General features: G+C 74.0%; 43 protein-coding genes and 1 pseudogene (1 of these 44 only partly in view). 12 read left to right on the plus strand and 32 right to left on the minus strand.

The window, feature by feature from the left end:
- From IE172_RS01375 to IE172_RS01385, 3 genes are all read right to left on the minus strand, one after another.
- A protein-coding gene (locus tag IE172_RS01375) for an ABC transporter permease (RefSeq protein ID WP_229885736.1) crosses the window boundary here: on the minus strand, positions 1-299 show its start. It extends 2,494 nt beyond the left edge of the window; 299 of the gene's 2,793 nt are visible here — the first part of the coding sequence; the start codon lies at positions 297-299; its stop codon lies off the left edge, out of view.
- Positions 296-3,577: an ABC transporter permease gene (locus tag IE172_RS01380; protein ID WP_229885737.1), complete on the minus strand. Its 3,282-nt coding sequence runs from the start codon at positions 3,575-3,577 to the stop codon at positions 296-298. The genes IE172_RS01375 and IE172_RS01380 overlap by 4 nt, the downstream gene beginning before the upstream one ends.
- A 178-nt stretch (positions 3,578-3,755) precedes the next feature.
- A complete protein-coding gene (locus tag IE172_RS01385; protein ID WP_190095176.1) occupies positions 3,756-4,169 on the minus strand; it encodes a globin in 414 nt (137 codons plus the stop codon).
- A 49-nt stretch (positions 4,170-4,218) separates the two neighbouring features.
- On the opposite strand from IE172_RS01385, the gene IE172_RS01390 reads away from it, so the two are divergent.
- Positions 4,219-5,205 (plus strand): methyltransferase domain-containing protein, encoded by a 987-nt coding sequence (locus IE172_RS01390; protein ID WP_190095177.1) that lies wholly within the window; start codon positions 4,219-4,221, stop codon positions 5,203-5,205.
- Between the two features lie 18 nt (positions 5,206-5,223).
- Here IE172_RS01390 and IE172_RS01395 read toward each other — a convergent pair whose 3' ends face one another.
- From IE172_RS01395 to IE172_RS01445, 11 genes are all read right to left on the minus strand, one after another.
- Complete coding sequence (locus IE172_RS01395; RefSeq protein WP_190095178.1) at positions 5,224-6,543, minus strand: FHA domain-containing protein; 1,320 nt, start codon at positions 6,541-6,543, stop codon at positions 5,224-5,226.
- Between the two features lie 81 nt (positions 6,544-6,624).
- Entirely contained in the window at positions 6,625-7,971 is a 1,347-nt protein-coding gene (locus tag IE172_RS01400) for a vWA domain-containing protein (protein ID WP_190095179.1), read from the minus strand.
- A 122-nt stretch (positions 7,972-8,093) separates the two neighbouring features.
- Positions 8,094-9,599 carry a PP2C family protein-serine/threonine phosphatase gene (locus IE172_RS01405; RefSeq protein WP_190095180.1) on the minus strand — a complete coding sequence of 502 codons (1,506 nt, stop codon included), beginning with the start codon at positions 9,597-9,599 and terminating at the stop codon, positions 8,094-8,096.
- 3 nt (positions 9,600-9,602) lie between these two features.
- Entirely contained in the window at positions 9,603-12,182 is a 2,580-nt protein-coding gene (locus IE172_RS01410) for a serine/threonine-protein kinase (protein WP_190095181.1), read from the minus strand.
- Between the two features lie 22 nt (positions 12,183-12,204).
- Positions 12,205-13,539 carry a hypothetical protein gene (locus IE172_RS01415; protein ID WP_190095182.1) on the minus strand — a complete coding sequence of 445 codons (1,335 nt, stop codon included), beginning with the start codon at positions 13,537-13,539 and terminating at the stop codon, positions 12,205-12,207.
- 140 nt (positions 13,540-13,679) lie between these two features.
- Positions 13,680-14,723 carry a glutamate ABC transporter substrate-binding protein gene (locus tag IE172_RS01420; RefSeq protein WP_190095183.1) on the minus strand — a complete coding sequence of 348 codons (1,044 nt, stop codon included), beginning with the start codon at positions 14,721-14,723 and terminating at the stop codon, positions 13,680-13,682.
- A gap of 53 nt (positions 14,724-14,776) precedes the next feature.
- Complete coding sequence (locus IE172_RS01425; RefSeq protein ID WP_190095184.1) at positions 14,777-16,213, minus strand: GlnX family signal transduction membrane protein; 1,437 nt, start codon at positions 16,211-16,213, stop codon at positions 14,777-14,779.
- A gap of 451 nt (positions 16,214-16,664) precedes the next feature.
- Positions 16,665-17,636, minus strand: a complete 972-nt coding sequence (locus IE172_RS01430) for an N-acetylglucosamine kinase (protein ID WP_190095185.1) — start codon at positions 17,634-17,636, stop codon at positions 16,665-16,667.
- Positions 17,627-18,892, minus strand: a complete 1,266-nt coding sequence (locus tag IE172_RS01435; protein WP_190095186.1) for a 6-phospho-beta-glucosidase — start codon at positions 18,890-18,892, stop codon at positions 17,627-17,629. The genes IE172_RS01430 and IE172_RS01435 overlap by 10 nt, the downstream gene beginning before the upstream one ends.
- A 50-nt stretch (positions 18,893-18,942) precedes the next feature.
- A complete protein-coding gene (locus tag IE172_RS01440; protein WP_190095187.1) occupies positions 18,943-20,160 on the minus strand; it encodes an ROK family transcriptional regulator in 1,218 nt (405 codons plus the stop codon).
- 189 nt (positions 20,161-20,349) lie between these two features.
- On the minus strand, positions 20,350-21,435 hold the full coding sequence (locus tag IE172_RS01445) for a mechanosensitive ion channel family protein (RefSeq protein ID WP_190095188.1): 1,086 nt from the start codon (positions 21,433-21,435) through the stop codon (positions 20,350-20,352).
- 315 nt (positions 21,436-21,750) lie between these two features.
- Here IE172_RS01445 and IE172_RS01450 point away from each other — a divergent pair, with 315 nt between their 5' ends.
- Complete coding sequence (locus tag IE172_RS01450; protein ID WP_190095189.1) at positions 21,751-22,287, plus strand: HNH endonuclease; 537 nt, start codon at positions 21,751-21,753, stop codon at positions 22,285-22,287.
- An 80-nt stretch (positions 22,288-22,367) separates the two neighbouring features.
- On the opposite strand, the gene IE172_RS34275 is transcribed toward IE172_RS01450, so the two are convergent.
- The 5 genes from IE172_RS34275 to IE172_RS01470 all read right to left on the minus strand — a co-directional run bounded on the left by IE172_RS34275 (position 22,368) and on the right by IE172_RS01470 (position 27,950).
- Positions 22,368-23,039: a hypothetical protein gene (locus tag IE172_RS34275; RefSeq protein ID WP_229885738.1), complete on the minus strand. Its 672-nt coding sequence runs from the start codon at positions 23,037-23,039 to the stop codon at positions 22,368-22,370.
- Positions 23,030-23,734, minus strand: a complete 705-nt coding sequence (locus tag IE172_RS34280) for an FtsX-like permease family protein (RefSeq protein ID WP_229885739.1) — start codon at positions 23,732-23,734, stop codon at positions 23,030-23,032. The genes IE172_RS34275 and IE172_RS34280 overlap by 10 nt, the downstream gene beginning before the upstream one ends.
- Before the next feature lie 26 nt (positions 23,735-23,760).
- Positions 23,761-24,459: an ABC transporter ATP-binding protein gene (locus IE172_RS01460; protein ID WP_190095190.1), complete on the minus strand. Its 699-nt coding sequence runs from the start codon at positions 24,457-24,459 to the stop codon at positions 23,761-23,763.
- Positions 24,456-24,989: a PadR family transcriptional regulator gene (locus tag IE172_RS01465; RefSeq protein WP_190095191.1), complete on the minus strand. Its 534-nt coding sequence runs from the start codon at positions 24,987-24,989 to the stop codon at positions 24,456-24,458. Before IE172_RS01465 ends, IE172_RS01460 begins: the two co-directional genes overlap by 4 nt.
- An 81-nt stretch (positions 24,990-25,070) precedes the next feature.
- A complete protein-coding gene (locus IE172_RS01470; RefSeq protein WP_190095192.1) occupies positions 25,071-27,950 on the minus strand; it encodes a glycoside hydrolase family 84 protein in 2,880 nt (959 codons plus the stop codon).
- 311 nt (positions 27,951-28,261) lie between these two features.
- On the opposite strand from IE172_RS01470, the gene IE172_RS01475 reads away from it, so the two are divergent.
- The 3 genes from IE172_RS01475 (at position 28,262) to IE172_RS01485 (ending at position 30,958) form a co-directional block, all read left to right on the plus strand.
- Positions 28,262-28,537 (plus strand): hypothetical protein, encoded by a 276-nt coding sequence (locus IE172_RS01475; protein WP_190095193.1) that lies wholly within the window; start codon positions 28,262-28,264, stop codon positions 28,535-28,537.
- Position 28,538: 1 nt separating this feature from the next.
- Positions 28,539-30,605 carry a 4-alpha-glucanotransferase gene (malQ, locus tag IE172_RS01480; RefSeq protein WP_190095194.1) on the plus strand — a complete coding sequence of 689 codons (2,067 nt, stop codon included), beginning with the start codon at positions 28,539-28,541 and terminating at the stop codon, positions 30,603-30,605.
- A 77-nt stretch (positions 30,606-30,682) separates the two neighbouring features.
- Positions 30,683-30,958: a hypothetical protein gene (locus IE172_RS01485; protein ID WP_190095195.1), complete on the plus strand. Its 276-nt coding sequence runs from the start codon at positions 30,683-30,685 to the stop codon at positions 30,956-30,958.
- Positions 30,959-31,064: 106 nt separating this feature from the next.
- On the opposite strand, the gene IE172_RS01490 is transcribed toward IE172_RS01485, so the two are convergent.
- Entirely contained in the window at positions 31,065-31,577 is a 513-nt protein-coding gene (locus tag IE172_RS01490; RefSeq protein ID WP_190095196.1) for a MarR family winged helix-turn-helix transcriptional regulator, read from the minus strand.
- A gap of 104 nt (positions 31,578-31,681) precedes the next feature.
- Here IE172_RS01490 and IE172_RS01495 point away from each other — a divergent pair, with 104 nt between their 5' ends.
- Positions 31,682-32,779 (plus strand): EamA family transporter, encoded by a 1,098-nt coding sequence (locus tag IE172_RS01495; protein ID WP_229885740.1) that lies wholly within the window; start codon positions 31,682-31,684, stop codon positions 32,777-32,779.
- A gap of 256 nt (positions 32,780-33,035) precedes the next feature.
- Entirely contained in the window at positions 33,036-34,568 is a 1,533-nt protein-coding gene (locus IE172_RS01500; RefSeq protein WP_190095197.1) for a PQQ-dependent sugar dehydrogenase, read from the plus strand.
- A gap of 57 nt (positions 34,569-34,625) precedes the next feature.
- Here the strand turns inward: IE172_RS01500 and pepN (IE172_RS01505) are convergent, their stop codons facing one another.
- On the minus strand, positions 34,626-37,211 hold the full coding sequence (gene pepN / locus IE172_RS01505; RefSeq protein ID WP_190095198.1) for an aminopeptidase N: 2,586 nt from the start codon (positions 37,209-37,211) through the stop codon (positions 34,626-34,628).
- A 259-nt stretch (positions 37,212-37,470) separates the two neighbouring features.
- Here pepN (IE172_RS01505) and IE172_RS01515 point away from each other — a divergent pair, with 259 nt between their 5' ends.
- Entirely contained in the window at positions 37,471-37,758 is a 288-nt protein-coding gene (locus tag IE172_RS01515; protein ID WP_190095199.1) for a type II toxin-antitoxin system PemK/MazF family toxin, read from the plus strand.
- A 67-nt stretch (positions 37,759-37,825) separates the two neighbouring features.
- On the opposite strand, the gene IE172_RS01520 is transcribed toward IE172_RS01515, so the two are convergent.
- Positions 37,826-38,842: an aspartate-semialdehyde dehydrogenase gene (locus tag IE172_RS01520; protein WP_190095200.1), complete on the minus strand. Its 1,017-nt coding sequence runs from the start codon at positions 38,840-38,842 to the stop codon at positions 37,826-37,828.
- Between the two features lie 333 nt (positions 38,843-39,175).
- Between IE172_RS01520 and IE172_RS01525 the strand changes: the two genes are divergently transcribed.
- Positions 39,176-39,712 carry an RNA polymerase sigma factor gene (locus tag IE172_RS01525; protein WP_190095201.1) on the plus strand — a complete coding sequence of 179 codons (537 nt, stop codon included), beginning with the start codon at positions 39,176-39,178 and terminating at the stop codon, positions 39,710-39,712.
- Position 39,713: 1 nt separating this feature from the next.
- On the plus strand, positions 39,714-40,547 hold the full coding sequence (locus IE172_RS01530; RefSeq protein WP_190095202.1) for a hypothetical protein: 834 nt from the start codon (positions 39,714-39,716) through the stop codon (positions 40,545-40,547).
- Positions 40,548-40,624: 77 nt separating this feature from the next.
- On the opposite strand, the gene IE172_RS01535 is transcribed toward IE172_RS01530, so the two are convergent.
- Entirely contained in the window at positions 40,625-43,945 is a 3,321-nt protein-coding gene (locus tag IE172_RS01535; protein WP_190095203.1) for a S8 family serine peptidase, read from the minus strand.
- A 236-nt stretch (positions 43,946-44,181) separates the two neighbouring features.
- On the opposite strand from IE172_RS01535, the gene IE172_RS01540 reads away from it, so the two are divergent.
- Positions 44,182-44,631 (plus strand): NUDIX hydrolase, encoded by a 450-nt coding sequence (locus IE172_RS01540; protein ID WP_190095204.1) that lies wholly within the window; start codon positions 44,182-44,184, stop codon positions 44,629-44,631.
- Positions 44,632-44,660: 29 nt separating this feature from the next.
- Here the strand turns inward: IE172_RS01540 and IE172_RS01545 are convergent, their stop codons facing one another.
- Together IE172_RS01545 and pepN (IE172_RS01550) are read right to left on the minus strand one after the other, a co-directional pair.
- Complete coding sequence (locus IE172_RS01545) at positions 44,661-45,707, minus strand: putative endonuclease domain-containing protein (RefSeq protein WP_190095205.1); 1,047 nt, start codon at positions 45,705-45,707, stop codon at positions 44,661-44,663.
- A 268-nt stretch (positions 45,708-45,975) separates the two neighbouring features.
- The gene (gene pepN, locus IE172_RS01550; protein ID WP_190095206.1) at positions 45,976-48,552 is read right to left on the minus strand and encodes an aminopeptidase N; all 2,577 of its coding nucleotides are present in this window, start codon (positions 48,550-48,552) and stop codon (positions 45,976-45,978) included.
- A gap of 137 nt (positions 48,553-48,689) precedes the next feature.
- Here pepN (IE172_RS01550) and IE172_RS01555 point away from each other — a divergent pair, with 137 nt between their 5' ends.
- A complete protein-coding gene (locus IE172_RS01555) occupies positions 48,690-49,337 on the plus strand; it encodes a mycothiol-dependent nitroreductase Rv2466c family protein (protein WP_190095207.1) in 648 nt (215 codons plus the stop codon).
- A 3-nt stretch (positions 49,338-49,340) separates the two neighbouring features.
- Here the strand turns inward: IE172_RS01555 and IE172_RS01560 are convergent, their stop codons facing one another.
- From IE172_RS01560 to IE172_RS34285, 7 genes and pseudogenes are all read right to left on the minus strand, one after another.
- Positions 49,341-49,580 (minus strand): hypothetical protein, encoded by a 240-nt coding sequence (locus IE172_RS01560; protein ID WP_190095208.1) that lies wholly within the window; start codon positions 49,578-49,580, stop codon positions 49,341-49,343.
- A gap of 241 nt (positions 49,581-49,821) precedes the next feature.
- Positions 49,822-51,213 carry an amino acid permease gene (locus IE172_RS01565; RefSeq protein ID WP_190095209.1) on the minus strand — a complete coding sequence of 464 codons (1,392 nt, stop codon included), beginning with the start codon at positions 51,211-51,213 and terminating at the stop codon, positions 49,822-49,824.
- Between the two features lie 175 nt (positions 51,214-51,388).
- Positions 51,389-52,285 carry a TauD/TfdA dioxygenase family protein gene (locus tag IE172_RS01570; RefSeq protein ID WP_190095210.1) on the minus strand — a complete coding sequence of 299 codons (897 nt, stop codon included), beginning with the start codon at positions 52,283-52,285 and terminating at the stop codon, positions 51,389-51,391.
- 30 nt (positions 52,286-52,315) lie between these two features.
- Positions 52,316-53,662, minus strand: a complete 1,347-nt coding sequence (locus tag IE172_RS01575) for an LLM class flavin-dependent oxidoreductase (protein WP_190095211.1) — start codon at positions 53,660-53,662, stop codon at positions 52,316-52,318.
- Between the two features lie 127 nt (positions 53,663-53,789).
- Positions 53,790-54,506 carry an ABC transporter ATP-binding protein gene (locus tag IE172_RS01580; RefSeq protein WP_190095212.1) on the minus strand — a complete coding sequence of 239 codons (717 nt, stop codon included), beginning with the start codon at positions 54,504-54,506 and terminating at the stop codon, positions 53,790-53,792.
- On the minus strand, positions 54,482-55,342 hold the full coding sequence (locus IE172_RS01585; protein WP_190095213.1) for an ABC transporter permease: 861 nt from the start codon (positions 55,340-55,342) through the stop codon (positions 54,482-54,484). Before IE172_RS01585 ends, IE172_RS01580 begins: the two co-directional genes overlap by 25 nt.
- Positions 55,339-55,646 (minus strand): annotated as a pseudogene (locus tag IE172_RS34285) (ABC transporter substrate-binding protein); the annotation flags it as partial. The gene IE172_RS01585 and the pseudogene IE172_RS34285, both read right to left, overlap by 4 nt.

Raw genomic sequence — 55,646 nt, forward strand, 5'->3', positions numbered from 1 at the left:
CGCGTCTCCTGCGGAACGAGCGTGTCGGCGTCGGAGGTGAAGAGCTGGACGGTGGTGCGGGAGGGCCCGGCCGACTCCATCGCCCGGCGCAGCCCCGCGTCGCCGTACCGGTCGACGGCGAGCGGCAGCGCGGCGGCCAGGCACGCGGTCACCGCGACGAGCACCGCGAGGGCCACCGCCGCGCCGGGCGCCGACCGCAGCCGGGTACGCACCCAGCCGGCCACGGCCGCCCGCGGTCGTCCCGTGCGTCGCGCGCCCACGTCGGCCGCCTTCCCGGTCGCTCGGCGTGTGCGGGTCATGCCGGGTCGCCTCCCCGGTCGCGCAGGGACGTCACCGGGGCCGCCCGGCGCAGCGCCAGGACGGCCGTGATCAGGAGGGGGGCCGCGGCCACGGTGGTCAGGAGGACGGCCACCCGCAGCGGGGGCAGTTCCACCAGGACCTGCGGCACCGGACGGGTCGCCTCCGAGGTCAGCATGATCAGGGGGATCACCGCACGGGCCAGCACCGCGCCGAGCAGGACACCCACCGCCAGCGCCAGACCGACCAGGACCCCGTGCTCGACGAGCACCACCCGGGCCAGCCGGCGCCGTGAGGCGCCGAGGGCACGCAGCACCGCGAACTCGGCGGAGCGCTCGCGCAGCGACCCCGCCGCGCTCACCGCGAACCCGACCGACGCCAGCGCCGCCGCCGCGAGGGCCGCCGCACCGAACGCCGTACCGGGGCCGGCGCCGAACGGGTCGTCGCGCAGTTCCACGGCCATCTCGTCCCGCACCACCACCCGGGACGGATCGAGGTCGGGCCGGGCGCGCAGCGCCCCGGCCACCCGCTCCGTGTCGCCCGGCGCTGCCGCCAGCCACCACTCGTTCGGCGGCAGGCCCTCGCTCCCGCGTGCCTGGAGCACCCGGTTGACGGACCGCAGATCGACCAGCAGGGCGCCCCCGTCGGTCTTCCCCCCGCCCGGCGGCGTGGACGGCAGCGCCCGCACCGCCCGCACGATCCGCACCGGCACCGTGCCGCCGCTGATCGGCACGTCCACCCGCTGCCCCGGACGGGCGCCGGTGGAGTCGAGGTAGCGGTCCGTGGCGACGGCGGTGACCTCGGACGCCGCCGGCTGCGGGACCCGCAGGCCGATCGTGAGCGGCGAGGGAAGCCAGGTCAGATCCGGGTCGGTGTAACCGGTGCCGTAGGTGAGGGTCGCCGGATCGCCCGGCTCGGTGCGGGGCGGGGTCGGGCTGGTGTCCTCACCGGGGACGGGCGCCGCGCCGTCCACGCGGGCGGACAGTTCCCAGGCGTCCGGCAGTGGCAGGGACCGTTCCCGGCCGCCGCCGTCCGTGGCGGTCAGCGCCGCCAGGGTGAGCCGGTGCCGTTCGGCCCGCAGGGCGGGCTGCAGCAGGTCCAGCCGCAGCCCGGTCAGGGTCAGCTCACCGGGGGGCGCCTCGGCGGTGGCCGCGAGGTCGAGCGCGAGGTCGTGCGGACCGCCGTCGGCGGGCAGGGCGCCGAGGGGGAAGGCGTACGGGACGCCGGAGGAGTCCTCCACGGTGGCGGTGACCTCGACCGTGGTCTCCGGGCCCGCGCCCGCCAGCCGCGCCGTCAGCGTCAGACGGTCGGTGCCCGCCGGCACGCGGACGCCCGCCGTGTCGCCCTCGGGCGCCAGCGGGGCCACCAGTGTGCGCACCGGCACGGGCGCGAGGTCCCCGCGCAGCAGCACCGTCCGTGCCGCGTGCGCGGTGTCCAGCGCCAGCACGGTCGCCGTCCGTCCGCCGGACAGCGGCACCGTCGTGCGGGCGGCGGGAGCGGCCGCCCGTACGCCGGGGACGGCCGCGTACGCCCGGGTACGGCCGAAGCCGCCCTCGGCGGTCAGTACCCGCACCGGCGCACCGGCCCGGAAGTCCGCCTGGTCGTCCTGCGAACGGTCCCACGAGGAGCCCTGGCCGATCGCCAGCATGCCCAGCGCCACGGCGAGCACCAGCAGCAGCATCGGGCCGGCCCCGCGCATCGGCCGGCGGCTGAACTGCCAGCCCGCCAGCGCCCCCGGCAGCCCCCGGCCCGCCGCGGCCCGGCGCTCGGCCAGCCGTGCCGCCGGCGGCAGCAGCCGCAGCGCCAGCACCGTGCCGGCGAGCAGCGCCAGCGCCGGGGCGACCACGAGCAGCGGATCGACACCGGTGTCCTCGCCGACGGCACCGGACGGCCGGCGGCTCAGCTGCCAGTACGCCACCCCGGCCACCGCCAGCAGCCCCAGGTCGGCGCCCGCGCGCACCGCACCGGGCAGCGGCTTGGCCCGGCCGGAGGTGAAGGAGGAGGTCAGGGCCGGGACCGTGACGGCCAGCGCGCAGCCCAGCGCCACCGCCGCCGACGCCAGCCACACCGTGCCCCGCCCGGCGACCGCGGCGACGGACGTGTCCAGCCCGAGGCCGATCCGGGCCAGTGCCCCCTGTCCGGCCAGCAGCCGGGTCAGCGGGCCCGCCAGCAGCGGGGCGCAGGCCGCCGCGGGCGCGGCCAGCAGCAGTGCCTCCAGCGCGGCGAGCCGGGCCACCTGGGCGCGGGAGGCGCCGCGGGCCCGCAGCAGCCGGGTCTCGCCGGCGCGTTCGGTGCTCAGCAGGCGGGCCACCAGCAGCAGCGCGCAGCCGGCGAGGAGGGTGAGCTGGAGGGCGATGACCAGCAGGGTCGAGCGGGAGACGAGCAGGGAGCGCTCGACCCGGTCCAGCACCGCGGGCAGCTCCGTCGTGGCGGTCGCGGTGCCGCCCAGGGCGTCGGCCTTCGGCAGGGCGTCGGTGCCCTCGCGGGCGGCCTCGCGCAGCGCGTCGATCCGTTCGGTGGTGACCGCCGAGAAGTCGGCCGTCGCCAGCCATCCGGAGGGGCCCGCGCTGACCCGGTCGCCGGTGAACACGGAAGGGTCGGCGAGCAGGGGGCCGTATGTCGTGAAGTGGAGTTCGACGATGCCCCGGCCGCCGAGTTCGTCCAGCCGCCAGTAGGGGGCGGCCGTGTCCACCGGACGGTAGACGCCGGTGACGTGGAGGTGCGCCGGGGGGCCGTCGAGGCGGTTGGCGAGGGTGAGGCGGGCACCCGGTCGCAGTCCCAGGGCCCGGGCGGCCCGTTCGGGGACTGCGGCCTCGATCTCCGCGCCGGAGGTCCGCGCGGGCGCGCGGCCGGCGGTGACGCGTATCTGCGTGGGGTCCAGGGCCGCGAGGTGGGTGAGGTCGGGGTCGCCGCCCGGGGCACGCCGGTCCGGGGGGCGGAGCGCCTCGGGAAGGGCGTACGGGCCGGAGCGGGTCAGCGTGCGCAGACGCACGGGCAGACCGTCGAAGGCGGCTCGCGCGCCCTCGCGTACGGCGGTGTCGGCGGCGGCGCGGCGGTCCGCGGGGACCTCGGCCTCGACGGTGAGGGTGGTGTCGGCGGGGTTGCCGGGGTGCGCCAGGGCGTGGCGGAGGGAGGCGTCGCCGACGGTGGTGGAGTAGGCGGTGAGGGTGGCGAGGACCGCCGTGGTCAGCAGGACCGTGAGGAGGGCGGCGGCCAGGAGGGGGCGGTGGGTGCGTACGCGGGCGAGCACGAGGCGTGCCGGGCTCGCTGCGGCAGTCACTCAACCCCCCGTGGTTGTCCGGACCTGCCGGTGATGTTGTCAGAGGGGTGAGGTGGAGGTAACCGGATGGTGCGCGGAATTGACCGGATCGTGATCGGAATGCGGAGGCACGCGTTCGGAATGTGACCGCGGTGCGGAGTGGCGGGCCCCCGCCGTCCCTTCGGTCAGGTCCGTCCGGTCAGTCCGGCGAGTTGATCATCGAGGCCGCCGCGTAGGTCAGGTACTTCCACAGGGTCTGCTCGTGTTCCTCGGACAGGCCCAGTTCGTCCACGGCGTCCCGCATGTGCCTGAGCCACGCGTCGTGCGCCGCGCGGTCGACCTTGAACGGGACGTGGCGCATGCGCAGGCGCGGGTGGCCGCGGGTCGCGCTGTAGGTGGTGGGGCCGCCCCAGTACTGCATGAGGAAGAGGACGAGGCGCTCCTCGGCCGGTCCCAGGTCCTCCTCCGGATACATGGGCCGCAGCAGCGGATCCTCCGCCACCCCCTGGTAGAAACGGTGGACGAGCCGGCGGAAGGTCTCCTCCCCGCCGACCTGCTCGTAGAAGGTCTGCTCCTGAAGCGTGCCGCGCCGAATCTCTGTCACGCCGTCCATGGTCTCAGACACCACGGCGTAGGACTCAAGCCCTAAGTACTGTGGAGACATGGGCGGCCAGGGCCGTGAGGCGCTCGACCACCTCGCCGGGGACGCGCGGGCGGAGCTCGTGCGGGAGATCGCGGCGAGCGGGGCCTTCGACACCGACCCGGTGTGGCGGGAGGCGTTCGCCGCCGTCCCGCGGCACCTCTTCGTGCCGTACTACTACGTCGGTGCCGTCGGCGGATACGAACGCCGGTGGGGCGAGCACCCCGACCCCGCGGCCCGCGAGCTGTGGCTGCGCGGCGCGTACGAGGACACCCCGCTGGCGATCCGGCTGCGCGACGGCGAACCGATCTCCTCCAGCAGCCAGCCCTCCCTCATGGCGCTGATGCTGGCCGGCCTGGACGTCCGGGACGGGCAGAGGGTGCTGGAGATCGGCACCGGCAGCGGCTACAACGCCGCCCTGCTCGCCCACCGGCTCGGCGACGACGGCCTGGTCACCACCGTCGACCTCGACCCGGAGATCACCGAGGCCGCCCGCCGGCACCTCGCCGCCGCCGGACACCGTCCGGCCGTCGTCACCGGGGACGGCGCCCGCGGAGTGCCGGCGCACGCCCCCTACGACCGGATCATCGCGACCTGCGCCCTGCCGTGCGTCCCGCGCGCCTGGCTCGCCCAGTGCCGTCCCGGCGGCCGGATCCTCACCCCGTTCGCCACCGGCCTGCTCGCCCTCACCGTGCGCGACGCCGGCCACGCCGAGGGGCGCTTCCTGCACACGCCCGCCTACTTCGTGCCGCTGCGCGGCACCGGCCGTGCGTGGCGGGAACCGCCGGACGTGGAGGACCTGCCGGGCGCGGCCCTGGGGAGTGACGTGTTCCGGTTCCTGCTGGAGCTGACCGCGGGCGTCCTCGACCCGTGGGAGGCGTACGAGGTGTGGGAGAACGAGGGCAGGCCGCAGCGCGAACGCTACGGCCTGACCGCCGACGCCGAGGGCGACCGGGCCTGGCTGGACGACCCCGCGGGGCCGTTCGTCTGGCCGGTGCCCTCTTCCTAGTGCCGGTCCGCCGGACGCTCAGCCCCGGCGGATGGTGATCGTCGTCCAGGCGCCCACGTGGACGCGGTCGCCGTCCTGGAGCGGGACCGGGACGAACGGCTGGATCGGCTCGTCCGAGCCGTTGACCGTCGTGCCGTTCGTCGAGTTCTGGTCGACGACCGCCCAGGTGCCGTCCGGCTGCTGGACCAGCACCGCGTGCTGGTGCGAGACGCCCGGGTCCTCCGGCGGCGTCGACAGATCGATGTCGGGGGTGTCGCCGGTGGAGTGGCGGCGGCGGCCGATGGTGATCTGGTTGCCGGTGAGCCGGCGCTGCTGCTCGGGGGAGTAGGCGGGCAGGTTGAGCCCCGCGGCCTCGGGGCCGGAGCGGTGCATCATCGCCATGAAGTACTCGCGGTCCGGGCCGATGGTCGCGGTCCAGGTGGCGGGGCCCTGCGGCCGGCCGGGCTGCTGCGGGTACCCGCCGGGTCCGGGCGGCGCCTGGGTGCCGCCGGGCTGCGGATAGCCGTAACCGCCGTGCCCGCCGGGGCCGTTCGGGCCACCGGGACCACCGGGGCCGCCGGGACCACCAGGGCCGCCGTGCCCACCGGGTCCGCCGTTCGGCGGGGAGATCACCCAGTCGTCGTCACCGCCGCCGAAGGGCGGACCGCCGGGCTGCTGACGGCCGGTGTCCTGCGGGTAGGCGGGAGGAGCCGGCGGACCGGACCGGAACGCCTGCGGGCCACCGGGACCACCGGGGCCACCCGGGCCACCCGGGCCGTTCGGACCACCATGGCCGCCGTGACCGCCGGGGCCGTTCGGGCCACCGTGACCGCCGGGGCCGCCATGACCGCCGGGGCCGGGCGGGGGCGGGACCGGGCGGGAGGGGTCGCCGCCGAAGCCGGGCGGGCCCGGCGGGATCGGCTCGGCGGGACGGTTCACCTGAGAGGGGCGCGAGCCCTGGTAGTCGTAGGAGTCACCGCCGCCGTACGACGGACCGGGCTGCGGCTGGAAGGGCCCGCCCTGGCCGGGTCCGGGGCCGGGGGCCGGCGGACGCGGGGCGGCCGGGGTGTACGAGGTCGCCGTGTTCGTCAGGAAGTTCCACCGGCACTCCTCGCAGAACGGCGCGCCGCCCTCGCGCGGCGTGCGGCACTGCGGGCACAGCTCGGTCCGGCCGCCGGGACCACCGGGGCCGCCGTAACCGCCGCCCTGGCCGCCGGGCGGCGGGAAGCCGTAGCCGCCGCCACCGCCCGGCGCGGGCGGCGGGGGAGGAGGTGGGGGTACGGCACCCGCCATGCGGTGACCGCACACCTCGCACCAGTCGTCGGAACCCGACTGGTGTCCGTTCGGGCAGGTCGGCATGTCGGCGCTTCCCCCTCTCCTTGTCCGGCCGGTTAGGCCGGATTTCTCCAACCCCGAGGGGTCAGGCTCGATTGCTTCCGGTCACTTCTTTACACGAACGGTCTTGGTCGACCGAGTTTCGAGCGTCATCTCGTCGGCCTCCTCCACCTTCGCCTTCAGTCGCACAGTACCGGTCGTGGCGTCGACGACGTCCACCACCTTCGCAAGCAGTTTCGCAGTATCCGCGTTGCCGGACGCACTCGCGAGCTGAACGGCGCGGCCCAGTTTGGCCGTTGCTCCGTCGATATTCCCCGCTTTGCGCAGATCCAGCCCTTCTTGGATGACTTCCGCCAGTTCGGCCTGCCCGGTGTAGTGGGCGACCTGGGGGTTGATCGACGTCGAGGCGGCCATGTCGTCGGTCCACACGGCCCGTACGAGACCCTGCGCCCCGAGGTTGCGCACGTCCCCGTCGGGCTGCGGAACGACCAGTGAGATACGGGCCGCCAGCATCTCCCGGCCGATGCCGGCGGGCGGGACCTCCACGCAGACGTGGTAGTCGCGGGACTCGTCTCCCCAGGAACCAAGCGGGTAGTCGCCCGCGCGGGGGCCCGACTCGGTGCGGCGGCCGGTGAGTTCCCCGACGGTCGGCGCGACCTGTTTGACGAACTTCACGGTCGTGCCGACCGGGGTCCACAGCCGCAGCGAGACGTCCGCGACCTCCTTGCCCATCGCCGTCTCCATCATGTGCGTGAAGTCGGCGGCGAGATGGGCCGGGTCGGCGACGATGTCGGCGGTGCCGAGCAGCGCGGAGGCGATGGCTGTGACTTCTTTCACTTCCCAGTCGGTGCCCACGCCGCGGGCGTCACAGGTGAACCGTCCCGCGCAGGCGTCCAGGGCCGCCTTCAGGTCCTCGGGCGACTCGTGCTCGTTGCGGCCGTCGGTGAGCAGGATGCCGTGCCGGATCGCCACGTCCGCCGACGCCAGCAGCCGGTCGGCGAGACCCAGCCAGGTGCCGATCGCCGTACCGCCGCCCGCGCTCAGCTTCCGCAGCGCCTGCTTGGCCTCCTCACGGGTGGCGGCGTCGGCGACCGCGAGGCCACCGCCCCCCGGGTACACCTCCTTGGCCACGTGCGTGCCGCCGACGACCGCGAAGTGCACGCCGTCGCGCAGGGTGTCGATCGCGGCGGCCGTCGCGTCGCGGGCGTTGCGCATCTTCGTCGGCGGGTAGTCCATCGAGCCCGAGCAGTCGACCATGAGCACCACGGCCGCCGACGGTCCCTCACCGGGTGAGAAGAGGTGGGGCGCCGTCACCGCGCTGCCGATGGTGCCGCCCCCCGTCGCCGTCACCGTCACGATGGCGTTGACCTCGCGGCCGCCCTCCGGCAGGTATTCGTTCTGGTACACGTCCACCGAGAACTGCGGCACGTTCGATTTCGAGAAGATGGCCATGCCTGTTCGATCCCCCTCGGATGCCCCGGCGGCGCGGGGCGACGACGGATGACGGACCGGTCCCCTCCGGTCCGTCGAGGCTTCCCCGCGGGGAGCGCGCGAGAGGCTTCCCGTACGCGGCCTCAGGCCGATCCTGCCCCCTGGGGGACGGCGGGGAACGGCACGAGGGCCACTGTTACGTTGTCGTGGCCCCCGCCGTCGAGGGCGTGACCGACCAGTACCCGGGCGCTGTGCAGCGGGCGCACGGCGGCGTCGGCGGGCACCACCCCGGCCATGTCGTCGGCCGACTCCGCGTAGTTCCACAGGCCGTCCGTGCAGACCACGATCACTCCGGGCCGGTCGGGCTTGAAGGACGCGGTGTGCGGTTCCAGTTCGTAGGCGTCGGCGCCGAGCCAGCCGGTGATCGCGTGGGCGCGGTGGTCGGCGTAGGCCTCGGCCTCGCCCATCAGGCCCGCGGCGACCATCTGCGCGGCCCACGAGTCGTCCTCGGTGAGCCGGGCCGCCGGGGCGGAACGGTCCACCGGGATCCAGTAGGCGCGGCTGTCGCCGATCCAGCCGACGACCAGCAGACCCGCCGTCACCACCGTGCCGACGATCGTGCACGCCGGGGCGTTCTGGTGCGGGGCGTGCTCACGGGCGGCCGGGGCCGGCTCGTCGGCCAGCGCGTTGACCGCGTCGGAGGCGGCGATGATCGCGTCGTGCATCGCCTGCTGCGGGTGGGTGCCGCGCGGCAGGGCCGCCAGCAGGGACTCGGTCGCCGCGCGGGAGGCGGCCATGGAGGCCTCGTCGGGGCGGGTCGCCGAGGAGACGCCGTCACAGACGATCGCCACGGAGACGGGCGAGCCGTCCGGCAGGGTGGCGGTGCCGATGCCGAAGGCGTCCTCGTTGCGGTGGTGGCGCAGGCCGCGGTCGCTGACCGCGGCCAGGGGGCCGCATTCCTGTTCCATGTGGTCCCGTTCGCGTGGCTGGGCGTGGCCGCAGTTCTCGCAGTAGCCGTCGTCGTCCACCCTGCCCGCTCGGCAGGCCACGCACACCGTGCCGCCGGCGGCGGTCTGCCGCTCCGGTGCGGCGGTCACCCGCGGGTCGGGAGCCTGGAGCGGGTACTCCTCGGCCCGCGCGGGCTCGTGGCCGCCGTCGGGGTGCCCCTGCGGGTCGGGCGCCGGGGGCGCGTCCGGCTGCGCGCGGCGGTCGAAACGCACACCGGACGACGGAGCCGGGGGCGCGGACGGCGGAGGCGGCGGCGGTACGGGTCCGGACGGGGCGGCGGCCGGAGCGGCGGGAGCGGCGGAAGGTGCCGGGCCGCCCGCTGCGCCGGACAACGGGGAACCGTCCGAGTTCGTGCCGGGCACGTCCGTCGGCTGGTGGGTCGGCGGCCCGTCGACGGAGCCGTCCGGACCGGGAGCCGGCCAGGCCGGGGCCGCGGGCGGCGCCGACGGCGTCCGGGGACGCTCCGCCGACGCCTGGGGCGGCACCGAGCCGTTGAGGGCGACCGTCGGCTCGTCCTGCGGGCGCGCGGGAACCACCGACAGGTCGTATCCGCACGCACCGCAGAAACGATCACCCGACTCGAGGGGTTCCTCGCAGCTCGGGCACTTCGACAGAGCGGCCTGCTGAGGCATCTGCGACATCAACTACACCCACGTCCGGGGGCGGTAACGATTGGCACGTTCCACCAGGTCGATCCTCTCCTCGCCGCTGCGCGCCAGCCGGGCCAGCGTCCGGTACGAACGCTCCAGGCCGAAGCGCAGGCCCCGCTCGTCCAGGCCGCTGCCGAGCAGCGTCCGTCCCCCGGCGGCGGGAGGGGCGGAACCCTGGCCCCCGGAGAGTACCCAGTCCAGCCCGCAGCCGAGGACCTCGGCCGACAACAACTCGCGCCGTGCCGGATCCAGACCGTACGCCTCCAGGGCCTCGACCTGCCCCGCGGCGGCGGCCAGGTCGTCCAGGAACGGTACGTCACCGGGGACCGCCGCACGCCCCCGCAGCCGGGCCCGCACGGCCGCCACCCGGGCGGCCGTGTAGTGGATGGAGGACTCCGGCACCGACTCCAGCGTCCGTACGGCGCCGCTCCGGTCCCCGGCCGCCAGCCGCACCCGGGCCAGCCCGAACGCGGCACTCACGTAGCTCGGATCGGTCGCCCACACCAGGCGGTAGTACTCGGCCGCGTTGTCCAACTGGCCCAGCACCTCCGCGCACAGACCCAGCGCCAGCTTCGGCGCGATCTCACCCGGGAAGGCGTCGTAGATCGCGTCGAAGGCGAGCGCGGCGCCCTCGTGGTCGCCGGTGACCAGCGCGGCCACGCCCCGGTACCAGACCACCCGCCAGTCGTCGGGGTCCCGCTCCTCCAGCGCGCGCAGCGCCTGGAGCGCCGTGGACCGCTCACCGGTCTCAAGCCGGGCGCGGATCTCGCGCAGCCGGGTCTCCGCCGACGGGGCGGGCGCGGCCGCCAGCGCGTTGATCAGTTCACCCGGCGCGGACGTCAACAGGCCCGCGAGGAAACCGGCGTTGGGGTCGGCGGGGTCGACGTGCGGCACCGGGAGCGCGAGGGCCGCGCGGGCACAGTCGACGGGCTTGACGACGGCGGGGGGCGCCGCGGCCGGAGCCGGCGGGGGAACGGCGGGAGCACCGCCCGCGGGAGGGAGCGCGGGCCGGCCCCTGCGGGGGCGCGGCGCCCTGGTGCCCAGACGGGACACGTCCCCGTTCAGCGCCGGGAACAACTCCGCGTCCGTCACCCGCAGTTCCGGCCCGAACAGCGTGGACAGCGCCGGACGGGCCCGGCCCGACTGGAGCGAGACCACCTCCCGCAGCACACCCGTCAACTGCTCGGTCATCTCCTGCGCGGAGGCGAACCTGCGGGCCGGATCCGGATCGGTGGCACGCACCAGCAGCCGGTAGAACGACTCGTACTGCCGGAAGACCTCGATGTTCTCCGGGTCCGGCAGCGAGTCCACGAACACGTTCGTGTACCCCTGGAAGTCGAACGTGAGGACGGCGAGTGTACGGGCCACCGTGTACAGGTCGGACGCCACCGACGGGCCCGCCTCGGCGACCTCGGGCGCCTGGTAGCCGACCGTGCCGTAGATGGCCGACTCGTCGTCGTCCATCCGGCGCACCGCGCCCATGTCGATCAGCTTCAGCTGGTCCTCGGTCTGGATCGCGTTGTCGACCTTGAAGTCGCAGTACAGCAGGTTCCGGCTGTGCAGATGCCCGAGCGCCTCGAGCGCCTCGATGCCGTACGCGCACGCCTGCTCCACCGGCAGCGGGTCACGCCTGCCCTCCGGTGTGCGGCGGGCGTTGGCGATCTCCTTCAGCGACTTGCCGCCCAGGTACTCCATCACTATGTAGCCGTCGAGGGACCCGGTGCGCTGGTCCAGGTGCTCCACGAAGTTGTAGATCCGCACGATGTTGGCGTGCTCGATCTCCGCGAGGAAGCGCCGCTCGGAGATCGCCGCCGCCATCGCGTCCTGGTCGCCCGTGTCCAGCAGGCCCTTGAGGACCACCCAGCGGTCCGACACCGCCCGGTCCACGGCGAGGTAGATCCAGCCCAGACCGCCGTGCGCCAGACAGCCGACCACCTCGTACTGCCCGTGCACCACGTCCCCGGAACGCAGCTTCGGCACGAACGAGTAGGGGTGACCGCACTTGGTGCAGAATCCCTCCGTGCGCCCCGGTCTGCCGCTGCGGGCCCGGCCCACCGCCGCCCCGCAGTCCGAACGCGAGCAGAACCGCTTCCGCTCGGGCACCTCCGGGTCGTCCAGCACCATCCCGCGCGGATCGGGACGCGGGATCGGCGGCACCTGCACCAGCCCGGCACCCAGACGGCCCCGGGTGGCGGAGCCGGTGCCCGCGCCGGAACTGCGCACCGACACCGAGCGGCTCGAGGCCCGGCCCGACAGCGAACGGGAGAGCCGGCCGGAGACCGAGCGCCGGGACTTCGACGACTGCGACGACGTGCGCGAGCTGCGGCTGCTGCGGCCGCTCCGGTCGCTGCCGGACCGTCCGCTGCCCGACGAGCCGCGCGAGTCGCGGCCGCCCGCCGTGATGCCCGTCGGAGGCGAGGCCACCAGGCCCGTCGGCGACACCACCGGGGCGAGACCGCACGTGTCGCAGTACAGCTCGCCGCCGCCCACGTCCTCGTACGCGCCCCCGCACTCGGGGCGCTGACAGGCGTGCGGCGCCTGGACGGCCCCCGGCTCCCGCTGCGGCTCGCTCATGACCCCGCCTCCCCCTGCTCGCTCATGCGCCCGGCCCCCTCCGGTCCTCCGGCCCGCCCTGACCCGGCACCCGGGGGGTGCCGCCGAGCAGTTCCGCGGCCGCCTGCTGGTAGCGCAGCACCGCCTGCTCGGCGGCGCGGAGGTCGCAGGGCGCGCTCCACAGCATGCGGCGCGCCTTCTCGTACCGCTCCACCAGCAGGGAGTCCTCCGCGAGACCGTACCGGGCCACCTTCGCCTTGTACGCGTCCAGCCGGCCGCGCAGTTCCGCACGGACCGCCAGCGGTGCCGTCACCGCCGTCAACGACTCGCGGGCACGCAGCAGTTCGTCCTCCGCCTTCCGCTCCAGCGACTCCAGCAGCGGGGACAGGCGGTGCCACTGGGCGTGCCGGCGGTACTCGGCCGCCGTCGACAACTGCTCCTGGAGCGCCGTCGGCGGCCCGCTCACCACCGGCACCTCCGTCGCCGCGATCTTCGCCAGCACCTCGCCGCGCGCGGTGCGCGCCTCGGCGAGGGTGCGGTCGGCGCGGGACAGCACGTCACGCAGCCGCACGATGCGCGTCTCCGCGTCCTGCCGGACCGTCAGCACGGCGTCGATCTCACGGCGCACGTCCTCCAGCGCGCGCGCCTCGCGGTCGTAGACCGTGGTGTCCGGCCTGCCGCCGCCCGGCGCCGAACTGCCCTCCGCCGGCCTCCAGAACGCCAGCGGGTCGGACACCACCTGCTCGCGCAGCTTCGTCAGGGTGCGGGTGATCCGCTCCAGGTCGTCGCCCGCCGGATGCTCACCCGGGCGCACCCCGACCGAGTGCGCGAGCCGGCTCGTGCGATGCAGCTCGGCGGCCAGGAGATCGATGCGGGCGGGCAGCGCCGACCACACCGCGTCCGCGGCCACCACCATGTCCAGCGAGGACGCGTACAGCTCGTTCATGCGGTCGACGAGGGTCGCGAGGGAGTAGCGCTCGCTGAGCCTGCCGGGGGCTCCGTTCAGGGCGGGCGTGCCCGCCGTCGCCGACACGCTGCCCGCCAGCGTCACCGGCTCGCCGCGCAGCAGCTCCGTCAGCTCCACCAGGTCCTCGCGGCTGGACCAGCGGCGGCGGGAACGGATGTCCCGGGCGGTGCGCAGGGCGTCCGTGTACGCGTCGAAGCAGGTCCACAGCAGCGTGATCGCCGCCTCCGCGGCCTTCCAGCGCTCGGCGGTGAGCCCGGTGAGCCGCGCGCCCTCCAGGAGTCTGCGGCCCGCGTGGTCCTGCAGGGCGAGGAGCGAGGTCTCGATCGCCTCGTGCTCCGCGCCGAGCCGCGCCAGCGCACGGTCCACCTCGTCCCGGTCCAGCACCGGCCCGGTGGGATCCGTGTCGGCCATCGATCACCTCTCGCTGCGGAGTTGTCGGGGGTGGGGTGGGGCGGGGTGGTGCGGGGTCGGGGTTGGCGGGAGGTAGGGGGAGGTGGGGTGGGGTGAGGTGCCGGTTCGTGGGTGGTGGGTGGTGGGTGGTGGGCTGTGGGTCAGCTCTTGCGCAGGTACTCGGGGGCCGGGGGCTTCGACGCGGCGGAGTCCCGGCCCAGTGTCGCCGCCAGCCAGTTCGCGTACGAGGACTCCCAGCCGTTCGCGGTGTCCCCGCGGAAGTCCACCAGGATCTGGTTGACCCGGCGGACCAGATCGTCCGCGTCCTTCTTCATCGCCACGCCGTAGTACTCGGTCGTAAAGGCCGCGCCCTTGAGTTCCACCGTCGGATCCTGCGCGGCCTGGCTGGCCGCGAGCGCCCCGTCCGTGACCACCGCGTCCACCTCGCCGAGCTGCAGACGCACCAGGCAGTCGAGCTGGTTGGGGACCGTCGTGCGGATGTCGGCCGACTTCGGGAGCCGGCCCTCCTCCCGGTCCGCCTCCAGCGTCGAGTACGCGGTGGAACCCGTCGCCGTGCATATCTCCCGGTCCGCCAGACTCCCGTCGTACCCGGTGACCGGCGAGGACTTCGGGGCCAGGACCTGCTGGCCCGTCTTGAAGTACGGCGCGGAGAACGCCACGTCCCGCACGCGCGCGCAGTTGATCGTCATCGTCCGGACCACCATGTCGACCCGGCCGGCCTGGATCGCCGGGATGCGCTGGTCCGTCGGGATCGCCTTGAACTGCACCGCGTCACGGTCGCCGAGAATGTCCTCGGCGATGCGGTGCACCAAGTCGATGTCGAAACCCTCGAGCCGGCCGCTCTCCCCGCTGTTGGGGTCCCGGTAGCCCCAGCGGTAGCTGTTCTGGTCCACACCGACGACCAGCTTGCGCTTCTCGCCCTGGCGGCTCTTGATCGCCGCGATCGTGGGACCGTCGGCGGCGGAGGGAGGCAGGGTCTGCTTCTCCGGGGCCGTGCACTCCTCGTCGGCCTGCGCCCGCTCGGCGTGGGAGACGGCCTCGCCGGAGGTCCTCGCCGGGGTACGGCCCTGCGAGCCGGTGCAGGTCAGGACGAGAGCGAAGACCAGGGCCAGCACGCAGGCCGTCGCCATCGCGCCCACCCCGCCCCAGCCCTTGGGGCGGGTCCGCGGGTGCGGTGCGGTCATCCTCGTCGCCTCCTTCGGCCCGAACACCCCCTGCGGGTCCGGCACGCGGGTGTTCATCGGTACTCCGACAGCCTGCGGCCGATGCCCAGGAGCGCGCCGGCCGCGCCCAGCACCGCGCAGGCCGCCGCGCCGAGCGGCAGGCCCGTCAGCGCGTCCCTGCCGTCGCCCGCCGCCTGCTTGAACTCCGTCTCCTCGTGGGCCAGCGCCGCGGCCAGGTTCTTGTCGACGCTGTCGAAGCACTCGCCCGTCGCGCCCTCGGCGCCGATCACCATGTCCAGCGCCTGCTGGTAGTTGCCGTTCTCGTCCTGCTCGCGCGCGGCCGCGTGACGCTTCTTCCACTCGGTCATGTCGCTCACCGCCGACGTGACCGGCTTCGCGCCGCTGTCGTCGTCCGCGAGCCGCTCGGCGCGGGCCAGACCCTTGGCGAGGGTGTCGATGTCCCGCCCGAAGTCGTAGTCGTACGCGTCGAACGTCTCCTCGCCCACCTTCTTCGTCTCCGCGCCGCGCGCCACCAGGGTGAGGTTCTCGTTGCCCCGCGCCTTCAGCGAGGCGATGCGGGCGTCGTGCAGGACGTTGAGGGAGCGGACCCCGTGGTCGTAGGAGTCGTTCAGGTGCGAGCGGGCCAGGGTGTGGCCGGCCGTCAGCCAGAGCAGCACCACGGCGGCGGTCGTCGTCGCCGCGACCAGGCCGTGGTTGAGCACGCGGTTGGTGCGCAGGTAGTTGCGGCGCTGGGCCCAGGCGAGGGCGGCGAGCGCGAGGACGCCGAGGGCGATCGCGGGCCAGGGGTACGGGGTCGCGTCCGCGTAGTCGGAGCGCAGGCGCTGGTTCTCCGTGGTGTACAGCTCCTCCGCCGCCGGGAGCATCTCCTGTTGCATCTTCTCGTTCGCGTACCGCAGGTAGGCGCCGCCCACGGGGTAGCCCTGGCGGTTGTACGTGCGGGCGCGTTCCACCAGGCCCTTGTACTCCGGGAGCAGGCGGTTGAGTTCGGCGATCGTCTTCGCGGAGGACGAGCCGGGTTCCGAGTTGGCCGCGGCGTTGACGAGTTTGGCGGCGGCGGTGCGGATGTCCTTCTCGTAGCGGTCCCGTGAGGCGGCGGTCTCCTGCCCGCCGGCCAGGAAGCCGCTGGACGCCGCGGTGTTCGCGTCCGCGAGGGAGCGGTAGATGTCGGCGGCGTCGGAGGTGAGGGGCTGGCTGCTGGTGAGGACGTCGTCGGCGGCCGCGGCCCGGTCGGTCATCTGCCAGGCCGTCACCGCGCCGAACGCGAGGACGAGGGCGGCCAGGACCGCGCCGATGACGCGCAGGCGGCCGGGCTCGGTGGTGGCGGCCTTGCGGAGGCGGTCGACGCCCTCGGCGAAGGCGGTGCGGCGGGCGGGTGGTGGGGCGGCGGGGCTGGGGGCGGCCGGGGGTGCGGGGGTGCGCTGCGGTGGTACGGCCGGAAGCCCGGGCGCGGCGTTGCCGGGTGGCGCCGGGCTGTGCGGCGTGTGTGTCACTTGACCTCCCCCATGGTCCGCTCCGCGGCCAGTATCGCCGTCGGGGCTGACATATGCACCGGCCTTGGCACGATCTTGATCCGATTGCAGCCCGATTGCCGGAAATTCCGCCCCACGCCGTCCACGCCCTGCCCAGGAACACGCCCGGGGGCTGCGGTTCGGTTCCAGGCGCCGGGTGGGGGGTGGATGCCTGCGGCGCCGCTGTCACCGTCCCGTGCGGTGCCCGGCTTCCCGTCCTCCGCGGGCAGTCGTGCCGCAGGGCGGCACGGGTGGGCGCGACGGCACCCCGTGAGCGCCGGGTTACGCAACGCCCCCCCGGCCCGCACCCACGCCGGGCAGCAGTGCGGTGCGGGGTCGCGGGAACCCCCCGCCGGGCGCCCGGAATGTGCCGGGAGGCACACCCGTGGCGCCCGGCCACCGGACAACGCGCGCGGGTGCGTGACCCGGCCCCCTACCCCTCGTAATGCCCGCGCAAGCGACGGTGCGCGGACGCCGGTGCCGCCAACCCGTCCAGCCCCAGCAGGCCCGCCCCCAGCACGGGACTCGCCGTGACCACCCGGGCTGCCGCCTTCGGTGCCCGCTCGGCGAGGAGTTCGTGGACGCGGTCGTCCAGCAGGGGGTGCCGCGCCGCCAGCACACTCCCGCCCAGCACCACGGGCGTCTCCTCGTCGAGCAGGGACAGCCGCGTCAGCGTGACCACCGCCATCACGACGATCTCCTCGGCCTGCCGTTCGACGATCGCCCGCGCGACTTCGTCGCCGCCGGCCGCCGTCGCGAACAGCACCGGGGTCAACTCGTGCCGGCGGGCCCGCGGCAGGTGCTCCAGGTGCAGTGCCTCGATCAGCTCGGGCATGCCGGACAGCCCGAAGTGCGACGGAAGCGTGTCCGTCAGGGCCGTGGGCCCGCCGCGGCCGTCCGACGCGCGGGCCGCGTGCCACAGCGCCTCCTCCGCCAGCGCCCAACCCCCGCCCCAGTCACCGGAGATGCGCCCGATCGCCGGGAAGCGTGCGGTACGCCCGTCGGGGCGCATGCCCACGCAGTTGATGCCCGCGCCGCAGACGACGGCCACCCCCCGCGGCTCGTCGACCCCGGCCCGCAGGATCGCGAACGTGTCGTTGCGCACCTCGACGGTCCGGCCCCAGCCGCACGCGGCCAGTGCCGCCGTCAGCTGCTCCTCCTCGACGGGCAGGTCGGCGTTGGCCAGGCAGGCCGAGACACGCAGGACGGTCGTGGTGCCGGCGTCGGCGAGGGCCCGGGTGACGGTCTCGGTGAGGGTGTCCATCGCGGTGTCCAGACCCACCGCCGGGGGTCGGAAGCCCTCCCCGCGGGCCGTCGCCAGCACCGCCCCGTCGGACCCGATCACCGCCACGTCCGTCTTGCTGTTGCCGGCGTCCACGGCGAGGACGCCCGCGGTCAGGCCCACGTGAGGTGCTCCCGGTTGTGGGCGACGAGTTCGTCGGTGAGGCGGTCGGCGTAGGCGTACTGGCCGATCAGGGGGTGGGCGAGCAGGGCGCGGAACACGCGGTCCCGGGAGCCGTCGAGGGCCGCCTCCAGCGCCAGGTCCTCGTAGGCGGTGACGTCGGCCATCAGGCCCGCGAAGAGGGGGTCGACCGGGGGGACGGGGAGCGGGCTCGCGCCCTTCGGGCCCACCGTCGCCTGGACCTCGACGACGGCGTCGTCGGGGAGGAAGGGGAGGGTGCCGTTGTTGAGGGTGTTGACCACCTGGTGCGGTGAGCCGGCGCCGCGGAGCAGGGCCGCCGCCAGGTCCACCGCTGCCTCCGAGTAGTAGGCGCCGCCGCGCTGGGACAGCAGGGCGGGCTTCTCGGCGAGGGCCGGGTCGGCGTACAGGGCCAGGAGGCGGCGTTCCATGTCGGCCACCTCGGCGGCCCGCGACGGTCCGGTGCGCTGTTCCCGTACGACCTCGTCGTGCGCGTAGAAGTAGCGCAGGTAGTAGGACGGGATCACGCCCAGGCGGTCCAGGAGGGGACGGGGGAGGCGGAGGTCGGCGGCGATCGTGTCGCCGTGGGCGGCGAGGAGGGCGGGGAGGACGTCCTCGCCGTCCGGGCCGCCCCGGCGCACCGCCGTCTCCCACGTGAGGTGGTTGAGTCCCACGTGGTCCAGGTGGATGCCGGCCGGGTCGGTGTCCAGGAGCGCCGCGAACTTGCGCTGGAGGCCGATGGCCACGTTGCACAGGCCCAGTGCCTTGTGGCCGGCCCGCAGCAGCGCCCGGGTGACGATGCCCACGGGGTTGGTGAAGTCGATGATCCAGGCGTCCGGGTTGGCCCGGCGGACGCGGTCGGCGATGTCGAGGACGACCGGGACCGTGCGCAGCGCCTTGGCCAGGCCACCCGCGCCGGTGGTCTCCTGACCGACGCAGCCGCACTCCAGCGGCCAGGTCTCGTCCTGCTGCCGGGCCGCCTGACCGCCCACCCTGAGCTGGAGGAGGACCGCGTCCGCGCCGTCCACGGCGGCGTCCAGGTCGGCGGTCGTGGTGATCGTCCCGGGGTGGCCCTGGCGGGCGAAGATGCGGCGGGACAGGGCGCCGATCAGGTCGAGGCGGTCCGTCGCCGGGTCGGTGAGGACCAGCTCGGTGAGGGGGAGGGTGTCCCTCAGCCGGGCGAAGCCGTCGACGAGTTCGGGGGTGTAGGTCGAGCCTCCGCCGACCACGGTGAGTTTCATGTCGTGTCCTGTGTTCCCTTCACTCCGGTGGGGGTGACGCCCTCGACGGGTCAGCGGGAGGTGTCGAAGACCTCGTCGCGGGTGGTCGCCAGCGCGCTCTCCAGCGCGCCGCGCAGCACGGGGTGTTCACGGACGCCGCCCACGACGAGACGGGGCCGGGGGGCGGCCAGTTCCTCCAGTTCGGCCTGGACCAGGGCGCGCAGCACCTCGCCGCCCGAGGTGAGGGCGGTGCCGCTCAGGACGACGAGTTCGGGGTCGAGGACGCAGACGAGGGAGGCGAGGCCGGTGGCCAGGCGGGTGGCGTAGTCGTGGAGCAGGCGGTGCGAGGGCTTGTCGTCGGGCGGGGACGCGGCGGCGCGTGCGAGGAGGGCGGCGGCCTGTTCGGCGTACGGGCCCGGCGGGATGTCCTCGATGCCCCGTTCGCGGGCGAGCCGGGGCACGGCCTGGGAGCCGGCCAGCTCCTGGAAGCCGCCGCTGTTGGCCCTGGCGACCTGGCGGACCAGGGGCGTGCCGGGCACCGGGAGGAAGCCCACCTCGCCCGCGCCGCCGGTCCAGCCCCGGTGCAGCCGGCCGCCCAGCACCAGGGCGGCGCCCAGGCCCTCCTCGTTCCACAGCAGGACGAAGTCGGTGTGGTCGCGGGCCGCGCCGAGACGCTGCTCGGCCAGGGCGACGAGGTTGACGTCGTTCTCGTACTCGAACGGCATCGGCAGCGCGGCGGCCAGTTCGTCGAGCAGCGTCGGGGAGTGCCAGCCGGGGAGGTGGGAGGCGTAGCGCAGCCGCCCCGTGTTCGGGTCGAAGGCGCCCGGTGTCCCTATGACCAGGCGGTGGATGTCGGAGCGGGACAGTCCCGCGGCCTTCACCGCGCCGTCCAGGGCGTCGGTGACCTGCTGGGCGACGGGGGCCGGGGAGCGGCGGCCGGGGGTGGGCAGCTCGTGCCGGCCGACCGTGCGGCCGGTGATGTCGGCGACGGCGGCGCGTATCCGCCGGGCGGTGACGTCCAGCCCGGCCACGTGGGCGGCGGCCGGGTTGACCTCGTACAGCTGGGCGCCGGGGCCGGGGCGGCCCTCGGTGGTGCCGGTGGCGAGGACCAGTCCGGCCGCCTCCAGGCGGGCCAGGAGCTGGGAGGCGGTCGGCTTGGACAGGCCGGTGAGCCTGCCGATCCGGGTGCGGGACAGCGGGCCGTGCTCCAGCAGGAGGTCCAGGGCGGTGCGGTCGTTCATGGCGCGCAGCACGCGCGGGGTGCCGGGCGGACCGGCGGTTCCTGCCATGAGGTGCGACACCTGCCCTTCGCCGCCGGTGCGGGACGGCCGTCCCGGAACGCGGACTGTCAGGAAAGTTTCCTGTCGGACGGCCCCGACGGGGAGGAACGTAAGCCCGGCGCGGAGGGGGCGTCAAGGGAGGACGCGGAAAGGGCGGCACCCGGGACGTCCCGGATGCCGCCCCTGGGGTGCCGGCGTCTACTTGGTGATGTTCGGCGGGGGCAGCGGGGAGGCCGCCATCGACTGCGGGGAGATCGTGCTCGCGTAGGCGGACGGGGCCGCGACACCGGCCGTCGGATCGGCGGGCGGGGCGTCCTCCACGGCCGTGGCGCCGCCGACGATGCGGATGCCGTTGGCGTCGAAGGCGCGCTTGATGCGCCAGCGCAGCTCCCGCTCCACGGTCAGCGACTTGCCCGGCATGGTCTTCGCCGAGACGCGGACCACCATCGAGTCCAGCAGCACCGAGTCCAGGCCGAGCACCTCGACCGGGCTCCACAGGAGCTCGTTCCACGGCTCCTCCTTGCTGGTCCGCTCGGCGACCTCGGTCAGCGTGTCCTTCACCCGGTCCAGGTCCTCGTCGGAACGGACCGTGACGTCCACGTTGGCGGTCGCCCAGCCCTGGGACAGGTTGCCGATGCGCTTGACCTCGCCGTTGCGGACGTACCAGATCTCCCCGCCGTCGCCGCGCAGCTTGGTCACCCGCAGCCCGACCTCGATCACCTCACCGGACGCCACGCCCGCGTCGACGGTGTCGCCGACGCCGTACTGGTCCTCCAGGATCATGAAGACGCCGGAGAGGAAGTCCGTCACCAGGTTGCGCGCGCCGAAACCGATCGCCACACCCGCGACACCGGCCGAGGCCAGCAGCGGCGCCAGATTGATCTGGAACGTGCCGAGGACCATCAGCGCGGCGGTTCCCATGATCAGGAACGACGCCACCGAGCGCAGCACCGAACCGATCGCCTGCGAGCGCTGCCGGCGCCGCTCGGCGTTGACCAGCAGGCCGCCGAGCGCGGTGCCGTCCACCGCCTGGCCGGTGCGGGACATACGGTCGACCAGCTTGGTGATCGCCCGCCGCACCACCACCCTCAGCACCACCGCGATCACCAGGATCAGCAGGACCCGGAGCCCGATCGCCAGCCATGTCGACCAGTTCTCCTCGACCCAGCCGGCGGCGTTGGTGGCGCTCTCGTGGGCGTCCTGGAGCGTGGGCACCCGCGGGGTCCCGGAATCCGAGGGTGTCGGCGACGGATCGGCGGCCGACAGGACGGCGGACAAGGACACGGCAGGTACCTCCAGGTGCACGATCTGCCCCCGCCGCGGCGGTCAAGTCCGGCAAGGTCACGATCGGGTCACCGGACGGGGCAGAACCACCACACTAACGGGGCATTGTGAAGGGATCGGCCCTCTCCGTGAAGAAGAGACCGTGCTCACCCGTGCTTGAACAGGCCATGATCCTGGGGATGCATCGGGGTGTGGTCGAAAACACTCCCAGCCCGTTACCGGGACATGGTGGCGCTTCCACCAGGCATGAGGAGAAACTGACTACGGATCGTCCCGGCGCGAGCCACGCGCCGCCGGCGTACAAGGAGGCCGTCCGTGCCGCATGTCCTGGTCCTCAACGCGTCGTACGAGCCACTCGGCGTCGTACCGCTCCGCCGCGCGCTCGTGCTCGTCCTCGAGAACAAGGCAGTCTGCCTCGAGGAGACCGGCGCCTATCTGCACAGCGCGACCGTCACCGTCCCCGCACCCAGCGTGGTCCGGCTCAAGCGTTTCGTGCGGGTTCCCTACCGGGGGCCCGTTCCACTCACCCGGCGGGCGCTGTTCGCCCGTGACGGGGGCCGGTGCATGTACTGCGGTGGCGTCGCAACCAGCGTCGACCACGTGATCCCGCGCAGCCGAGGGGGCAAGCACGTCTGGGACAACGTCGTGGCGTCCTGCCGCCGCTGCAACCACGTGAAGGCCGACCGGCACCTGTTCGAGCTGGGCTGGCGCCTGCGTCACAAACCCGCCCCGCCCACCGGTCTGGCCTGGCGCATCATCGGCACCGGCCACCGCGACCCGCGCTGGCTGCCGTACCTCCAGCCGTACGGCGCGGAGGACGCGATGGCCCGGATCGACGGCATCTCGGCCTGACCCCGGCCGTCCCGCGGGCGCCGCGGCGACAGCGGCCCGGCCCCGGGGAACCCCCGTTCCCCCGGGGGCGCCGGGCCGGTTCAGGTGTGGCGCAGTTCCGCCGGGCGGACCGTGCGCCGCAGCAGGGGCAGGGCGGTGGCCGCGGCCAGCAGGCAGGTGCCGTAGACCGCGAGCGGGACCAGCAGGGCGGACCACGGCAGGAAGCCGGACGCGGTGACCGAGGAGTAGGCGACGCCGATCGCCAGGCCGCCGACACCGGCCGCCGACAGGGCCGGTGCGAGCGGCAGCGCGGTCTCCAGCAGCAGCGCCCGGTCGAGCACCGCCCGCGGCACCCCCGCGGCCACCTGCGCGGCCAGCCCCCTGCGACGGGAGGCGAGCGACTCGGCCGTGCCGACGGCGAGCGCGCACAGGGTGATCACCAGGCCCACCGCGATCGCGGCGGCGGTGAGGTTCAGTCCGGTCGTGTAGTACGAGACGCTCTCCGCGAGCCGGTGCCGGTCCTCGTGCAGCCCCTCGATCATGAAGTGCCGCACGCTCACGAATCCCGTGCCCACCACCGTCACCAGCAGGACGGCCGCGTGCGCGCGGGCCGCCGCCCACGGGTCGTCGCGCAGTCGCTCCGCGGCGATCAGCGTGGCCGCCGAGCGGGCCCGTCCCGCCAGCGCGCGGCCCACGGCACGGGACGTGGCCCCGGACAGCCACACCGAGCCCGCGCCCACCGCGAGAAGCGAGCCGAACACCGTCATCGGCATCTGCCACGGGAACGCACCACGCGGGCCCGCCGGGGTGATGCTCGCCGCGACAGCGCCACCGTCGCCACCATCAGCAGCGACAGCAGGAACAGCCGTCCCGGCCCGCGCCCGCTACGGGCCGGACCGGCGCGGCGCACCCGGCCCAGCGGCGAGACCACGACCTGCCGCAGCGCGAGCACGCCCGCCGTCGTCCCCAGCACCGGCACGGCGACGGCGACCAGCGCGAGCACCACCCACGTGAGCACGGCGGGCCGCTCCCAGCTCTCCACCAGCACCAGCACCGTGACGACCGTCGCGGTCAGCGAGCCGAACAGACAGGCCGGCCCGGTCTCCAGCGCGGCGATCCGCCGTACCTGCCAGGGCGTCGCCCCCGCCAGCCGCAGCGCGGCCAGCCTCCGGTCGCGGTGCACGGCCCCGATCCGGGCGCACTGCCCGAGGAAGCCGAGCACCGGCACCAGGAGCAGCAGCAGGGCGAGGATCACCCCCGCGCGCGTACCGGGTTCGTCGAGCAGCCCCCCGGCGACGGAGAGGGAGTACTGGCCGCGCAGCGAGGCCAGCGCGCCGGCCGCCAGCGCGAACCCGGTGGCCAGCGCGGCCCCGGTCGCGGTGAGCGCGACCCGCCACCACTCGCGCCGGTCGGAGCCGCGGGTGAGCTGCCAGGCCAGCCGCAGATCGGAGAGGAGGGACGCGGTCACGCCGCCACCCCCTGCGGAGTCCGTCGTCACGCCGCCACCCCCTGCGGAGTCGCGACGCCGTCGCACAGCCGCACTTCACGGTCGGCGTACGCCGCCACCTGCGCGTCGTGCGTGATCAGCAGCACCGCCGTGCCGGTCTCGCGGGCGGTGTGCACCAGGGCCGTCATCACCTGCTCGCCCGCCAGCGAGTCCAGCGCCCCCGTCGGCTCGTCCGCGAACACCACCCGGGGCCCGGTGACCAGTGCGCGGGCCAGCGCCACCCGCTGTGCCTGCCCTCCGCTCATCTCCCCCGGCCGCGACTCCTCCTGCCCGCGCACCCCGAACCGCTCCAGCCACTCCCCGGCCGCCGCCCGCGCCCCGGCACGGCCGGCGCCGGCCAGCATCAGCGGCAGTGCCACGTTGTCCGCCGCGGTCAGCTCCGGGATCAGCTGGCCGAACTGGAAGACCACCCCGAACTCGGTACGGCGCAGTTCGCTCAGCCGCTTCTCCGTCAGGTCCTCCAGCCGCTGCCCGGCGTACGTCACCGAGCCCGCGTCCGGACGGGTGATGCCGGAAAGGCAGTGCGCCAGCGTCGACTTGCCGCTTCCGCTGGGGCCGGTCACCGCGAGGATCTCCCCCGCGTCCAGTGTGACGGTGGCGCCCCGCAGCGCCTCGGTCCTGCCGTGCGCCTTGACCAGCCGGCGGCCCGTGAGCAGCGGTCCCGCCGCGTTGTCCCCGTTGTTCATGCCGTGTCGACCTCCGCGGTCAGGGTGGTGAGCCGGGCCGCCGTCGTCGTCATCCAACGCAGGTCGGCATCCAGGTGGTTGAGGGCGAAGTCGGCCGAGAGCACGGTCGCCAGATCGGCGTCCCCCGCCGTCTTCACCGCGGTGAGCTCCCGCATCCGCTCCATGTGGGCGGCGCGCTGGGCGCGCAGGTACCCGGCGGGGTCGCCGTCGGACAGGATCGACACCACGACCTTGGCGAAGATCTCGTTGGTCACGAACGGCGCGGGCGGGGCGATCTCCCCGGCCCACTGGGACAGTTCACGCGCGCCGTCGTCGGTGACGCGGTACACGGTCCGCTCGGGACCGCCGTCCGAGTCGGTGCCCCCGACCTCGGCGAGACCGTCCCGGACCAGGCGCTGAAGGGTCGTGTAGACCTGCCCGTAGGCCAGCGGACGGGCCTGCGGGAAGCGTGCGTCGTGGCGTCGCTTGAGGTCGTAGCCGTGGCTGGGCCCCGAGGCGAGCAGGCCCAGCAGGATGTGGCGGGTGCTCATGCGCCTCAGTATGTACTGAGTACATGTACTGAGTGAATAGCGGCAGCCGAAGTCGTCCGGATCCGGTACGTCGGGACGTGCTCAGTCCACGACCGCGTACGCCTCCACCGACCACAGCGAATAGCCGTACCGCGTCGCGCGCTTCTCGCCCTGGACGCGGACGTGCCGCACGTCCCGCTCGTCCATGCGGACGCTCTCCCGGCCGCCCCGGCCGTCGCGGACCTGAGCCGCCGTACGCCAGGTGCGGCCGTCCGCCGACACCTCCACGCGGTACGCGGACGGATGGGCGTCCTGCCAGTGCAGCGCCACCTTCCCCAGCCGCACCGGGCGTCCGAGGTCCACCTGCCACCAGGCGTCGTCCCGCACCGGGGACGACCAGCGGGTCTCCGGGTCGCCGTCGTTCGCCGCCGAGGCGGGGAAGTCGGGTGTCTCGTCGGCCGAGGAGCCCGCCCGGCCGCCGCGGGCCAGGTCGGGGCCGCCGACGCGGGGAACGGCGTTCACCGTCAGCGCGCGGGTCGCGCCGCCGAAGCCGAGCCGGACCTCGTAGGAGCGGGCGGGCGTGCCCGGCTTCACGGTCACCTCGACCGGCACCTCCACCGGTGTACCGCGCGGAACGGTCAGGGCCTCCCGCGGAACGCGCACGTCGAGCTCCTTCGGGGCCTGGACGGTGAGCTTGCCGCGCACCTCGTCGGGACGCAGCGAGCCGAGGGTGGCCGTCAGCCTCCGGGTGCCTCCGATGTCGGCGTCCGCGCGGTCGCCGGGCAGTTCGACGGAGGCGGCGGGCGCGTCCGCGAACCACGGGACCAGGTGGCGCACCCGGGCGGGATCGGCGCCGGTGACCCGGACGCCGTCGACCGGCCGGCCGCCGGCCCGCAGCTCGGTGGCGCCCTCCTCGGCCAGCGCCCCGAGCCGGCGCCACCCCTCGCCCGGCACGCGCGCCTCCACGGCTCCCCGCGTGCCCGGCTCGGTGAGCACCGTCACGGTGTCGATCACGCGGGCGCGCGGCAGGTCGAGGGCGCGCTCGCCGCCGGACCGCGCGGACGGCTCGTGGTCGATCCCGGCCCAGCTCTCGTACGCCTTCCGCGCCCGGTCCAGGAAGGGGTCCAGTACGCCCTCGCCGACCGTCACGCCCGCCGAGGCGGCCGCCTCGCGCTGCTCGCCCAGCTTCCGGTACGCCGACCAGGCGGCGGCCGCGTCCCCGGCCCGCTGGGCGCGCAGCATGTCCAGCGCCGTCGTGCCGGCCTCGCCGTGACGGGCCAGCCCTTCGGACCACGGGGCGACCTCGGTGCCGAGCGCGGTGCCGGACAGCCGGCCCGGCAGGTCGCGCAGCGCGGTGAAGGCCGCGCGCAGCCGGACGGCGGCGTCGGGCTCCCGCGTGCCGTGCGCCGCCGGCCGGGTCCGCCAGAACTCCTCCAGCAGCGGCCGCAGATACGCCGACTCCGTGCCGCCCAGCACCGACGAGGCGACGTTCCCGGCGAGCGCGGTCAGCGCCTGCTCGCGCCGGGCGTCACCGCCGGCGAGGTCGGCGATCGCCGCCCGCCAGGACTCCTGGGGCCGGTAACCGCGCGGGTTCCAGGCGAAGTCGGCGGCCGTGAACAGCGGGACGCGGGACGCCTCGGGCTGCGCCATCGCGTTGGCGAGCAGCGCCGCCGAACCGGCGGCCACGGCCGGCTCACGGCCCTGGTAGGGGCCGAGGAAGATCCGGCCCGGGGCGTAGTCGTTGACCGGGTAGTTGTCCATCGTCACCAGCGGATGCCCGAACGCCGCGCGGGCCTCGCCCAGTTGGCGGCCCGTGATGGTGCGCGGCACCACCCCGACCCCGGTCCACGCCACCTCGACGCCCGCGTCCAGCGCCTGTGCGAGGGAACGCCGGTAGGAGGTCGAGCCCTCCTCGTAGTACTCGGTCGGCATCAGCGACAGCGCGACGGAACCCGGATGGCGGTCCGCCAGGTGCCGGGCCACCGCGTTCGCCACGTGCGCCTGGGCGCGGGCCGCCGCCTCGGGCCCCGACCCGAACCGGTCGGCGTCCGCTCCGCAGTGCCACTCGCTGTAGCTGACGTCCTGGAACTGGAGCTGGAAGGCGCGGAAGCCCAGCGCCCACATCGCGTCCAGTTTGCGGGTCAGCGCGCGCAGGTCCTGCTCCGAGGCGAAGCACATCGCCTGCCCCGGCGCGACCGCCCAGCCCAGCGTGACGTGGTTGCCCCGCGCCCGCTCGGCCAGTTCCCGGAACTCCGCGCGCCGCTCGGCCGGGTACGGCTCCCGCCAGCGGGCCTGCCGCAGCAGGTCCTCGCCGGGCGCGTAGAGGTAGCGGTTCAGCTTGGTGCGGCCCATGAAGTCCAGCTGGCCCAGCCGCTGCCGGTGCGTCCACGGGGTGCCGTAGAAGCCCTCGGTGATGCCGCGCACGGCGGTGCCCGGCCAGTCGCGCACCACGACGGCGCCGATCGTGCCGTCCGGGCGCAGCAGTTGCCGCAGGGTCTGCACGGCGTGGAACTGGCCGGCGCCGTCCGCCCCGGTCAACGAGACGGCCCCGCGCCCCGTGTTCAGCGTGTAGCCGCCGGACGGCAGGGCGCGCCGGGGGTCGTTCGAGGCGCGCTCCGTCCCCACCCGCACCACGAGCGCCCCCTCGGGCACCGGTGTGCCGGGAGCGGTGAACCGGCGCGCCCCGGCCTGCCGCAACAGCTCCCGCAGCGCCTCGACGGCGTGGGGATCGGCGGTCCCGTCCGCGATCAGGGCGACCTCGCCGGTCACCTCGACCGGTGCGCCGTTCGCGCGCAGGGAGTGGGGGCGCGGCCACACGGACGGCTCCGCGGCCCCCACCGGATCGGCGGTGGGCGACGCGGTCGTCCCGGGCACGGGCGGCGCCGCCACGGCGGCCGGCGCGGTCCCCAGCGTTCCGGCGAGGACGGCGAACGCGAGGGCGGCCCTCCTGGTGTTCGCCGTCCTCCCACGCCGCAGCTGCACGGGCCCCTCCTGGTCGCTCGGGTGGTCCGAACGGTCCGGCGGCCGAACGGCCGTGTCCATTCCGTTACCGAGAAACCCGAGCCCACCACCTCGGCGGTGAACGTGTCAATGAGAGTGGACGTTGTGGCGCGTTTGTCCCACCGTGGAAGGAGGGCAGGAGAACAGAATGTGAGCAGAAACACATGGAAAGACTTTGTGCGTCTGGCATCGCGCCCGCTGGGTAGGGCTGCGTGATAACCCGCACGACACGCACGAGCCGCATCCCGCACGTCCGCGTGATCCGCGGACCGTGCTCGACGAGGAGACGATCTGTGACCGCACCGGCATACGTTCCTTCCCCGGCCCTGTCCAAACCCGTGGCGGAGACCTCCGCCGACGACCTCCACCTCTGCGTCCTCAGCGCGGAGGGCCCCTGCACCGAACTGCCGCTGACCAGCGAACCCCCGCTGCCGGACGCCGAACCGCTCACCAGCGAACCGCCGCTCGCCGAAGCCGCCCCCCTGACCAGCGAGTCCGACACCTGGATGGACTCCTCCGACGCCTCCGGACTCGACTCCTTCCCGGCCCAGTACCGCCCGGGACCCTAGGGTGACCGCGCCACGGCCGGCCGAGCCCCCTTCCGCGGACCTGTCCCGGCTCGCCGCCCTGCACGGCGTCGCCACCTCCTACAGCCCCTCACCGGACCGCACGGTCACGGCCTCCGCCACCGCCGTCACCCTCGCGCTGGCCGCCCTCGGCGTGGACACGGCGGGCCCGGACGCCGTCCGTGCCGCCCTCACCGCCCGCGAACGCGAACGGGACGCACGGCTGCTGCCCCCCACCGTGGTCGCCTGGGGCACCGACACCCCGGCCGCCCTCGCCGCGCTGCCCGACGGCACCCGGATCGGCGTGCGCACCGAGCAGGGCGAGACCGTGGCCTCCGCCCGGCACCTCCCGCCCGGCGTGCACGACCTGACCGCCACCGCGCCCGACGGCCGCACCGCCCGCGCCCACCTGATCGTCGCCCCGCCCCGGCTGCCCGCGCCGCGGGGGCGCTCGTACGGCCTCCTGGTGCAGCTCTACTCCCTCCTCTCGCGCCGCTCCTGGGGCATGGGCGACCTCGCCGACCTCGGGGAACTCGCCGGCTGGGCCGGACGCACCCTCGGCGCCGGATTCGTGCAGGTCAACCCGCTGCACGCGGCCGTCCCCGGCCCGCCGACCGACCCCTCCCCCTACCGCCCCTCCTCCCGCCGCTTCCCCGACCCCGTCCACCTGAGGATCGAGGACGTCCCCGAGTTCGCCTACGTCGCCGACCGCGACCGCGTCCGCGCCCTGCTGGAGCGGGCGGCCCGGCTGCGCGAGGCGGTGCTGGACAAGGGCGCGCTGATCGACCGGGACGCCGTCTGGGACGCCAAGCGGGAGGCCCTGGAACTGGTCCACGAGGTTCCGCTCGGCCCCGGCCGGCAGGCCGCCTACGCCGACTTCCGCACCGCACAGGGGCAGGACCTCGAGGACCACGCCACCTGGTACGCCCTCGCCGAGGTCCACGGCGCCGACTGGCACCGCTGGCCCGCCGAGCTGCGCGACCCCCGCTCGCCCGGCACCGCCCGTGCCCGCCGGGAACTGGCCGGCCGCGTCGACTTCCACTCCCGCCTCGTCTGGCTCACCGACGCCCAGCTCACCGCCGCCCAGCGCACCGCGCGCGAGGCCGGGATGCCGGTCGGGATCGTCCACGACCTCGCCGTCGGCGTCCACCCCGCCGGCGCCGACGCCTGGGCGCAGCAGGACCACTTCGCGGCCGGCATGTCCGTCGGCGCGCCCCCGGACGCCTTCAACGCGCGCGGCCAGGACTGGGGCCTGCCGCCCTGGCGCCCCGACCGCCTCGCCGCCTCCGGGTACGCCCCCTTCCGCGCGCTGCTCCGGGCGCTCTTCCGGTACGCGGGCGCGTTGCGCATCGACCACGTGATGGGCCTGTTCCGGCTCTGGTGGGTCCCCGAGGGCCACCCGCCCACGGAGGGCACCTACATCCGCTACGACGCCGAGGCGATGCTCGCCGTGCTGGTCCTGGAGGCCTCACGGGCCGGATCGGTGGTGATCGGCGAGGACCTGGGGACCGTGGAGCCGGGCGTGCGCGAGGCGCTGCGCGAGCGCGGGGTGTACGGCACCTCGGTGCTGTGGTTCGAACGGGACTGGGAGGGCGACCGCCGCCCGCTGCCGCCGGACACCTGGCGCGCCGACTGCCTGGCGACCGCCACCACCCACGACCTGCCGCCGACGGCGGCGCGGCTCGGTGGCGATCACGTGGAGCTCCGGGACAGCCTGGGGCTGCTCACCCGCCCCCTGGAGGTGGAGCGCGCGGAAGCGGCGGCGGACGTGGACGAGTGGCGGGAGCTGCTGGGCCGGCTGGGGCTGCTGCGGGGGGCCTCGGGGGAGGAGGCGGAGATCCGGGCCGTGCACCGGTACCTGCTGCGCACCCCTGCCCGGATGATCGGCGTATGGCTCCCGGACGGCGTCGGCGACCGCCGCCCGCAGAACCTTCCGGGCACGTGGGACCAGTACCCGAACTGGCGCCTGCCGATCGCGGACGCGGAGGGCCGCCCGGTGACGCTGGAGGACCTGACCGCATCGCCGAGGGTCCGGGCCCTGCTGACCTCACTGACCGACCCCGCCCCGTGACGGCCCGCCCCGGGACACCGCCCCCTTACGGCACCCCGGCCGCGCGCGCCTGAACCGCGTTCGATACGTTGGGGAGCGTGGACAAGAAGAACGCCCTGCGCGCCGGCGCCCTGGCAGCCGGTACGACGCTGATGATGCTGCTCATGACGTCCCCCGCGCTCGCGCTCACCCGCGACGACGGCGACGACCCCGGCACGGGCCTGAGCGTCGTCGAGACGCTGGGCCTCTATGTCCTGGCCCCGATCGCGCTCTTCGTGATCATCGCCGGGCTGGTGATGGTCGGCGACAAGTCGCACAAGAAGAAGGACGTCACCAGCTCCAACATCAGCACGAAGGCCGAAGCCAAGGCCTGACCCGGAGCACCCCACGCACGTCCCGAGGGCGCCGGCACCGCGACGAGCGGACGCCGGCGCCCTTCGCGCTGTCGCCGCGAGGGGCACCGGGCCCGCCTTCGCGTCCCTACCGTTCGCTCGCGAGCAGCAACTCCCGCAGCAGCGCGGACAACTGCCCCGCCCGCTCCCCGCCGAGCGCCGCCAGCGCCTCCGTCTGCTCGGCGAGCCCCGCGCCGACCGCCCGGTCGATCAGTTCCAGCCCCTCCCCGGTGAGCGTCACCTGCAGCCCGCGCCGGTCGTGCGGGTCGGGGGAGCGGCGCAGCAGACCCGCCCGCTCCAGCTTGTCGAGGCGCCCCGTCATCCCGCCCGTGGTCAGCATCAGCGTGGCCGAGAGCTGCCGCGGGGAGAGGGTGTAGGGCTCCCCGGCCCGCCGCAGGGTGGCCAGCACGTCGAACTCCCCGCGTGAGATGCCGTACCGGCCGTACGCCTGCTCCATCCGGTCGCCCATGGCGCGCGCGAGCCGGAAGACGCGCCCGAAGACCTCCATGCCGGCCGTGTCCAGATCGGGCCTCACCCGTGCCCACTGCTCGATGATCGCGTCGACGGGATCCTTGGGGCGCGGCTCCTGGGATGTGCTCATGGCGAGGAGTATCCGCGCCCGTAGGGTCACCCGCAAGAAAGTAGCTCGACTATAAGTAGCTTGTGAGTAAGCTACTTCCGTCGACCTACTTGGAAGGGCTGTCCATGTCCCAGCGCCATGCCCCCTCCCGCGCGGCTCTCACCGCCCTCACCGCCCTCGCCCCCGTCTCCTGGGGCACCACCTACGCCGTGACCACGGAGTTCCTCCCGCCCGACCGCCCCCTGTTCACCGGCCTGATGCGCGCCCTGCCGGCCGGACTGGTCCTGCTGGCCCTCGTCCGCGTGCTGCCGCGCGGCGCCTGGTGGTGGAAGGCGGTGGTGCTCGGCGCGCTGAACATCGGCGCTTTCTTCCCGCTGCTGTTCCTCTCCGCGTACCGGCTGCCCGGCGGCATGGCGGCGGTCGTGGGCTCGGCGGGCCCCCTGCTCGTGGTCGCCCTCTCGGCCCTGCTGCTCGGGCAGCGCCCGACGGTCCGCAGCGTCCTCACCGGGATCGTGGCCGCGTTCGGCGTCAGCCTGGTCGTCCTCAAGGCGGCCGGGGCGCTGGACCTGATCGGCGTACTCGCCGCGCTCGCCGCCACCGCGTCCATGTCCGCGGGCACCGTGCTCACCCAGCGCTGGGGCCGCCCCGAAGGCGTGGGCCCCCTGGCCCTCACCGGCTGGCAGCTCACCGCGGGCGGCCTGCTGATCGCCCCGCTCGCCCTGCTGGCCGAGGGTGCCCCGCCGGCCCTGGACGCCCCGGCGGCCGGGGGCTACCTGTATCTCGCCCTGGCGAACACGGCCATCGCGTACTGGCTCTGGTTCCGCGGCATCGGCCGGCTCACCGCCACCCAGGTCACCTTCCTCGGGCCGCTCTCCCCGCTGACGGCGGCGGTGATCGGCTGGGCGGCCCTCGGGGAGGCGCTGACGCCGCTCCAGCTGACCGGCATGGCCCTGGCGTTCGGCGCGACGATCGCGGGGCAGATCACCCGGCGGCCCGGTCCGGACCGTACGCAGGCACGGACGCCCGCGCCTCCCGGCGGCCCCGTCGGCCACCAGGCGCACACCTGCGTGCCGTCCCGGCCGCCCGCCCCGTCGGACGCCGCGCCCCGGTCCGTCGTCCCGGCGGACCGGCCCGGAGTCCCGGAGGGCGGGACTCATGCCGGCGGACCGAGCCCGGCGAGGTGGCGCAGGGTGCCCGCGCGCCGTTCGAGCCACGCGGGGTGAAAGTGGCGCAATCAGCCATTGCCGCGTCCCGTGACGGCGCGCAGCCTGGAGGACACAGGGTGCGGGAGCGCTCCCACGCCGCGCCACGCCACGCCGCGCCGCGCGGCACGGAAGGCGGCGAGCCGGCGCCCGGAACGTCCCCGCCCCGGAAGCGCGGAAGCGCCCGAAGCAGCACCCGCACCGAGCACCACGGCACGGAAACACCACAGCACCGGGGCACCACCGCCTTGCACGCGTCCTCGTTCCTGGAGCCGACATGCCACGACGCCGCTGGACCGGATCCGTACTGCTGACCCTCCTGCTGACCGTGCTCTCCCCGCTGCCGGCCGGGGCGGCGGATCCCGTGCCGGGCGGTGCGGAACCGGTCCCGCGCGCCGCGGCCGTCCCGCTGCCCTCCCTCAGCGCCACCACCACCCAGGTCGCCTCAGGTCTGCGGCGCCCCACCGCCCTGGCCGCCCCCGACGACGGCACGGACCGCCTGTTCATCACGGAGAAGTCCGGCACCGTCCGCGTCTACCACCCGGACACCGGCCTGGCCCGCACCCCGCTCGTCGACATCACCCCGGCCGTGGACGAGTCGGGCAACGAGCGCGGTCTGCTCGGCATGGCCCTCGCCCCCGACTTCGCCGACACCCACGACCTCTACCTGGCGTACACGGCCCTGCCCGACGGAGCGGTCACCCTCGCCCGCTACCGCCTCGACGAGTCCCGGCTGGAGGTCCTGCTCTCCCAGGAGCACGCCGAGTTCAGCAATCACAACGGCGGTCAGCTCGCGTTCGGCCCCGACGGCCACCTGTACTGGAGCATCGGCGACGGCGGCGGCTCGGGCGACCCCTTCCGCTCCGGGCAGCGGCTGGACACCCTGCTCGGCAAGATCCTGCGCATCGACGTGAGCCGGGGCTGCGACCCGCTCCCGTACTGCGTCCCCGCCGGCAACCCGTTCGTGGACACGCCCGGCGCGCGCGGGGAGATCTGGCTGTACGGACTGCGCAACCCGTGGCGCTTCTCCTTCGACGCCGCCGACGGCTCGATGTGGATCGGCGACGTCGGCCAGGGACGATGGGAGGAGATCGACCACCTGGCGCCCGGCCGGGGCGGACTGAACCTCGGCTGGTCCTGCTACGAGGGCCTGGAGAGGTTCGCGAACGGCGACTGCGTGCCCGGCGAGGAGTACACGGCCCCCGTCTTCACGTACTCGCCCTACACCGGCGGGTGTTCCGTCATCGGCGGCCACGTCTACCGGGGCCGGGAGCACGCCGCCCTGCTCGGCGGCACGTACATCGCCACCGACTACTGCTCGTCCACGGTGTGGGCGCTGCGCCCGGACGGCAGCGGCGGCTACGAACAGGCCGAGATCGGGGAGATGCCGACCCAGGTGACCTCGATCGGCACCACCGCGGACGGCGAGTTCTACGTGGTGAACGACCTGCCCGGCGGCCTGCACAAGGTGTCGTTCGCGCGGGAGGAGCCCACCTGCCGGGTGGACCGGAAGGTGACGGCCTGGGGCACCGGCATGACCGTCGACCTCACCGTCACCAACACCGGCACCGCACCGGTGAACGGCTGGACGCTCCGGTTCCCGCTGGCCCTCGGACAGACGGTCGTCTCGGACTGGAACACGAACCTGACCCAGGGCGGCAACGTGATCACGGCGGCCAACGCCCCGCACAACGCCACGATCGCCCCCGGCGCGAGCGTCACCCTCGGCTACCTCACCGGCCACACCGGCGACGCGTCACCGCCGGCACGGTTCACGCTCGACGGGGACGCCTGCGCGGTGGGCCGCTGAACCGGCCAGGGGCGCCCGGCACGAAGCCGGGCGCCCCTGTGGCGCGGTGCGTGCGGGCTACGCCCCCGCGTCCGCGGCCTGGGCGCGCAGGGCGCGCTCGACTCCCGCCCGGGACTCCGACACCAGACGGCGCAGGGCCGCGTTGGGGGAGGCGGCGGTCAGCCAGGCGTCGGTCTTGTCGAGGGTCTCGCCGGAGACCTGGATGCCCGGGTAGAGGCCGACGGCGATCTGCTGGGCCATCTCGTGCGAGCGGGAGGCCCAGACGTCCGCCAGCACCTCGAAGTACCGGTCGGTGTACGGGGCCAGCAGCTCACGCTGGTCGGTCTGCACGAAGCCGGCGATGACCGCCTCCTGGACGGCGTTCGGCAGCTTGTCGGAGTCGATGACCGAGGCCCACGCCTCCGCCTTCGCCTCCTCCGTCGGCCGGGCCGCGCGGGCGGTGGCGGCGTGACGCTCGCCGGCCGCCGTCCTGTCCCGCTCGTACTCGTCCGCGATCTCCGCCTCGTCGAAGCGGCCCACCGCCGCCAGCCGCTGCACGAACGCCCAGCGCAGCTCCGTGTCCACGGCCAGCCCCTCGACGGTCTGCGAGCCGGTCAGCAGCGCCTCCAGGAGGTCGAGCTGCTCCGGGGTGCGGGCCGTCGCCGCGTACGCCCTCGCCCACGCGAGCTGGTGGTCACTCGCCGGCTCGGCGGCCCGCAGGTGGGCCAGCGTGGCGTCGGTCCAGCGGGCCAGCAGCGCCTCGCGGGCGGCCGGGTCGGTGTACAGGTCGATCGCCAGCTTCACCTGGCGGTGCAGGGACTGCACGACACCGATGTCGGACTCCTTGCCGATGCCCGACAGCACCAGCGAGAGGTAGTCGCGGGCGGGGAGTTCCGCGTCCCGCGTCATGTCCCACGCCGACGCCCAGCACAGGGCGCGGGGCAGGGACGACTCGAAGTCGCCCAGGTGCTCCGTGACGAAGGCCAGGGACCGCTCGTCCAGGCGGACCTTGGCGTAGGACAGGTCGTCGTCGTTGAGCAGGACGACCGCCGGACGGCGCTTGCCGGCCAGCTGCGGCACCTCGGTCAGCTCGCCGTCGACGTCCAGTTCGACCCGGTCGCCGCGCACCAGCTTGCCGGTCGCCGCGTCGAGGTCGTACAGGCCGATCGCGATGCGGTGCGGGCGCAGGGTCGGCTCGCCCTTCGCGCCGGCCGGGAGCGCGGGGGCCTCCTGGCGGATGGCGAAGGAGGTGATGACGCCGGCCCCCTCCTCGTCGTCCGTCTCGATCTCCGGGCGCAGGACGTTGATGCCGGCCGTCTCCAGCCACTGCTTCGACCACGTCCGCAGGTCGCGGCCGGAGGTCTCCTCCAGCGCGCCCAGCAGGTCGGACAGGCGCGTGTTGCCGAACGCGTGGCGCTTGAAGTACGCCTGCACGCCCCGGAAGAACGCGTCCTCACCCACGTACGCGACGAGCTGCTTGAGCACCGAGGCGCCCTTGGCGTACGTGATGCCGTCGAAGTTGACGAGCACGTCGTCCAGGTCGCGGATGTCCGCCATGATCGGGTGCGTGGACGGCAGCTGGTCCTGGCGGTAGGCCCAGGTCTTCATGGAGTTGGCGAACGTCGTCCACGAGTGCGGCCACTTCGAGCCGGGCGCGTCGGCCTGGCAGGCGGCCTCGGCGTAGGTGGCGAACGACTCGTTCAGCCACAGGTCGTTCCACCACTCCATGGTGACCAGGTCGCCGAACCACATGTGGGCCAGCTCGTGCAGGATCGTGGCGGCCCGCACCTCGTAGGCGGCGTCGGTCACCTTCGACCGGAACACGTACTGGTCGCGGATGGTCACCGCGCCCGCGTTCTCCATCGCGCCCGCGTTGAACTCCGGCACGAACAGCTGGTCGTACTTCTCGAACGGGTAGGCGTAGTCGAACTTCTCCTGGAACCACTCGAAGCCCTGCCGGGTCACGTCGAAGATCGCGTCCGCGTCGAGGTGCTCGGCGAGGGAGGGCCGGCAGTAGATGCCGAGCGGGACGGACTGGCCGTCCTTCTCGTAGACGCTGTGCACCGAGTGGTACGGGCCGACGATCAGCGCCGTGATGTACGACGAGATGCGCGGGGTCGGCGCGAACTCCCAGACGTTGTCGCGGGGTTCGGGCGTCGGCGAGTTGGAGACGACGGTCCAGCCCTCGGGTGCCCTCACGGTGAACTGGAAGGTCGCCTTGAGGTCCGGCTGCTCGAAGCTCGCGAAGACGCGGCGGGCGTCCGGCACCTCGAACTGGGTGTAGAGGTACGCCTGGTCGTCGACCGGGTCGACGAAGCGGTGCAGGCCCTCACCCGTGTTGGTGTAGGCGCACTCCGCCTCCACCCGGAGGACGTTGCGGCCCCTGAGCAGCCCCGGCAGGGCGATGCGGGAATCGGCGAAGACCTCCGCCGGGTCGAGGGAGTCACCGTTGAGGGTCACCTCGTGCACGGCCGGAGCGACCAGGTCGATGAACGACTCCGCGCCGTCGCCGTCCTCCGCGACGTCGAAGCGCACCGTGGTCACGGACCGGTAGGTGCCGCCCTCCTGCGCGCCGGAGAGATCGAGATCGATCTCGTACGAGTCAACGGTCAGCAGCTTCGCCCGCTGCTGCGCCTCTTCGCGAGTCAGGTTTGTGCCAGGCACGCGGTCATCTCCTCGATATGTGTGGGTTGCGTCATCCTTCCACGCGGGATCGGGATCGGGGGATGACCGAGCCGGACCATGGGGATACCCCTCGGTCGGACCTGGGGGAGGCGTCCCGGTCGCGGGGAACGCGCGCGAAGGCGGCCATGAGGGTCGCACCGGGGGTGGCTTCCTGTGCAGTGCACGGAGGCCTTCGCCGAGTGGGACGAGAGCGAGGACGCGCAGTTCCGGGACCGCTTCGCGGGGGACGGGATGACCGATGAAGCGCGGTGACATCCACTGGGTGGACTACGAACCGGCGCGGGGCGCCGAAGCCGGCACGGCGCGTCCCGGCGTCATCGTGTCGAACGACGGCGCCGACGCGGCCGTCGAGCGGGCCGGGCGGGGAGTGATCACGCTGGTGCCGCTGTCGACGGACACCTCCCGCGTCCACCCGTTCCAGGTACGGGCGCCGGCCCCGGAGAGGCCGCTGCGGCCGATCGGTGTGGTTCCGCGGCAGCGCATGGCCGAGATCGACACCGCGCTGCGGAGGCATCCGGCGCCGTGAACGGCATGCACGTGGCGGGGGCGGACACCGACCGGTGTCCGCCCCCGCCACGTGCCTGCACGTCGGCTCAGCCCTTCAGCTCGGCCGCCACCAGCTCCGCGATCTGCACCGCGTTCAGCGCGGCGCCCTTGCGGAGGTTGTCGTTGGAGACGAACAGCGCGAGGCCGTTGTCCACCGTCTCGTCGGTGCGGATGCGGCCCACGTAGGACGGGTCCTGGCCGGCCGCCTGGAGCGGGGTGGGGATGTCGGTGAGGACCACACCGGGCGCCTCGGCCAGCAGCTCGGTCGCGCGCTCCGGGCTGATCGGGCGGGCGAAACGGGCGTTGATCTGCAGCGAGTGGCCGGAGAAGACCGGGACGCGCACACAGGTGCCGGAGACCTTGAGCCCGGGAATGCCGAGGATCTTGCGCGACTCGTTGCGCAGCTTCTGCTCCTCGTCGGTCTCGTATCGACCGTCGTCGACGAGGTTGCCGGCCAGCGGCAGCACGTTGAACGCGATGGGACGCTGGTAGACGCCGGGCTCGGGGAAGTCGACCGCGGAGCCGTCATGGGTCAGCTTGTCGGCCTCGTCGATCACCTTCGACGCCTGCCCGTGCAGCTCGGCGACGCCCGCGAGACCCGAACCGGACACCGCCTGGTACGTGGCCACGACCAGCGCCTCCAGGCCCGCCTCCGCGTGCAGCGGACGCAGCACCGGCATCGCGGCCATCGTGGTGCAGTTCGGGTTGGCGATGATGCCCTTGGGCCGGTCCGCGATGGCCCGCGGGTTGACCTCGGAGACGACGAGGGGGACGTCGGGGTCCTTGCGCCAGGCCGAGGAGTTGTCGATCACGACCGGGCCCTGCGCGGCGACCTTCTCGGCCAGCGCCTTCGAGGTCGCGCCGCCGGCGGAGAACAGCACGATGTCCAGGCCGCTGTAGTCGGCGGTGGACGCGTCCTCCACCGTCACGCCGTCCAGCTCCGTGCCGGCCGAGCGGGCGGAGGCGAACAGGCGCAGCTCCGTGACCGGGAAGTTCCGCTCCTTGAGGATGCTGCGCATGACCGTGCCCACCTGACCGGTGGCTCCGACGATTCCGACCCTCACGGCGACTCCCTACTGCGTCCTGATACGTACCTGATGTGCCTGGCCGAGGCTCTTCCATGATGCGGCCGACCACGGCCCGCCTGTCCAATTCTTTGCCGTTCTGCCCGCCCACTGGGACGGCGGAGCAGGGCGGGAAGGCTGCGGACCTTCGGCCCCCACCCCGCTGACCAGGAGAAATTCAGCCACCGGGGGTCGCGGACCGCAAGGTTCCCTGCCCGGTCCGCCCTCGCCCACACGGAGATGTGATGTACGCCTCTGCCGCTCCCGGAGGCCGGTGCGAACGTTCCCGGCCCGAGTGGCGTCGTAGGAGAAACAGCGTGAGGGGGGTGGCCAGTGCTGCGCGGAAGGATCCGGCGCGGCCGGGGGGCGTACGTCGCCGGCGACGACGACCCGCTGGACGCGGCGCAGGAACGCCGGGTGCGGGCGGTGCTCGCCCTGGGCGGGGTGCCGCAGGCGGACCTGCCGGACGGGGTGCAGCAGGTCCGCCTGCGGCTGCTGGAGAGGGCCGCCGACGGGCGGGAGGCGCCGCGCGACGTCTCGGCGTGGGCGGCGGTCGTCGCCTCGAACCTCGCCATGGACTGGCACCGGGCCAAGCGCCGCCAGGAGCGGCTCGGGGAGCGGCTGGCCGCACTGCGGCCGGCCGAGGAGCCCTCCGGTGAGGAGAGCAGCGTGCTCTCCCTCGCCGTCGCCCGGGGGCTGGACCGGCTGCCCGACGCGCAGCGCCAGGTCGTCGTGCTGCGCTTCTACGCCGATCTGCCGGTGCGCTCGATCGCCGAGCAGCTCGGCGTCCCGGAGGGCACGGTCAAGAGCAGGCTGCACACGGCCGTACGGGCCCTGCGCGCCCGCCTGCACGAGGACGAGGTGGTGTGACATGACCGCCCACGACGACACCCGGGACCCTTCCGGTGAAGGGCAGGGACCCGAGTACGAGGGCGTGGACGCCCTGGCGGCCGCCCTCTTCGACGAGCTCCCCCCGGAGCCGGCCCGGCGGGACCCGGCGTTCCTGGCCGCGCGGGACGCCGCCCTCGCCGACCTGGCGGTGCTGCGTGAGCAGCTGACGGTGATCGGGGACGCCCTCGCCGGCCCGGGGGACGGTGTTCCCGCCCCGCTGACGGCGCTGCCGTCCCGCTCCGGGGACGGGCCGGGGCACCCGCCGGGCTCCCCGGACGGTACGGCCCCGTGCCCGGGGAGCGCGGGCGGCTCCCGCGCCACCCGCCGCCCCCGCCGCCGGACGGCGAAGGTCGTCCTCGGCGGGCTGGTCGCCGCTGCCGCCGCCTGCCTGGTGCTCGGCACGGGCTGGCTCGTGACGCGGGACGGGGGAGCGGCCGACTCGGCGGCACGGGGGGTGGCCGCGGACTCCAAGGAGGCGGCGGACGGATCCGCCTTCGGCAGCCCTCGCTACCTGGCCTGCGCCCGGCTGGTCGCCGAGGGCCCGGTGACGGCGGTGGAGCCGGTGCCGGGGAGCGCGGGCGTGGAGCGCGTCACGCTGGGGACGAGCCGGTACTACAAGGGCGAGGGCGAGGTCACGTTCCTCCGGGACACAGCCGGGGAGCCCCCGCTGCGCCCGGGCGACCGGGTACTGGTCGGCATGCCGCCCGGCGGCGACCACCCGGACACGGTGATCGCCGGCGAGCCGGACATCGCCCCCGAGCGGGCCCGGATCATCGCCTCGCTCCCCGAGTCGCGCACCCTGACCTGCGACTGAGCACGACGAACCGCGGCTGGGCACGACGAAGGGGCGGGCGCCCGTACGGACGCCCGCCCCCTTGGTACGTCAGCCGCTTACGGGACGACCTTGCCGATCGCCACGTTGCCGAGGCCGGCGACCGTGCCGCGCTCGTTCACCAGCTGCACGCGTCCGAAGAACGCGCGTCCCTCGGGAGCCGCCGCGGCGACGGTGACCTCGCCGGAGACGGTGGCCGTGTCGCCCGTGCCGAGCTTCACCGGCGCGGAGCCGTCGACGCCGACCGTGCCGAGCGTGGAGGAGAAGAACACGTCCAGGTAGTCGTAGTCCGTCGAACCGGCCGGGACCGAGTAGCCGTCCACCTCGATGGTGTACGTACCGGCCGCCGGGGAGGCGACGGAGACCGACTCCTCCGAGTCGCCGTCGGCGGACTGGGCGACGCGGTTGCCGGCCTGGTCGTACACGGCCAGGTCCAGGTCGGCGGCGGTGTCGGAGACGTTGCCGATGGACACGTCGAGCGACGCGGCGCCCGCGGGCACCTCGACGGTCGTCGTGTGCGTCTCACCGGTCCTGATGGCGGGACGCTCCGTCCTGGACGAGCCGAGCGGCCCGCCCACCAGCTTGCCGTCGATGCCGGCGGCCACGTTCGTCACCGTCCAGGAGGCGGTGGCCGGCGTGCCGATCTTCGCCTCGGGCACCGTCACGGTCTCCGGGGCGAAGGCCGCGCCGAGCACGGCGACGTCCAGCTTGTAGGGGTTGTCGAGCAGCGGCGACGTGCGGCGCGACTCGACCTCGATCTCCCAGACGCCCGGCTGCGGGTTCGCGTAGGAACGCACGTCGGGGCGGCAGGTGTTGGCCGGGTTGCTGTAGTTCGGGTAGCAGTTGACCGTCGAGGTCGGGTCGGCCGGGACACCGTAGGGGTGGATGGCGATGAACCGGGTCTGGCTGGTGGCCTTCAGCCCGCTCATCGCGATCTCCAGCGTCTTCGCACCCTCGGGGACGGTGACGAAGTAGGAGGTGCTGCTGTTGCGCTGGGCCGTGCCCGACGCGGAGAACGTGTGCTTCAGCGGGGCCGAGACGACCACGGTGCTGAGGATCTGGCGGTCGACACCCTCGGTGCGCGGGTCGTCCACCTCGAGGATGGCGCTCTTGATGCCGGCCGAACCGGGCGCGGCCTGGACCTTGACGGTGACCGGCTTGTTCAGCGGCAGCACGATGTCGTCGTCGCCGACGATGCGGAAGGTGCGGTCCGCGTTGTTCTCGATGTCCAGCTCGTGGCGGAGCGCGCGGTCGGGACCGGACGTACGGGTGATCGTGATGTCGTACGTCTTCTTCTGGCCGGCCTTCAGGCCGCCCTCACGGTCGTACAGGCCCGTGCCGAAGCCCGGGGTCTTCAGGAACTGGTCGATCGCGGTGTCGACCGGCGCCTTCACCGTGTACTGGTGCGCGGTGGCACCGTCGCGGATGGCGTCCCAGGCGTCCTCGATGTCGATGAGGCCGGCGCCCTCCTCGTAGGCCTGCACACCCTTGATGTGCTCGGCGGTGGAGGTGAGGGCGGTGCGCAGCTTCGCCGGGGTGAGGTCGATGCGCTTCTGCTTCGCGGCGGACAGCAGCAGCGCGGCGGCGCCGGTGGCCTGCGGGGAGGCCATCGAGGTGCCCTGGAGCATGCCGTAGCCGGCCGGGAGGCCGTAGCCCGCCTCGGCGACCGGGGCGCCCGGGGACCACGTCTGGATGGTGTTGATCGCGGCGCCGGGGGCGACCAGGGTCGGCGTGAAGCCGCCGTCCTCACGCGGACCGCGCGAGGAGAAGGGCATCATGTCGTACTTGGTGCGGACCTCGGAGCCGTAGTTGGCGGCCCAGGTCTCCTTGGAGACGGTCGCGCCGACGGAGATGACCTTGTCCGCCAGGGCGGGGTCGCCGATGGTGTTGGCGCCGGGGCCGGAGTTGCCCGCGGAGATCACCAGCTGGACGCCGTAGGTGTCGATCAGCCGGTTGTAGAGCTCCACGCGGGCGTTGTTGCCGTCGTTGAGCGCCGGCAGACCGCCGATGGACATGTTGACGATGTCGACACCGCGCTTGGTGACGAGGTCGATCATGCCCTCGGTGAGCGCCACGTTGGTGCAGCCGCCGGACCAGGTGCAGGCGCGCGAGGAGACCAGCTTCGCGCCGGGGGCGGCGCCGTCCATCCGGCCGCCGAACAGGCCGTTGGCGGCCGTGATGCCGGCGACGTGCGAGCCGTGCGAACCCTCGATGACACCGATGTTGACGAAGTCGGCCTTCTTGCCGGTCCAGTCGCCGCCGTAGGGGTCCATCGGGACGTCCTTGCGGATCTCCACGACGAACGGCTGACGCTCCACGACATCGGTCTTGGGGTCGTCGGTGCCGAAGTACCCGATCTGGAAACCGTCCTTGTACGGCTTCATCGGGGTGTCGTCGGAGAAGTCCCGGTTGTTGTTCAGGTCGACGCGGACCGTGCCGGCCTGCGCGTCGTAGAGCATGCCCCAGGAGTCGGTGGTGTCGCCGTCGCGGTTGGCGTCGCCGTTCGCGTCGCCGCCGGTGGTGTACGACTCCAGGAACGTGCTGATCTGGTACGTGCCCGCCGGGGCCGTCCAGGTCGCGCCGCCGTAGGTGAAGGTGGGGCCGGAGACCGAGGACACCATCGGGCGCCAGGTCCGGTCGTTGTCGACGATCGGGTCGGTCGCCGTCACCCAGTCGACGATCTTGCGCTCGCCGGTGGTGGTCTTCTGCAGCGCGGGGTGGCCGAGGTCCACACCGGAGTCGAGGATGCCGATGGTGACGCCGCGGCCGTCCGCCTTCGGGTTGTCCTCGACGAAGTCGACGGCGCCGGTCTCGAAGGACGGGTTGTACGGGTTCTTCGCGGGCGTCCGCTTGTCGGGGCCGGGGTAGGTCTTCTGGCCGCCCTTGCCCTTGCCCTTGGCGCTCTTCGTGGTGTCCGCGGCCGGCGTCGGGTCGTCCAGCGGGATCTCGTCGCGCAGGTCCACGCCGTGCACGGAGGCCAGCTTGGTGGCGGCGGCGATCGCCGCGTCGGCCTGGGCGGTGGGGACGGTGGCGCGGACGTAGCCGAGCTTGTCGTCGGTCCGGCCGACCGAGCCGCCCTTGACCGCGTTCAGCTGCTCGGCGACCTGCTCGGTCCTGCCGGGAGCGGTGGCGATCATCATCGTGACGTGCTTGGCGCCGTCGGCCTTGGCCTCCGCGAGCAGGTCCGCGTCGTCCGAACCGAGCTTGTCGTGCGCGGACTTGACGTCGGCGTCGGCCGGCGCGGCGGGCGGGGTGTCGGCGGCGAAGGCCAGCGGGACGGGCCCGGCCGCGGAGAGCGCGGCGACGAGACCGGCGGCCACGGCGATGCGGGCCACGCGTCTGGTGCCCGATATGGAATCGCGCTGGGGGGAGTTGGTCATCGGCATCCCTTGTAAGTAAAGGAACGATCGGCAGCGACCGGAGCCGATCGACCCTGGCCGCGACGGTCCGGAAGGCGATCCCGGAACGATCGTTGAGCCTTACGCAAGGGACGGATGTTTGGCGAGAGTTGTCGGAAAGGGAAATGGAGGTGTGGGGAAAACCCCCGGTGTGCTTATGAGGAGATGAGCGGCGAAGCCGACAAGTCGCCGTCCGGTGTGCGGGTTACCGTCATCCCATGCGACGAAGGGTGCGGGTGGCGGCCTACGCCGTGGTGGTGCGCGACGGACAGCTCCTGCTCGCCCGTTCCCCGGGCCCCGGCGGTGTCCCCGAGTGGGTGCTGCCGGGCGGGGGCACGGAACACGGCGAGGACCCCTGCGACACCGTGCGGCGGGAGGTGGAGGAGGAGACCGGCCACCTGGTGGAGGTCACCCGCCTGCTCGGCGTGCACTCCACCCGCCGCACCTTCCCCGCCCGCCTCGGCCGTGCCGTCGACCACCACGGGATACGCCTGCTCTACGAGGCCCGCGTCACCGGCGGCGAGCTCCGCGACGAGGTCGGCGGAACCACGGACCACGCCGCCTGGCAGCCCCTCGACGCCGTCCCCGGCCTGGTTCGGGTCCGCCTCGTCGACATCGCCCTGCGCCTGTGGCGCGAACGCCCGCCGACGGGCCGGGTGGCGCCGTAGCGGCCGGTGCGGGCCTGTCCGGCCACGGCCTAGCGGGGTGAGACGACGACGTACGCCGCCGGGTCACGGTCGGCCGCGGTGGTGAGGGCCGTGCGGACCACGGCCGCCTGCTGCTCCGCCGAGTCCCGCAGCCCTCGCGGGGTGATGTGGACGACCGTGATGCCGAGGCGCTCCAGGAGCTCGCGCCTGCGGGCGTACTCCGTCCACTCCACGTCGTCCTGAGGGCGCGGGCCCGGACGGGGCGCACGGGTGTCCAGCTCCACCGCCACCGCCTGCTCCGGCCAGTACGCGTCCAGCCCGCCGAGACGGGGGCCGCCCGGCAGATGCAGATCGACGTTCCAGCACGGGTCCGGCAGTCCGTGGTCGCGCACCATCCGGTACAGCCGCGCCTCCGCCAGTGCCCGGCCCTCGGCCAGCAGCGAGTCCACCGCGTCCACCACGTGCGGCCGGTTCAGCAGCTTCGCGCCCGTCAGCTCCCGTACCACCGCCGCCGGTTCGCAGTGGCCCCCGCGCACCGCCTCCGTCAGCAGCCGGCGCACCACGGCGGCGTCCTCGATGCCCGCCACCGCGTCGGCCAGCGCACGCGGCACGGGTGCCACCGGCAGGCCGGTGACCTGTTCCGGGACGGGCAGGGCCGGCGTGCGGATGATCCGGGCGCAGCCCGTCGAGCGCAGCCGGCGCGGTCGCGGGACCAGGACGTCGATGACCTCCAGGGACGGCAGCGGGGGAGCGGAGGCGAAGCCGTGCAGGGTCAGCGCCGCCGGCCCGGTGATCATCGCCTCGCCGTAGGGGGACGCGGGCGGCTCGTCCGTGCCGGGCTGGACGGGGACGCTCACGGTCCGCTCCCGGGCCGCGTACAGCAGCACCGCGTGCAGCCGCTCCTCGCTGGTCGGCGGGCCTGGGTGGAGCAGGACGACGCCCGGCAGGAGCTGCTGCCAGGGCCCGCCGGGCCGGCACTGCTCCCCGGCCGCCGAGGCCGAGACGCCGTGGGCGCGCAGCTGCGTGTGGGTCAGCACGCGGCGTCCGGTGGTGAGGTGGTGCAGGGGGCGGGGGGAGAGCGGCGTGTTGTGGTTCATGACCGGCAATTTCCCGCCTCCGGCCCGCCTCCGAACCCCTGTTACACGTCCGTCGACGAACAAGGACAAGCCCGGACTGAAGGACGCGTGTTCGGATGCCGAAACCCCTGGTCCGTTCGGGTGAGGACCAGGGGTTACGGCTTGATTGCCCGCGTTCGGTAACGACCGCTGACACCAGTACGGGCCCGGCGACGGAAGGCGCCGCCGGGCCCCGCCGGGCGGCCGCCGGGCCCCGCCGTGCCACCGGGTCCCGCGGTGGTGGCCGGCGTCAGCCGGCCGCGGTGTCGCAGGCCTGGCCGCGCAGGGCGCGGGCCAGGTCGTCGCGGGCTTCCAGGACCAGGCGGCGCAGGGCCGGGGCCGTGTCCTCGTGGGAGGCGAGCCAGGCGTCCGTCGCGTCCAGCGTCGCCTGCGAGTCCTCCAGGGAGGGGAACAGGCCCCGGACCACGTCCATGCCGATCTGGATGGACCGCTCGCTCCACACCCGCTCGATCGCCGCGAAGTACTTCTCCGCGTACGGCGCGAGCAGCTCCCGCTGGGACGGCTGGGCGAAGCCCGAGATCGTCGCCTCCACCAGCGCGTTGGACAGCGCGTCCGACTCCACCACCCGCGCCCAGCACTGCGCCTTGACCGCCGCCGACGGGCGGGCGGCCAGGCAGCGCACGTGGTGCCGCTTGCCGGAGGCGGTGTCGTCGCGGGCCAGCTCCTCGTCCAGCCGCTTCTCGTCCGCCACCCCGCGGGCGGCCAGCGGCTCCAGGAACGCCCAGCGCAGCTCCTGGTCCACCTCGAGCCCCGGCAGGGTCACCGTGCCGTCCAGCAGCGAGGCCAGCAGCTCGAAGTCGGCCGGCGCGTCCGCCGTCCGGGCGAAGAACCTCGCCCACGCCAGCTGGTGCTCGCTGCCCGCCTCGGCGGCCCGCAGCCCGGCCGAGGCGCCCTCGGCGAGCCGCCGCCCGGCCCGCTCCCGCCGCTCGGGCGCGGTGTAGTGCACGGCCGCCGACTCCGCCCACGCGTGCAGCATCTGCAGCACGCCGATGTCCGTCTCGCGGCCCGCGAACCGCAGCACCAGCTCGGTGAACTCCCGGGCGGGCAGCAGCGCGTCCCGCGTCATGTTCCACAGCGCCGACCAGCACAGCGCGCGGGCCAGCGGGTCGGTCAGCTCACCCAGGTGCTCCCGCAGCGTCGCCAGCGACGTCTCGTCGAAGCGGGTCTTGCAGTACGTCAGGTCGTCGTCGTTGACCAGCACCAGCTCCGGCGCGTCCGCGCCCGCCAGCTCCGCCACGACCGTTCGCGCCCCGTCGACGTCCGTCTCGGCCCGCGCGTACCGCTCCAGCGTGCCCGCCTCCGTGCGCCGGTAGAGGCCCACCGCGACCCGGTGCGGGCGCAGCTCGGGGTGCGACTCGGCGGCCTCCTGCACGACGGCCAGCTCGTCGATCCGCCCGTCCGCGCTCAACAGCACCTGGGGCGTGAGGGAGTTGACGCCGGCCGTCTGCAGCCAGGAGCGGGCCCACGCGCCCATGTCCCGCCCGCTGGTCTCCTCCAGTACCGACAGCAGGTCACCCAGGCGCGTGTTGCCGTACGCGTGCCGCTTGAAGTAGCGGCGGGCGCCCTCCAGGAAGGCGTCCTGGCCGACGTACGCCACCAGCTGCTTGAGCACCGAGGCGCCCTTGGCGTAGGTGATGCCGTCGAAGTTGAGCTTGGCGTCCTGCAGGTCGCGGATGTCCGCGGTGATCGGGTGCGTCGAGGGCAGCTGGTCGGCGCGGTACGCCCACGCCTTGCGGCGGTTGGCGAAGGTGATCCAGCCGTCGGTGAAGCGGGTCGCGCCGACCAGTGAGAAGGCGCCCATGAAGTCGGCGAAGGACTCCTTCAGCCACAGGTCGTCCCACCACTCCATGGTGACCAGGTCGCCGAACCACATGTGCGCCATCTCGTGCAGGACGACGTTGGCCCGGCCCTCGTACGACGCCCGCGTCACCTTGCCCCGGAAGATGAACTCCTCGCGGAAGGTCACCATCCCCGGGTTCTCCATCGCGCCCAGGTTGTACTCCGGCACGAACGCCTGGTCGTACTTCCCGAACGGGTACGGGTAGTCGAAGTGGTCGTGGAAGAAGTCCAGGCCCTGCTTGGTCACCAGGAACACGTCGTCGGCGTCGAAGTGCGGGGCGAGCCCCTTGCGGCACATCGCGCCGAGCGGGACCTCCAGGCGCGTGCCGTCCTCGAAGACCCGCTCGTAGGTGTCGGTCACGTAGTGGTACGGGCCCGCCACCACGCAGGTGATGTACGTGGAGATCGGCTTCGTCTCCGCGAACCGCCACACCCCGTCGGTGAGTTCACCGGCGCCGTTGCTCCACACCGTCCAGCCCTCGGGCGCCCGCACCTCGAAGCGGTACGGGGCCTTGAGGTCGGGCTGCTCGAAGTTGGCGAAGACCCGGCGGGCGTCGGCGGGCTCGTACTGGGTGTACAGGTACACCTCGCCGTCCTCGGGGTCGACGAAGCGGTGCAGGCCCTCGCCGGTGCGGGAGTAGGCGCACCGCGCGTCGACGACCAGCTCGTTCTCGGCGGCGAGGTCCTCCAGCAGCAGGCGCGAGCCGTCGAAGACCTGGCCGGGGTCGAGGTCCCGCCCGTTCAGTGACACGGCCGTCACGGCCGGCGCGATCAGGTCCGCGAAGCTGCTCGCGCCCGGCTCGGCGCAGCGGAACCGCACGGTGGTCACGGAGCGGAAGGTGCGCGGGCCCTCGCCACCGCTGTCGCCGACCGCCGACCGCAGGTCGAGGGACACCTCGTACCCGTCGACGGACAGCAGTGCTGCCCGCTCCCGGGCCTCGTCGCGGGTCAGGTTCTCACCGGGCACGGGCGGACTCCTCATGCGTCGTCGACAGGGATGTACAGCACCGATCCTGCCATGCGCCCCTGACGCGGGGCAGCCGGGAATGGCCGGGACGGGCCCCGGCGTTGTCATCGGGAGATGCCGCCTTCCCGAGGAGTGACATGTCGGACAAGTCTCCCGCCACGCCCGTCGACTTCTGGTTCGACCCGCTGTGCCCCTGGGCCTGGATGACCTCGCGCTGGGTGCGGGAGGTGGAGAAGGTGCGGGACATCGAGGTCCGCTGGCACCTGATGAGCCTCGCGGTCCTCAACGAGGACCGGCTCGACGAGCTCCCCGACGAGTACCGCGAACTGCTGGAGACCAAGGCCTGGGGTCCCGTGCGGGTCGTCATCGCGGCGCAGGAGGAGCACGGCGCACAGGTGCTCGGCGACCTCTACACCGCGCTCGGCACCCGCATCCACAACAAGGACGAGGGCCCGGGCAGGGAGACGGTCGCCGCCGCCCTGAAGGACGTCGGCCTGCCCGACTCCCTCATGGACCACTGGGACTCCACCCCGTACGAGCCGCAGCTGCGAGCCTCCCACCAGGAGGGCATCGACAAGGTCGGCCAGGACGTCGGCACGCCCGTGATCGCGGTCCCCGGCGCCGACGGCGAGCAGATCGCCTTCTTCGGCCCCGTCGTCACCCCCGCCCCCCAGGGCGAGGAGGCAGGCCGCCTGTGGGACGGCACCCTCGCGGTCGCCTCCGTCCCCGGTTTCTACGAGATCAAGCGCAGCCGCACGAAGGGTCCCGACTTCAGCAACCTGTGAGGCTCACTCCGGCAGCAGTTTGACCGGTTCGGGGAAGGGGCGCTGCTGGAAGGGTCTGCGCAGGTTCCGGCACAGTGTTCCGGCGTCCGCGTCCAGCACGTTCACGCACATCCAGAACTCGTGCACGGCCCGCAGGCCCAGCTGCTCCTTGGCCCTGGCCTGCTCCGCCCCGGTGAGCTGCCGGTGCGGATGCCGCCCCTTGCACGTGGGGCAGCTCAGGGTCCGTGTCCTGGGTGTCGCCATTGCCCAACGATGACCCGGATCGCCGCATACCGGAAGCCCCCGCGAGTCATGTCCTCGCGGGGGCTTCCCTCATTCCGCCTGCCGGGTGAACGGTGAGAAGGCGACCACGGGGCAGGACGCTTATTGCGTATCACTTGCAACTACACGCTAGCAGCGGAAGCCGCCGCGGAAGGTCCTCCGGGCACACGAAACGGCCCCCGCGTCCGCACGCGAGGGCCGTCGGGAAGGGTGGGCGGACGGGTCAGCCCCGGTCCCGCGTCCGTGCCCGTGTCCGCTGCCAGGCGTACCCCACCGCCGCCAGCGCCAGTGTCATCCCGCCGGTCGAGTAGAGCTGCACCCGGGTGTCCGGCTCCCGTGCCATGAGCACGAAGACCGCCGCCATGCCGGCCAGCGCCACCCACGTCAGCCACGGGAAGGCCCACATCCGCACCGCGAGCCTCCCCGGTGCCTCGCGCTCGAGCCGGCGGCGCAGCCGCAGCTGGGAGACGGCGATGAAGATCCAGACGACCAGGATCACCGCGCCGATCATGTTCAGCAGCCAGGTGAACACGTCGTCGGGCCGCCAGTAGCTCAGCAGCACGCACAGGAAGCCGAACACGGAGGAGGCCAGCACGGCGGTCCGCGGCACCCCGCCCGACACCCGGCTCAGGGCCCTGGGGCCGTGCCCGCGCTCCACCAGCGAGTAGCCGATGCGCGAGGCGCCGTAGATGTTGGCGTTCATCGCGGACAGCAGCGCCACCAGCACCACCACGTTCATCAGCTGGCCGGCGCCCGGGATGCCCAGACGGTCCAGGGCGGCGACGTACGGGCCGTCCTCGACGACGGCGGGGTCGTCCCACGGGACCAGGGTGACGACGACCGCCATCGAGCCGATGTAGAACAGCGCGATCCGCCACATCGCCGTGCGGACCGCGCTCGCCACGCCCTTGACCGGGTTCTCCGACTCGGCCGCCGCGATGGTCACCGTCTCCAGGCCGCCGTAGGCGAAGAGGGAGGCGAGCAGGCCGATCACCAGGCCCTCGCCGCCGTGGGGGAGGAAGTCGGTGAGGTTCGAGGCGCCCGGCGAGTCGGTGCCCGGCAGCACACCGGCGACGGCCAGCACGCCGAGGCCCAGGAACAGGGCGATCGCACCGACCTTCAGGGCGGCGAACCAGAACTCGAACTCGCCGAAGTTCTTCACCGCGGCGAGGTTCGTGCCGCAGAAGACCACCATGAACAGCGCCACCCACGCCCACTCGGGCGTGCCCGGCAGCCAGCCGGTGACGATCTTCGCGGCGCCGATGCCCTCCAGCCCCACCGCCGTGCACAGCAGTATCCAGAAGGCCCAGCCGGCGGTGAACCCCGCCCACGGGCCGAAGGCCCGCTCGGCGTGCGCGGAGAACGAACCCGAGGACGGATAGGCGGCGGACATCTCGCCCAGCATCCGCATCACCAGCATCACCAGGAGGCCGGAGAGGGTGTAGGCGAGGACGATGGAGGGCCCGGCGGCGGCGATACCCGCGCCGGAGCCGACGAACAGGCCGGCGCCGATCACCCCGCCGAGGGCGATCATCGACAGGTGGCGCTGCTTCAGGCCGTGCGAGAGGGAGGCGCCGTCCGGTTCCGGGGGCGTCTCGACGGTGGTGCGGGGCATGGGCGCGGCTCGTCCAATGCGGGAGATGACAAAACGCCGCCCAGTCTGGGCGGCCTCCCCGCGATCACGGGGAGGCCGCCCAGCATGTGGACGGCGCTCATCCGGAGGGTGATGCTCCGGTCACCTGGGGGTCCCGGTCACGAGCCCCGGCCACGGGCCCCGGCCACCCGCACGGTCACGCCGCGACCGTCGTGTAGTGCGAGGCGTCCCCCTCGATCGCGTAGGACCGCTCGCCCTCGATGCCGACGGGGACGTCACCGGCGACCGTCACCCGGTGCAGCCGGCGCGGCAGGCCGTCGTAGTTGTCGATGGCGTAGTGCTGCGTGATGCGGTTGTCGAACAGCACGAGCTGGTTCGGCGACCAGCGCCAGCGCACCACGTTCTCCGGCCGGGTGACGTACGCCTGGAGCAGGTCGAGCACCTTGCGGGACTCGCCCCGCGACAGGCCGACGACGCGCTGCGCGAACCCGCCGATGAACAGCCCGCGCTCCCCCGTGAGGGGGTGGACGCGCACCACCGGGTGGGCGGTGCGGTAGGTGAGGGACGTGAACTGGGCGCGCCGGGCCGCCTCCGCCTCGTCCACGGCCTCCTCCGGTACGGCGTAGTCGTAGTCGTTGGTGTGCTCGGCCCACAGGGTGTCGGCGAGCCCGCGCAGCGGCTCGGGCAGGTCGCGGTAGGCGGCGGCCGCGTTCGCGATCAGCGTCTCGCCGCCGTAGGGCGGGATCGTGATGCTGCGCAGGGTGCTGGCCTGCGGCGGGTTGAGGACGAAGGTGACGTCCGTGTGCCAGGTGTTGGCGGCACGGCCGCCCTCGCTGTCGACCGGCAGCACGCTCGGGGCGCCGTCGACGGCGGGCACGGTGGGGTGGGCGCCGGTGAGGTCGCCGAAGTGCCGGGCGAAGGCCTGCTGTCCCGCGTCGTCCAGGTTCACGTCGTCGAAGAGGAGGGCCTTGTGCTCGTTCAGGGCGTCGCGGATCGCGGTGACGGTCCCGGGGTCGAGCGGCCGGGAGATGTCGACGCCGGAGACCTGGGCGCCGATGTTCGCGGTCACCTTGGTGATCTTGAGGTCGGTCATGGGTGCGGGTTCCTTTCCGGAGGGGCCGGATCAGACGAGAGCGGCGGTGGTGGCGGTGGTGGTGTGCTGGTTGGCGGGGCGCGGGAGGCCGTAGCGCTCGCGCAGGGTCCGCCGGGGGCCGTACTCCGTGCGGAGCAGCCCGCGGGCGCGCAGGATCGGGACGACGTGGTCGACGAAGGCGTCGAGGCCGGACGGCAGGACGGGCGGCATGATGTTGAAGCCGTCGGCGGCGCCGAGCGAGAACCACCGCTCGATGATGTCGGCGACCTGCTCGGGCGTGCCCGCGAAGGTCAGGTGGCCGCGCCCGCCGCCGAGCCGCCCGATCAGCTGCCGCACGGTGAGCCGCTCGCGCCGGGCCAGCTCCACGACGAGCGTGTAGCGGCTCTTGGCGCCCTCGATGGCCTCCTCCGGCGGCAGCCCGTCGGGCAGTCGGGCGTCCAGGTCCAGCGAGCCGGGCGCCAGGCGCAGCAGCTCCTCGAGGTGGCGCACCCCGTGCTCGTGCACGATGTGCTCCTCCAGCTCCCGCTCCAGCCGCCGCGCCTCCGCCTCGGTGGAGCCGAGGACGGGCACGATGCCGGGCAGCACCTTGATGTGGTCCGGGTCGCGGCCCTCCGCCGCCGTACGGGCCTTGAGGTCGGTGGAGAAGTCCCGCGCCCCGGCGAGGGTCTGCTGGGCGGTGAACACCGCCTCCGCGTACCGGGCGGCGAACCGCTTGCCGTCCTCGGAGGAGCCCGCCTGCACGAGCAGCGGGTAACCCTGCGGCGTACGGGGCACGTTGAGCGCGCCCTCCACGCCGAAGTACGTCCCCCGGTGCCGGGGCGGGTGGATCCGGTCGTCGTCGCCCCAGACCCCGGCCGCCTTGTCGGCGACGATCGTGTCGTCCTCCCAGCTGTCCCACAGCAGACGGGCGACGTCGAGGAACTCGGCGGCCCGCGCGTACCGTTCGGCGTGCGCGGGCTCCGCTTCCAGGCCGAAGTTGCGGGCCGCCGAGGCACCGGCGGTGGTGACGATGTTCCAGCCGGCCCGGCCACCGCTGATGATGTCCAGCGAGGCGAACCTGCGGGCCAGGTTGTAGGGGGAGTTGTAGGACGTCGATGCCGTCGCGATCAGCCCGATGTGTTCGGTGGCCGTCGCCAGCGCGGTCAGCAGGGTGAGCGGTTCCAGCGCCCCGGCCGGCCGCTGGGCCACGCTGTTCCACAGCTGGGGACCGTCGGCGAGGAACAGCGAGTCGAAGGTGCCCCGCTCGGCGGTCCGGGCGAGGCGTACGTAGTGGTCGAGGTCGACGTGCGCGTACGGATCGCTCTCGGGGAGCCGCCAGGAGGCCTCGTGGTGGCCGGTGTTCATGAGGAAGGCGTTGAGGTGGAGCTTCCGGGTCATGAGGGGTCCCTCCTTCAGGACGTGGACGGGCAGTGGTGTGCGGACGAGGGTGGCCGTGCCCGGCCCGTCGCGGGCCGGGGCGGTGGGGGCGGGGCCGGGGCGGTGGCCCTCGAAGGGCGGACGGTGTTCACGTCACGGCCTCGGTCACCCCGAGCGCCCGCAGCAGCCGCGTCCGGTACTCACCGTGCGCCGCCGCCTCACGCTCGATCGCCAGGTCGAGCCCGATCCGCCCCCGCTCCAGCACCAGCACCCGGTCCGCCAGGGCCACCGCCTCGTCCACGTCGTGGGTCACCAGCAGCACCGAGGGGCGGTGCCGTTCCCACAACTGCCGCAGCAGCGCGTGCATCCGGATGCGCGTCAGCGCGTCCAGCGCCCCGAACGGCTCGTCGGCCAGCAGCAGTTCCGGCTCCCGCACCAGTGAGCGGGCGAGCGCGGCACGCTGGGCCTCACCGCCGGACAGCTCGTTCGGCCAGGCGCGTTCCCGGCCGGCGAGACCGACCTCGGCGAGCGCCGCACGGCCGCGCTCCTCGGCGTCCCTGCCGCCGAGCCCCAGCAGGACGTTGGGCAGGATGCGCCGCCAGGGCAGCAGCCGGGAGTCCTGGAAGACCACCGATACCCGCTCGGGCGCGGTGAGCGTGCCGCTGCCGGCGACCCCGTGGTCGATGCCCGCGACGGCGCGCAGCAGGGTGCTCTTGCCGGAGCCGCTGTGCCCGAGCAGCGCGGTGAACTGCCCGGCCGGCAGGTCCAGGTCGATGCCGTCGAGGACGGTGCGCCCCTCGAAGGACCGGGTGAGGCCGCGCAGCCGCACGGCGGGCCGGGTCAGCTGCTCAGTGTGCGGCGCCATGACAGCACCCTCCGTTCGATCAGGCGGACGGCGGTGTCCGAGACCAGGCCGAAGACGCCGTAGACGACGAGACCGACGAGGATCACGTCCGTCCGGCCGTAGTTCTGGGCCTGGAACATCAGGTAGCCGAGTCCGCTGGTGGCGTTGATCTGTTCGAGCACCACGAGGCCCAGCCAGGAGCCGGTCACCCCGAGCCGCAGGCCGACGAAGAAGCCGGGCAGCGCGCCGGGGACGACGACCTGCCGGATGAAGGCGGGCCGCGACAGGCCCTGCACCTCGGCCAGTTCCACGAAGCGGTGGTCGATGCCGGCCAGCGCGGCGTGCGTGTTCAGGTAGATCGGGATGTAGACGACGATGGCGATGATCGCGATCTTGAACGTCTCGCCGATGCCGAGCCACAGGATGAACAGCGGGATCAGACCGAGGGTGGGCACCGCCCGGTTCAGCTGCACGCTGCCGTCGATCAGCGCCTCGCCGGTCCGGCTGAGCCCGGAGGCCAGCGCGAGGACGATGCCCGCGGTCAGGCCGATCACGAAGCCGGAGCCCGCGCGCCGCAGCGAGGTGAGGATGTCGCCCGGCAGGGTGCCCTCGGTCCACAGCCGGGTGCCGGTCTCCAGCACCGTCCAGGGCGCGGGGATCGCGCCGGGGTCGAGCTGTCCGGCGGCGGAGGCGGCGGCCCACAGGACGAGGACGAGCGCGGGGCCGAGGAGCCGGGTGGCGGGCAGCCGTTTGCCGGGGGAGAGGCGCCGGCGCCGGCGGACCCGGTGCCCTTCCTCGACGGCGGGGGGCGGGGCGGTCCCGGGCGCGGTTCCGGTGGTCGTGGTGACGGCGGTCATGTCCGGTACTCCTCGGGTACGGCCTCGGCGGCGAGGGACTCGAAGCGCCGGTCGAAGAGGGTGGTGACGTCGAACTCCTTCACGTAGCCGCCCTCCGCGAGCAGATCGGCGGTCTCCTGCTCCCAGGCGATCGCCTCCTCCCAACCGGGGGAGAACAGCGGCTTGTTCGCGAGCTCGGTGATCGACTCGGCCTGGGCGGGGGTGAGGTTCTGCGTCTTGACGTAGTACTCCCGGTTCCATACGTCGGGGTGTTCGTACTGCCACACCGCGCCCCGGGCCCAGTACGGGATGTACGCGGCGACGG

The sequence above is a fragment of the Streptomyces griseoflavus genome, assembly GCF_014649995.1.
In the GTDB taxonomy this organism is placed as follows: domain Bacteria; phylum Actinomycetota; class Actinomycetes; order Streptomycetales; family Streptomycetaceae; genus Streptomyces; species Streptomyces griseoflavus.

Excerpts from the sequence above, each read along its gene's own strand:
- IE172_RS01465 (WP_190095191.1), bottom strand. The coding sequence starts at position 24,989 with ATGAGCACCCGCCACATCCTGCTGGGCCTGCTCGCCTCGGGGCCCAGC.
- IE172_RS01560 (WP_190095208.1), bottom strand. The coding sequence starts at position 49,580 with ATGGCGACACCCAGGACACGGACCCTGAGCTGCCCCACGTGCAAGGGG.
- IE172_RS01415 (WP_190095182.1), bottom strand. The coding sequence starts at position 13,539 with ATGGCCGACACGGATCCCACCGGGCCGGTGCTGGACCGGGACGAGGTG.
- IE172_RS01530 (WP_190095202.1), top strand. The coding sequence starts at position 39,714 with ATGACCGCCCACGACGACACCCGGGACCCTTCCGGTGAAGGGCAGGGA.
- IE172_RS01460 (WP_190095190.1), bottom strand. The coding sequence starts at position 24,459 with ATGAACAACGGGGACAACGCGGCGGGACCGCTGCTCACGGGCCGCCGG.
- IE172_RS01585 (WP_190095213.1), bottom strand. The coding sequence starts at position 55,342 with ATGACCGCCGTCACCACGACCACCGGAACCGCGCCCGGGACCGCCCCG.
- IE172_RS01555 (WP_190095207.1), top strand. The coding sequence starts at position 48,690 with ATGTCGGACAAGTCTCCCGCCACGCCCGTCGACTTCTGGTTCGACCCG.
- IE172_RS01500 (WP_190095197.1), top strand. The coding sequence starts at position 33,036 with ATGCCACGACGCCGCTGGACCGGATCCGTACTGCTGACCCTCCTGCTG.
- IE172_RS01390 (WP_190095177.1), top strand. The coding sequence starts at position 4,219 with ATGGGCGGCCAGGGCCGTGAGGCGCTCGACCACCTCGCCGGGGACGCG.
- IE172_RS01580 (WP_190095212.1), bottom strand. The coding sequence starts at position 54,506 with ATGGCGCCGCACACTGAGCAGCTGACCCGGCCCGCCGTGCGGCTGCGC.
- IE172_RS01535 (WP_190095203.1), bottom strand. The coding sequence starts at position 43,945 with ATGACCAACTCCCCCCAGCGCGATTCCATATCGGGCACCAGACGCGTG.
- IE172_RS01515 (WP_190095199.1), top strand. The coding sequence starts at position 37,471 with ATGAAGCGCGGTGACATCCACTGGGTGGACTACGAACCGGCGCGGGGC.
- IE172_RS01545 (WP_190095205.1), bottom strand. The coding sequence starts at position 45,707 with ATGAACCACAACACGCCGCTCTCCCCCCGCCCCCTGCACCACCTCACC.
- IE172_RS01385 (WP_190095176.1), bottom strand. The coding sequence starts at position 4,169 with ATGGACGGCGTGACAGAGATTCGGCGCGGCACGCTTCAGGAGCAGACC.
- IE172_RS01570 (WP_190095210.1), bottom strand. The coding sequence starts at position 52,285 with ATGACCGACCTCAAGATCACCAAGGTGACCGCGAACATCGGCGCCCAG.
- IE172_RS01540 (WP_190095204.1), top strand. The coding sequence starts at position 44,182 with ATGCGACGAAGGGTGCGGGTGGCGGCCTACGCCGTGGTGGTGCGCGAC.
- IE172_RS01565 (WP_190095209.1), bottom strand. The coding sequence starts at position 51,213 with ATGCCCCGCACCACCGTCGAGACGCCCCCGGAACCGGACGGCGCCTCC.
- IE172_RS01410 (WP_190095181.1), bottom strand. The coding sequence starts at position 12,182 with ATGAGCGAGCCGCAGCGGGAGCCGGGGGCCGTCCAGGCGCCGCACGCC.
- IE172_RS01495 (WP_229885740.1), top strand. The coding sequence starts at position 31,682 with ATGTCCCAGCGCCATGCCCCCTCCCGCGCGGCTCTCACCGCCCTCACC.
- IE172_RS01395 (WP_190095178.1), bottom strand. The coding sequence starts at position 6,543 with ATGCCGACCTGCCCGAACGGACACCAGTCGGGTTCCGACGACTGGTGC.
- IE172_RS01435 (WP_190095186.1), bottom strand. The coding sequence starts at position 18,892 with ATGAAACTCACCGTGGTCGGCGGAGGCTCGACCTACACCCCCGAACTC.
- IE172_RS01575 (WP_190095211.1), bottom strand. The coding sequence starts at position 53,662 with ATGACCCGGAAGCTCCACCTCAACGCCTTCCTCATGAACACCGGCCAC.
- IE172_RS01405 (WP_190095180.1), bottom strand. The coding sequence starts at position 9,599 with ATGTCGCAGATGCCTCAGCAGGCCGCTCTGTCGAAGTGCCCGAGCTGC.
- IE172_RS01400 (WP_190095179.1), bottom strand. The coding sequence starts at position 7,971 with ATGGCCATCTTCTCGAAATCGAACGTGCCGCAGTTCTCGGTGGACGTG.
- IE172_RS01440 (WP_190095187.1), bottom strand. The coding sequence starts at position 20,160 with ATGGCAGGAACCGCCGGTCCGCCCGGCACCCCGCGCGTGCTGCGCGCC.
- IE172_RS01420 (WP_190095183.1), bottom strand. The coding sequence starts at position 14,723 with ATGACCGCACCGCACCCGCGGACCCGCCCCAAGGGCTGGGGCGGGGTG.
- IE172_RS34275 (WP_229885738.1), bottom strand. The coding sequence starts at position 23,039 with ATGCCGATGACGGTGTTCGGCTCGCTTCTCGCGGTGGGCGCGGGCTCG.
- IE172_RS01490 (WP_190095196.1), bottom strand. The coding sequence starts at position 31,577 with ATGAGCACATCCCAGGAGCCGCGCCCCAAGGATCCCGTCGACGCGATC.